Source organism: Pseudonocardia xishanensis, from assembly GCF_039541715.1.
Lineage (GTDB): Bacteria > Actinomycetota > Actinomycetes > Mycobacteriales > Pseudonocardiaceae > Pseudonocardia > Pseudonocardia xishanensis.
The window spans coordinates 1-55,449 of the sequence record NZ_BAABGT010000101.1 but is presented as its reverse complement, the minus strand read 5'-3'; the positions used below and the strand labels follow the sequence as shown (position 1 = coordinate 55,449).

The following is a 55,449-nucleotide window of genomic DNA, read 5'->3' as shown; positions in this document are numbered from 1 at the left end:
CGGGGCGCTGTGCCTGGCGTTGGAGGCCGGGGCCGTGGTCGTGGACCGGGCCGGCAGGGCCGACCCGATGCCGGAGGGCGGGCTGCTGGTCGCGGTGCCCGCCGTCGTCGAGGAGGTCTACTCCTGGTGGGCGGCCTGACGCCGCCTGCCCACGAGCACCGCCGACCCGCCGAACACGAGCCAGCCGCCCGCGGTGAAGGCGAGCAGCCACGGTAGGCCGGTCCACGCCGTCCGGCCCGCGACGCGGACGAGGTCCGGTTCGGCCCGGGCGTACTCGACCTCGACGGTGCCCCCGGTCTGCAGGCCCCGCGGGTAGTAGACGCCCCGTTCGGGTACCTCGAGCTGCCCCTCGGCGGCCGGGAAGCGGATCAGCGTGCGACCGAAGCCTGCGTCGAGGACCTCGGCCGTGGCGGTGCCCGGATCGCGGTCGATCGCCAGATCGTCCGCCACGGCCCCCGCGAACGCGACCGCGCACAGGGCCGTGACCAGCACCGCGAGGCCGACCAGGATGCGCGGGAGGGCCCGGCGCAGGGCCACGCCGATGGTGCGGGCGGTCCGCCCCGCCTCGACGACGACCTCCGCCGCCACACCCCCGGCCACACCGTGACTCTAGTCATCGCCCCCGGGCGGCCCCCGCGCGCCGTGCCTAACCTGGTGTGCGTGACGACCGCCGCGCTGCCCACGGGTCTGCGGGTGCGCACCCGCGAGGTGGACGCCCCCGCAGGCGGGCTGCTCGCCCTGTTGCCGTCGGCGCGGGGGCCCCTGTCCTGGGTCCGCGGGGGCGAGGGGCTCGTCGGCTGGGGCGAGGTCGCGCGCGTCACGACCACGGGCCCGGGCCGGTTCGCCGAGGCGGACGCGTGGTGGCGCGGGCTGGTCGCGGACTGGGAGATCGCGGACGAGGTCGGGCTGGCCGGGACGGGGCCGGTCGCGTTCACGTCGATGACCTTCGCCGACTCCTCGCCGGGGTCCGTGCTGGTGGTGCCGCGCGTCGTCGTCGGCATGCGGGGCGGGCGGGCGTGGGTCACCGAGTTCGGCGATCCCACCCCGGTGCCCACGGAGCCGGTGCGCCCGAGCCGCGGGCTGCGCTACGCGGACGGGGACCTGCCCGTCGCCGGCTACCGGGCGGCGGTGGCCGAGGCGGTCCGGCGGATGCGGGAGGGCGAGCTGGACAAGGCCGCCCTGGCCCATGACCTGCTCGCCGTGTCCGAGGCCGACCACGATCCGCGCCACCTGCTGCGCGGGCTCGCCGCGCGGTACCCGACCTGCTGGGCCTACGCGGTCGACGGGCTGGTCGGTGCCACCCCGGAGCTGCTGCTGCGCAAGCGGGCCGGGACCGTGGAGTCCCGGGTGCTGGCGGGCACGGTCTGGCCGGGCTCGGGTGAGCTGGGCACGGAGAAGAACCTCGTCGAGCACCGGTACGCGGTGGACTCGCTGGTCGAACGGCTGCAGCCGTTCTGCCGCGCGCTGGACGTGCCCGCCGCACCGTCGGTGCTGGCGCTGCCCAACGTGTCCCACCTCGCCACGGACGTCCGCGGCCGCACCCGGGGGGACGCCTCGCTGCTGCGCATCGCCGGCGCGGTGCACCCCACCGCCGCGGTCGGCGGGACGCCCCGCACCGAGGCCCTCGAGCTGATCTCGGCGCTGGAGGGCATGGACCGCGGCCGCTACGCAGGACCCGTCGGGTGGGTGGGTTCCGCTGGGGACGGGGAGCTGGGCGTGGCGCTGCGCTGTGCCCAGCTCACGGGCCCGGTCGCCCGCCTGTTCGCCGGCTGCGGGATCGTCGCGGACTCCGACCCGGACACCGAGGTCCGCGAGGCCGCGGCCAAGCTCCGCGCGGTGCGCGAAGCGCTCTAGTCCCCGGGAGTTGCTCTCGGCGGACGTGCCGGCGTCGTTCGGCAGCGCGAACCGCAGGGTGTCGCTGCCGCCGCTGGTGGCGCCGAGCATGGACCCGTTGCCCGGCAACGGGTTCTCAACGAAGTCGGACATGGGCACCGGCGCGGTCGCGACGGTCGACACCGGGAGCTCACGACGACCACGGTCATCTGGTCCTGCAGGTCGCCCCCGGCCTCGCACGCGCCGCCCTCGGCGGTCCGCTCCGGCGCGGTGCAGGTGCCGTCGCCGCCGGTCGGGGTCAGGCTGTCGGTCAGCGTGCCCGCGATCGAGCCCGTGTTCGCCACGGTGAACGTGCGGTCCTCGGTGTAGCCCGGGGCGATGTTCGTGCCGGTGAACAGGGTCGTGTTGCCCGAGGTGCCGACCTCCAGGTCGAGTGTGCCCGTGGTCCGGGTCCGCCCGGGCCGGTCTCGGTGTCGGTGAAGGCGGCATGAGTGCCCGCCCCGATGGCGGCGGCGATGACCGCCGCGACGACCCCGATGATCAGGCCCGCCTTGCGGCGCCCGGCCTTCTTCTCGTTCTCCTGCACGGCCATGCTGTTCTGCTCCGGTCACCGGGAACCGGTTGACGCCGCGTGGACCCGGGGGAGAAATCGTCGCAGCGGGCGCCGAGTATGCAAAGGCGCAGGGGAGCCGCCACCGTCATGCCGGGCGCGGCGTCCACGACGCCGACCCTGGTCTTCGCCAACTCCACCGGCTCGGGCACCGTCACCGCGACCCTCACGGTGGTGTAGGCCGCCGGGTCCACGACCCCGCGGATCACGCTCAGCGCCAAGCCCGCCACCACGGCGGAACCGAGCTTCGACGCTGCCCGTGACCGGCCGGGGAGCGCCGGGCCGTTCCTGGTGGTCGGGTCCGCGGGGGCGGACACGGTCGTCGGGTCCGCCGGGGCGGACCGGCTCCACGGCGGGCGCCGGCCGAACCCGCGGTCCCGGAGGGCGCCGCGGACCCCACCACCGCCGCCCCGGCCTCCTGACCCTGCCGTCTCGCGACCACCTGGTCCGGGCACGGTGAGCCCGGGCGGTCAGAACCGCCGGTCGTGCTCCAGTGCGGCTCGCAGGAGCTCGGCCTCCACGCGGTAGGCCTCGCGCTGCTCCCACAGCCCCCGCACCGCGCTGAACAGGAACGGGACCGCGGCGGCGAGCAGCGCCGCGGTCGCCGCCAGGGTCAACGCGACCGGAACGGTCGCCGCGACCCCGGACACCGCCACCGCGTGCGCCGCGGCGAGCGCCGCGAACGCCAGCCCGACGCGGCGCAGCAGGGGCCGGTCCCGGCGCAGGCCCGCGACGAGCGCGAGCAGCCCGGCCGCCCCCGTCCCGGCCCAGGCCGCGAGCAGCGCGGCCGGAGCGGCACCGGGCGGGAGCGCGAAGGCGGGGGCGAGCTCGCCGACCGTGCCCGCGAGGGTGGCGGCGCACGCCAGCGCGGCGCCTGCCGCGACCACGACCGGGCGGCGGGCCGCGGAGCGCCTGCGCACAGCGACCACCAGCAGCGCGACCACCCCGAGCAGCCCGACGACCTCGACCCCGGGCCAGAGACCGCCCTCGTGCAGGTCGAGCGCCGTGCCCAGCGGCCCGACCAGCGTGTACCCGGCGATCGCGGCCGCGATCCGGACGGCGCGTCTGCTCCCGGAGGCCCGGCCCGCCACCGCGGTCGCCGTGGCCGCGACGGTCCCGCCGGCCAGCGCCAGGACGGCGGCCGGGCGCGGGGCGGGCAGCACGCCGTCGAGCCCCCGCACGGCCGCCCACGCGACCAGCGCGGTGCCGACCAGCGCGCCGAGCTCCCCGAGGAAGGCCGGCCAGGACGCCCGGGACACGGGCGGCACGGCGGGTGTGGGTTCGACCGGGGCGGCGCCGCGGGTCCAGGGCGCGGGGGTGCCCGCCGGGCGGCGCCACCGGCCGGTGACCCAGTCGTCCGGGCTGCGGGGAGCCGGGGCCGCCCGGAGGCCGGACGCACGGGCGTCCTGGTGTGGGACGGGCCGCGGCTCGGGGAGGGGGCCGTGGCTCCGGAGGGTGGAGGTCACCGGTTCCTCGGGGCTCGGGGGCCGCCGCGGGGCGCGACGACCGGACTCCGCGCGCACGCGGGATCCGTCTCCCGCATCGGCCTCCCGCCGCCGCCCGTTACGCGGAGGGCACGACGGCTGCCGGACCGTGACCACTCGGCGCACTCCCCTGCTCCACCCGGCCCAACCCCGGAGGGGGCTCGGCTCAGGTGTGGACGGGGAGCGCCCGGACCGCGGCTCCGATCTCCGCGGCGAGCGCGGCGTGCCCCGCCCGGAGCGCGGCGCGGTCCGCCCTGACCTCCACGATCCGCAGCCCCTTGCCCTCGACCGCCAGCGTCTCGGGCAGGTCGGCGAGGTCGGTGAGCAGGGTGTGCGCGGCCCCCAGTCCCGCGGCGACGGCGGCGAGGTCGGCGCGGTGCGGCGTGCCGAAGACCCGTTCGAACGAGTCCGCGTGCTCGGGCGCCCCCTGCTCGAGCAGGGTGAAGATGCCGCCGCCCGAGTCGTTGAGCACGACGATCGTCAGCGCGGGCCGGGGCTCGTCCGGGCCGATCAGCAGGCCGGTGGTGTCGTGCAGCAGGGTGAGGTCGCCGAGCAGCGCGACCGTGGGCCCTGGATGGGTCAGCGCCACGCCGACCGCCGTCGAGACCGTGCCGTCGATGCCGGCGACCCCGCGGTTGGACAGCACGGAGAGCCCGGCCCGGGGCACCGCGGCGAGCGCGACGTCCCGCACCGGGTTCGACGAGCCCAGGACCAGGCGGGTGCCGCCGGGCAGGGCGTCGACCAGCGCGCGGGCGAGCACCAGCCCGCGCGGCACCTCGTCCCGCCCGGGCACCAGCCGTGCCTCCAGGACCTCCGCGGCCGCGGCGTCCGCCTCCCGCCAGCGCTCCGCGAACCCCGCGGGCGGGGTCAGCCGCGGCAGCGCGCCGACGGCCCGGACCGTGCCCGCGACGTCCGCGAACGGCAGCCCGTCCGGGTCGGCCACGGCGTAGACCGCCACCGCGGGATCGGCCAGCAGCCTGCTCACCGCGCGGTGCAGCGTCGGCCTGCCGATCACGATCACCTGCCGCGGGGCGGGCAGCCCGGCGGTGCCGAGCAGCCACGGGCCCGTCCGCAGGCCGTGCGCCCACAGCGGGGAGGACGGCTCGGCCACCAGCGGGGTGCCACCCAGCAGCGCGGGATCCGGCGCCGAGCCGCCCCCGGCGACGACGAGTGTGGGCAGCGCGGGATCGAGCGGGAGCGACGACACCGACCGCGCGAAGGGCGCGACCACCGTCCACGGGGACCCGTCCGGCCGACCCGCCGGGCACTCCGTGCCCGCCTCCGGGACGAGGGGCTCGGCGAACGGGACGTTCAGGTGCACCGGGCCGGGCTCACCGCCCGCGGCACCGGTGGCCGCCGCCACGACCCGGTCCACGGCCGACCGCCACCGCGCGGGGTCCCGCGGGTCCGGTCCGGCCACGGCGAGCGTGGCCGACCGGCGCACGGCAGCCCCGAAGATGCCGTGCTGGTCGATGGTCTGGCTGGCCCCGGTGCCGACCAGGTCCGAGGGTCGGTCCGCGGTCAGCGCGAGCAGCGGGATGCCCGAGTAGCCCGCCTCCAGGACGGCCGGGTGCAGGTTCGCGACCGCCGTCCCCGAGGTCGTGACCACGGGGACCGGCCGCCCGGACCCCAGCGACAGCCCGAGCGCCAGGAACCCGCCGGTGCGCTCGTCCACCCGCACGTGCAGCCGCAGCCGCCCCGCCGCGTCCGCGGCGTGCAGCGCGTACGCCAGCGGCGCGTTGCGCGAGCCCGGGCACAGGACGGCGTCGGTCACGCCGAGGCGGACCAGCTCGTCCACGACCACGCGGGCCTGGGCGGTGGACGGGTTCACGTCCTCGACCCTATGTCGCACCCGGGGATCCCGCCCTGCCTCCCCGCTCACAGGGATGCCTGCCCGCCGTCAGAGGGAGTGGACCTCGAAGGCGACGGCCAGGGTCGCGCCCTCGAGCTCGGCGCCCGCGGCCTCGGCGATCGGGCGGAGGAAGGCCTCCGGGTCGGCCATGTCCCCACCGAGCTCGGCCAGGTACCGCTCGTGGGCGGCGAGGGAGGCGACGGCGCGGTCGAACACCGCGCCGATGTCCACCGCGTGGGTCGCCGCCGGGGAGGCCGCGACCGCCAGGTACCGCACCCCGGTCCACGGCTCGCCGCCCGCGCCCGGGAACACCCAGCGGTTGCCCGCGTCCCGGCAGGCGTCGACGACCGCGCGACCGGTGTGGACGTGGTCGGCCATGTTGAGCCCGCCGCCGGGCCAGCGGTCGGCGAAGTTGCCGGTCACCACCACCTCGGGCCGGTGCGTGCGGATCGCGGCGGCGATGTCACGGCGCAGCGGCAGCCCGTACTCGACCACCCCGTCCGAATGGTCCAGGAACTCGACCGCGGACACCCCGACCGCCGCGCACGCCCGCCGCTGCTCGGCCTCCCGCAGCGGCCCGCACTCATTCGGCGGAAGCGAGTCGATCCCCGCTTCACCCCGAGTGACCAGGAGATACGTCACCTCCTTGCCGTCGGAGGTCCAGCGGGCGACCGCACCGGAGCCGCCGTACTCCATGTCGTCCGGGTGCGCGACGACGACGAGCGCGCGCGACCAGTCGTCCGGGAAGGCGTCGAGGGTCATGAAGGCATGATGGCCCGAAGGGCACCCACTGCCGCCGACTAGGCTCGGGCGTGTCATGAGCGCGACACTGCAGGCCACCGACCTCTCCGCCGGACACGGCGCCCGCGTCCTGTTCGCCGGGCTGGACCTCGTCGTCGCCCCGGGGGACGTCGTGGGGCTGGTCGGGGTGAACGGCGCGGGGAAGTCCACGCTGCTGCGACTGCTGGCCGGTGAGGACCGGCCCGAGCAGGGCACGGTCGCGCTGAGCCCGCCGGACGCGACCGTCGGGCACCTGCCCCAGGAACCGGAGCGCAGGCCCGGGGAGTCCGTGGCGCAGTACCTGGCGCGCCGGACCGGGGTCACCGCGGCGCAGACCGCGATGGACGCCGCCGCCGAGGAGCTGGCCACCTCGGACGGCACCGAGTACTCGGCGGCGCTGGACCGCTGGCTCGCCCTCGGCGGGGCCGACCTGGAGGAACGCGCCGGTCAGGTCGCCGCGGAGGTCGGGCTCGGCGTGCCGCTCGACACCCCGATGACCGCGCTGTCCGGCGGTCAGGCCGCCCGCGCCGGGCTCGCCGCGCTGCTGCTCTCCCGCTATGACGTGCTGCTGCTGGACGAGCCCACCAACGACCTGGACCTCGACGGCCTGGAGCGGCTGGAGGAGTTCGTCCAGGGGCTGTGGGGTGGGCGGGGTGCGAGCACGGTGATCGTGTCGCACGACCGGGAGTTCCTGGCCCGCACCGTGAACCGGATCGTGGAGCTGGACCTGCACCAGCACAGGGTCGGGGTCTACGACGGCGGCTACGACAGCTACCTGGACGAGCGCGAGATCGCCCGCAGGCACGCCCGCGAGGCCTACGAGGAGTACGACGACCGGCTGGACCGGCTCAAGGACCGCGCCCAGATGCAGCGCAACTGGATGGCCCAGGGCGTGCGCAACGCCCGTCGGAAGGGCGGGAAGAACTCCGACAACGACAAGATCGGCAGGAACAGGCGCGCCGAGACCAGCGAGAAGCAGGCCGCGAAGGCCCGGCAGACGCAGAAGATGATCGAGCGGCTGGACGTCGTCGAGGAGCCCCGCAAGGAGTGGGAGCTCCGGATGACGATCGCCTCGGCCCCGCGGTCCGGCGCCGTCGCGGCCCGGCTGGACGCCGCCGTCGTCCGACGGGGGGACTTCGTGCTCGGCCCGGTGACCGCGCAGGTCGCCTGGGCGGACCGCGTGGTGATCACCGGGGACAACGGGGCCGGGAAGTCCACGCTGCTCGGCGCGCTGCTCGGGCGGATCCCCGTGGACTCCGGCTCGGCGGGCCTGGGGTCCGGGGTGACCGTCGGCGAGATCGACCAGGCCCGTGGGCTCTTCCTCGGCGACGAACCGCTGGTCACCGCGTTCGGCCGGGCGGTGCCGGACTGGCCGGAGTCCGAGGTCCGGACCCTGCTGGCGAAGTTCGGGCTGACGAAGGCACACGTGCCGCGGCCCGCGGCGTCGCTGTCCCCCGGCGAGCGGACCCGCGCCGCGCTCGCCCTGCTCCAGGCCCGCGAGGTCAACCTGCTGGTCCTGGACGAGCCGACCAACCACCTCGACCTCCCCGCCATCGAGCAGCTCGAGGCGGCCCTGGACGACTTCGCGGGCACGGTCCTGCTCGTCACGCACGACCGCCGGATGCTGGACACCGTCCGCGCGACCCGGCGCTGGCACGTCACCGGGGGTCGGCTCGTCGAGGAGTGACCCTTGCGCCACTCTGTCAGTGCTCGCTAACGTTAGCGAAGACGAACAGAGGGGATCACCGTGCACGGTTCGGCCGCACCGCTCGACACCGGTCCGGAGTCCGTCGACGCGAAGTTCCGGGCGCTGGCCGAGCCGCGGCGGCGGGAGATCCTGCGGCTCGTGGCGGGCGGCGAGCGGGCCGCGGGCGAGATCGCGGCGGAGTTCGAGGTCTCCCGCACCGCCGTCAGCCAACACCTGACCGTGCTGCGGGAGAGCGGGCTGGTCAGCGAGCGACGGGAGGGCACCCGGCGGCTCTACCGAGCCCGCCGGGAGGCGGTGCGGGAGCTCCAGGCCGCGCTCGACGGCATCTGGGCGGACGCCCTGGACCGAGCGAAGTCCCTGGTGGAGGAGTCGTGAGCGAGCTCGACCTGGTGCGGCCGCCGATCCGCAGGACCGTCGAGGTGGCGGCCGACCGTGAGAAGACCTTCCGCGTGTTCGTCGACCGGCTCGCCGAGTGGTGGCCGCTGGACCCCTTCTCCCGCGGCGGCAGCGCGCGCATCGCGGCGGTCTCGGTGGACCGCCGTGTGGGCGGCACGGTCACCGAGCACTGGCACGACGGCACCACCCACGACTGGGGCACGCTGCTCGCCTGGGACCCGCCCGCGGGTCTGACCATGACCTGGACCATCACGGGCACCCCGACCGAGGTGGAACTGCGGTTCACCGAGGCGGACGGCCGCACCCTGGTGGACCTGGAACACCGCGGGTGGGACCGGCTCGGCCCCGCCGAGCTGGGCGAGGACTGCGCGGTGCCCGGCGGCTACACCGGCGGCGCGTTCACCCGCGGCTGGGCGACCATCCTCGACGCCTTCAGGGAGCATCTGCGATGACCGACTGGTTCCTCTACCGGCTGCTCCCGCCGCGGCCGGACTTCGCCGTCACGATGGACGAGCAGGAGGCCGCCGTCATGGCCGAGCACTCGGCCTACTGGCGCGGGCACCTCGACGAGGGCCGGACGATCTTCTTCGGGCCGGTCGGCGATCCCGCGGGACCGTGGGGCATGGCCGTGGTCCGCGGCGCGTCCGCCGAGGAGGCGGCCGCGCTCGGGGAGGGCGATCCGGCGGTGGTCGCGGGCGTGTGCACCTTCGAGATGCTGCCGGTGCTGTCCGCGGTGACCCGGGCCTGAACGCAACGAGAGGCACCCCCGCCGGGGGTGCCTCTCGTGGGGTCGATCAGGTCAGGACTCGGCCTGCGGGCCGATGGCGAACCGCAGCTCCTCCTGGCCCTCGTCGTTGGTGAACGGCTGGACGTCCAGCACCTTGTCCTCCAGCACCTCGGCCGCCATGGGCTCGAGGAACACGTTGAGGCCCTCGCCGGTGAGAACCGTGTCACTGCCGTCCGCCTGGGCCGCGAGCGAGAGCTCGAGACCCTGCTCGGGGTCGGTGGCCGCGATCCGCAGACCGCCGCCGTCCGGCAGCTCCGCGTCCGTGGTCAGGGACTTGATGGCTTCGGCCGCTGTATCGGTGATTGCCAGCATTCGACCGACCGTACCGAGACTTCCGGAGCCGTGCAGGCTCAGTTGAACTCGTCGGGGTTCGGGCCGAGGCGCCTGCCGACGTCGAGCGCGGAGATCGACGCGATGTCGTCGTCCGCCAGCTCGAAGCCGAACACGTCGAAGTTCTCCTCGATCCGAGACGGGGTCGCGGACTTCGGGAACACGATGTTGCCCAGCTGGATGTGCCAGCGGAGCACGACCTGCGCCGGGCTCTTGCCGTACTTCTCGGCGAGCGAGGTCAGCGTCCGGTCCTGCAGCAGCTCGCCGCCCTGGCCGATCGGGCTCCACGCCTCGGTCGCGATGCCGTGGTCGCGGTGGTAGGCGCGCAGCTCGTCCTGCGTGAAGTCCGGGTGGACCTCGATCTGGTTCACCGACGGGACCGTGTCGGTCTCCGCCGCGAGCCGGTCCAGGTGCGCGACCTGGAAGTTCGAGACGCCGATGGAGCGGGCCGTGCCCGCCGCCTTGGCCTGCTCGAGGCCGCGCCAGGTCTCGACGAAGTCGTCCCGCTGCGGGAGCGGCCAGTGGATGAGGAAGAGGTCGACGTGGTCGAGGCCGAGCTTGGTGAGGCTCTCCTCGAGCGCCTTCTGCGCCTCGTCGCGGCCGTGCCGGTCGTTGTTCAGCTTGGTGGTGACGAACAGCTCGTCCCTGGCGATGCCGGACGCGGCGATCGCCTTGCCGACGGACTCCTCGTTGCCGTACATCTGCGCGGTGTCGACGTGCCGGTAACCGGCCTCGAACGCGGTCGCCAGGGCCCGCTCGGTGTCCTGGCCGGGGTCGATCTGGAAGACGCCGAAGCCGAGCTGGGGGATCTGGACGCCGTCGTTGAGGGTGATCGTCGGAACAGTCATGTCCAGGGGTTACCCGGCGTCCGCGGGAGCTATCCCGCGAAGAACCTCACTCCGGCGCAGGGAATGCGCCGCGACCAGCCCCCACACGGCCAGGGCGCCCACGGCGAGCACGACGGTGAGGGCGAGGCCCCGCTCGACGAGGCCCAGCGGGATCGCCCGCCACCACGAGACCCCGGTCAGCGGGCGCTGCGCGACGCCGACCAGGATCGGGCTGAACCAGGCCAGGGCGGCGGTCCCGGTCCAGCGGGCCCAGCCCGCGGCGCGCGGCCACGCGGCGCGGCCCGCGCGGCCGATCGCGATCGCGGCCACGGGCAGTGCGACGAACGCCACGAGGCTGGCGTAGCGGTGGATGTAGCCGGTGAGGCTCGGGCCGACCGCCCAGTTCACCTTCTCGAACACCACGACGGCGACCAGCCCGGCGGCCCCGAGGACCAGTCCCGCGGACCCCACCGACCACCACCGGACGATCCGGGCCCCGGCCAGGGCGAGCAGGGCCGCGACGGTGGCGACGGCGAAGGCCAGGACGCCGACGTCGAAGATCGGCTTGAGCTCGGGGACGAGGGCGTACTCGCTGATCGTGCGGCGGACCGGGTCCACCTGGTCGACGACCAGCGTCAGGCCGAGGATCAGCACCACGGCGATCCCGATCCCGGCCAGCGCCACCTGCGCACTCACCCGTGCCACACCCACCCACCTCCCGGTCGTCACCTCGTCAACGATCGGGCGCCGGGAGATCGTTCCCGGGGTCAGCGTGGGCGGGGGATGACGGGACCCATCGGGAGCATGGCCTCGACGACGGTGCCGCTCACGGAGCGGCGGATCGTGCAGGTGCCGCCCGCGGCCGCGGCCCACCCGCGCATCGCCGGGACGCCGGTGCCCGCGGTGAAGCCGCGGGGCAGGCCGGGGCCCTCGTCCGTGATCTGCACTTCCAGGTACGGGCCCCGCACCCGCACGCGGACTCGGGCAGGCGCTCCGGGGGCGTGCCGGGCGGCGTTGGCCAGGGCCTCGCCTGCGATCAGGGAGGCGGCGGCCTCGGTGTCCGGGGCGAGTGCGGGCAACGGCCGGACCTCGACGGCCGCGGACCCCGCGATCCGGGGCAGGGCCGCGACGAGCCCGCCGGGGACGGCGGTCTCGTCCAGCCGGGCGGTCTCGGCGGACCGGGCGACGGTGCGACGCCGGACGGCCGCGGCGAGCCGGGGGGCCGCGGCGCCGAGCACGTGCGGGCGGTGACCGGCGGCGGGCACGACGAGCGTGCCGACGGTCTCGTTGCCGTACGGCAGCGGGACGCGCACGACCGGATCCCGCGGGTCCCCGACCGAGGCGAGCACCCGGGCGGGCGACTCGACTGCGGCGGCGGTCGCGCCGAGCTCGGCGACGACCTCGTCCAGCAGTGAGTCCAGTAGTGAGTCCAGCTCCCGCGTGTCCGGGACCAGCCGGTGTTCCGCCATGACCGTCATCCTCTGTCGCCCCCGCCGTCGATGCCGTCGTCCGTCTCTCGTGTCACGGATCGGGGGCATTACCGGTTCACCGGCGCCGGGGACGATCTTCACTCGGTCGAGTGACCGCCCCCCCGCAGGCCGAGAGCCTCGGCCGCCATCCGGGCGAGGTGCACCGGTTCGCGGGTCCCCGCCTGGCGGAGCTGGGTGCGGCAGGAGAAACCGTCCGCGAGCACGGCGACGTCCGGGTCGGCGGCCCGCACGGCGGGCAGCAGCACCCGTTCCGCGGCCGCCATGGACACCTCGTAGTGCCCCTTCTCGAAGCCGAAGTTCCCGGCCAGGCCGCAGCAGCCGGAGTCCAACACCTCGGCGTCGATCCCCAGTGCCGCCATGACCGTGCGATCCGCGTCCGAGCCCAGGTCGGCGTGCTGGTGGCAGTGCAGCTGGACCAGCGCCCGCCTGGCGCCGGCGGACCGGTCGCGCAGCTCGTCGACGTGCTCGGCGAGCACCTCCGCGAAGGTCCGCACGTCCAGCGTCTTGACCAGCGGCTCGTCCGGGAGCAGCTCCTCGGCGTCCGTGCGCAGGGCGGCCGTGCAGGACGGTTCGAGCCCGATCACCGGCACCCCCGCCGTCACCCAGGGCTCGATGGTCCGCAGCGAGCGACGCAGCACCCGTCGGGCGGTGCTCACCTGGCCGGTGGAGGTCCAGGTCAGACCGCAGCAGACGGTGCGCGGCGGCAGCTCGACGGTGTACCCCAGCGACTCGAGCACGGCCACCGCGTCCGCGGCGACGGACGGGTCGAAGTGGTCGGTGAAGGTGTCCGGCCAGAGCAGCACGCGGCCCCGGGTGCCCGGCGACCGCGGCCCCTCGGCCAGGGCCCGGGTGCGCGCCGCGGTCGTGTAGGTCTCCCGGGCGATCTCCGGGATCCCCCGCTCCGGGGCGATCCCGCCGACCCGCTTGGCCAGGCCCGCGAGGAACGACACCCGCGCCAGCGCGTTGAGCCCGGTGATCGCGCTCGCCGGGAGCTTCCCGACGATCCGCATCCACCGCGGCAGCGCGCCCATCGAGTAGTGCGAGGCGGGACGCAGCCGGTGCTTGTAGCGGTTGGCCAGGAACTCGGTCTTGTACGCGGCCATGTCCACACCGACGGGGCAGTCGGTCTTGCACCCCTTGCAGGACAGGCAGAGGTCGAGGGCCTCGGCGACGTCGTCGTCCCGCCAGCCGCCCGTGATCACCTCGCCTCCTGCCATCTCGAACAGCAGCCGGGCGCGGCCGCGGGTGGAGTGCCGCTCGTCGCCGGTGGCGCGGTAGCTGGGGCACATCACGCCGCCGTGGCTGGTCACGCACTTGCCCACGCCGAGGCAGCGTCGGGTGGCGCGGGTGAACGAGCCGCGGTCGTGGGTGAAGGCCAGCTGCGGGTCGTCCGGCATCGTCGGCATGCCGACGAAGATCCGCAGGTCCTCGTCCATCCGCGCGGACCGCACGATGCAGCCGGGGTTCATCCGGTCGTCCGGGTCGAAGACGCCCTTGAACTCCTCGAACGCCGCGATGATGTCCGGCGGGTACATCCGCGGCAGCAGCTCCGACCGCGCGCGGCCGTCCCCGTGCTCCCCGGACAGCGACCCCCCGTGCGCGACGACGGCGTCCGCCGCGTCCTCCATGAACGCCCGGAAGTTGGCGATCCCCGGCTCGGTGACCAGGTCGAAGTCGATCCGGACGTGCAGGCAGCCGTCGCCGAAGTGGCCGTAGTAGACACCGCGGCGGCCGTGCCGCTCCAGCACCCGGTCGAACTCGCGCAGGTAGGAGCCGAACCGCTCGGGCGGGACGGCGGCGTCCTCCCAGCCGGGCCAGGCCTCCCCGCCGTCCGGGCTGCGGGTGAGGATCCCGGCGCCGTCCTCGCGGATGCGCCAGAGCGCCTTCATCCGCCCCGGGTCGTCCTCGATCACGGCCTCGGTGAGCCCGTACGGACGCATGGCCTTGGCGATCCTCTCGGCTTCGGCGCGCGCCTCGGCACGGTCCACACCGCCCGTCTCGACGTAGAGCCAGCCGCCGCCGGGCGGCAGGGCGCGCGACATGGTCTCGACGGGGTTCTGCGCGCGCAGCGCGGCGATCAGCCCCGCGTCCATGCCCTCGATGGTCAGCGGGGAGTGCTCGCGGACGACCATGACGTTGTCCGCGGCGACGTACGCCGACTCGAACCCCAGCACCGCCAGCGCGCGGGCGGGCGGCGACTCGACGAGACGCATGGTCGCGGCGGTGGTGACGGCGAGGGTGCCCTCGGAGCCGACCATCGCCTTGGCGAGGTCGCCGCCGAGCTGGTCCAGGTTGTAGCCGGAGACCCGGCGGGTCAGGTCGGGGAAGGTCTCGGCCACGCGGGGACCGATCCGCTCGTGCAAAGCGGCGAGCTTTCGCGGGATGTCACCGGTGGGGCTGCTCGTGTCCAGGCGCTCGCCGCGGTAGGTCAGCACCTCCAGCCCGACGGTGTTGTCCACGGTCTTGCCCCACGCCACGGAGTGCGACCCGCAGGCGTTGTTGCCGATCATCCCGCCGATCGTGCAGCGGTTGTGCGTGGACGGGTCGGGGCCGAACGTGAGCCCGTGCGGGGCGGCGGCGTCTCGGAGCTGGTCGCAGATCACGCCGGGCTCGACCCGGGCGGTCCTGGCGTCCGGGTCCAGCTCCAGGACCCGGTTCATGTGCCGGGTGAAGTCCAGCACCACCGCGGTGTTCACGGCCTGGCCCGCGATGGAGGTGCCCGCGCCGCGCGGCAGCACCGGCACCCCGTGCTCGCGGCAGACCGCCAGGGTGGCCTCGACGTCCGCGGCGTCTCGCGGCCGCACGACGCCGATCGGCACCTTCCGGTAGTTCGACGCGTCCGCCGACCACATCGCCCGGTGCGCCGCGTCGAACCGGACCTCCCCGCCGACGACGCGGGCGAGGTCGGCGGCGAGCGCGGTCGTGGCGTCGGTCCGGGTGGTGGGTTCGAGCGCAGTCACGGGCCTCAGTCCGACTCGCCGCTCGCGGGCGGCGTGGGGGTGGGCGCGGTGTGGCCGTGGCCGTGTCCGTGGCCGTGTCCGTGGCCGTGGCCGTGGGCGGCGGCGCCGGGCACCGGGGCGGTGCCGGAGAGCTGGATGTCCCCCGCCCGCAGCGGCGCGTCGTGGTAGCGGCCCTCGTGGGCGAGGATCGGCCGCTGGTCGCCCGCGATCTCGGGGTACTTCTCCTCCAGCTTCTGCCGCTGGTCCCAGGTGCGGCGCATGGAGTCGACGTACCCGGCGTCGCCGTTGTAGACGCCCTTCCAGGTCTGCGGCATCTCGTCCTTGCTCAGCCCCGGGCCGGCCTGCCCGCCCAACGAGAACCCGGCGGGCACCTTGCGGGTCGCCCCGCCGCAGCGCGGGCACGCGGGGGCGTCGGAGGCGGTCATGGTGGTGAGGTGTTCGAAGCGGACACCGCACTCGCAGCGGAACACGTAGATCGGCATGTGCGCCTCCGTTGTGGTGCACGAACGGCACTCTCGTGCGGACCTACCGCACGAGAGTGCCGTTCGTGCGAAAGGGTCACCAGTTCTCGACGGACTTCGTCAGGATGTCGGCGATGTCGTCCTCCGTCGGCGTGCGCGGGCACGTCGCCAGGAGGCGCTGCTGCTTCATCGTGCCCGGCACCAGGTCCGGGACGTCCGCCTCGGTGTACCCGACGCCGCCGATCCCGTTGGGGATCCCGATGTCCTTCATCAGGTTGATCAACACGCTCGGCAGCTGCTCGCGCGGGTCGTTGTGCTTGTCCGCACGCGGGTCCATCAGCTCGGCCGCCCGCAGGTGCCGCTCGGGAGCCGACTCGAAGGAGAACCGGAAGGCCTCCGGCGCCGTCAGCGACACCGACTGGCCGTGCGGGACCATCGGCTCGTCCGGCGGGTAGCCTGCGGGCACGTAGTCCTTGACCATCCCGGCGATCGGGTAGGCGTTGGCGTGCGGGATGTGCACGCCGGAGTTGCCGAAGCCCATGCCCGCGAAGGTCGCGGCCATCATCATGTTCGACCGCGCCTCGAGGTCGTCCGCCCCGCGGTGCACGGCGTCCCGGAAGGACTGCGCGAGCAGGCTCATCGCCTTCTCGCACCAGAGGTCCGATACCGGGTTCGAGCCGCAGTAGGTCACCCGCTCCTCGGGCTTCTTGCGGTCGAACGTCGTGTAGTACCGCGCCGTGTAGCTCTCCACCGCGTGGCAGGTGATGTCCATGCCCGCCGCGGCCGTGACCTCCGGGGGGAGGCTCATCGTGAGCAGCGGGTCGATCACGGCCAGGGTCGGGCGCAGGCGCCAGTGGCTGATCCCGGTCTTGACCTTCATCGACAGGATGTCGAGCACGCACATGGCGGTGGACTCCGAGCCGGTGCCCGCCGTCGTCGGGACGGCGATGAGCGGCTTGAGCTGACCCGGCGGCACCTTGGCGTTGCCGATCGGCTTGTTGATGTAGTCCATCAGCTCGCCGGGGTGGCTGGTCAGCAGGTTGATCGCCTTGGCGGTGTCGATGGCCGATCCGCCGCCGACGGCCACGAACCCGTCCCACGGCCCCTGCGCGCGGGCGTACTCGGTGGCCTTGTTCATCGAGTCGTCGGTCGGCTCGACGTGCACGCCGTCGAACACCTCGGACTCGATGTCGTAGCGCTTGAGGGTGTCCGCCAGCCGCTGCGGGGCGCCGAGCGCGTTGACCCCCGGGTCGGTGACGATCAGTACCCGCTTCACCCCGTACGCGGTGAGCTCGAAGCCCACCTCGTCGATCGCGCCCGCGCCGAACTTCAGCGGCGGGGCACCCCAGGTGAAGATCGTCTCTTCGGTGAGTTCAGGTGTGCTCACGTGTAGGAACCCTCCGGCGCGGTGCGCAGCTCGTGGATCTGGTTCGCGTCGTGCCCGAAGATCATCTTCGCGCCGGTCCGCTCCTGGATCCCGCGCAGCTTCTCGACCGAGCTGAACCACTGCTCGAGGTTGTTGACGATCGCGGCGGGCGCGGCGGGCGGGCCGTAGCTGTCGCCCATGTACACGGCGTCCGAGGTGAAGATCATCGACCCGGAGTCCGGGAGGTCGACCTGCATCGACATGCACCCGACCGTATGGCCAGGTGTCTGGATCAGCTTGACGCCCGGGAGCAGGTCGACGTCCCCGCTGACCGTCTCCCAGTTGAGGCCCTCGTAGTCCGCCTTGAGGTGGGCCCCGTTGAAGTCGCCCTCGAAGTTGAGCGCGAACTCCTTCTCCCGGTCGGAGCAGATCAGCTTCGCGTTCGTGTTCTTGAACATCTGGGCGTTGCCCGCGTGGTCGAAGTGCAGGTGGGACAGGACGACGTAGTCGATCTCGTCCAGCCCGACGCCCATCTGGTTGAGCCGCGAGTCCAGGTAGTCGTCCGGACCGGCCTTGTCGTAGGGGAAGAAGTCCTGCAGCCCGGTGGGCTTCCAGCGGCTCTCCCAGTCCGCCGGACAGGAGGTGTCCCAGAGCAGCTTGCCCTCGTCCGTCTCGACGAGTACGCAGTGCGTGGGCACGTCCACCCAGTCGATCGGGGAGTCCTTCTCCTGGCGTGGCTTGATGCTCACGCCGGGCTTGAGCAGGAGCCAGGTGAGGTCGGCGGTCATCGCGCCGCACGGGATGATGCTCAGCTTGTTCGCAGTGGCCATGGTGGGTCCCTTCGGCACTGAGGGGGTGGCACGAGTCACGGTGGCATGTAGCATGCCACTCGTCAATGCGTGCGCATGACGCCATCGGTCCACGCCAGGTCGACGTCCACCGATCCGGGGTCGGCGCCCGACTCCTGGGCGATCAGCAGCCGCGCCGTGTGTCGGATGTGGGCGCGCATCGCCTCCGCCGCACCCTCCGCGTTCCCGGTCTCCACCAGGTCGAGGATCACCCTGTGCTCGGCCACGATGTCGTCGAGGCTGCGGGACTCGCGCGCGGTGGACACCCCGCGGCGCAGCACCATGTCCCGCAGGCCGTCGACGAAGGTGGCCAGCCGGGCGTTGCCCGAGGCCTCGAGCAGGACGCGGTGGAAGCGGCGGTCGTGTTCGAGCATGGTGAACTCGTCGTCCGCACGGGCCGCCTTCTCCATGTGGGCGAAGGCGCGGTGCAGCTCGCGGCGCTGCGCGGCGTCCAGCCTGCCCACCGCCCGCCCGACGGCGGGGGGCTCCAACAGCAGCCGCAGCCCGAAGACCTCCTCGAGATCGTGCAGTGAGGTCAGCAGCACGCGGACGCCGCGGTTGCGCTCGAACCGCACCATGCCCTGCTGGGCGAGCTTGATCAGCGCCTCGCGGACGGGCGTGCGGGACACGCCGAGCTGGGTGGCGAGCGTCTGGACCGAGTGCAGGCTGCCCGGCGCGAGCTCCCCGCTGATCACGGCGGCACGGAGTGCGGTGAGCACCTGTGCGTTGACGCTCGCGTTCTCCTGCAACGGCTTCATCGCGGACGACCCTGCACCGCCCGACAGTGGCATGCCACACGTCACCGGTCAAACGCGACGGGGAGTCGCCCGCCGTGGGGGGGAACCGCTCTTGGTAACGTCGTCCGGCGCAGGTCCAGCAGCGTGGCCCGCGGTTCTTGAAACCCGAGACCCGCTGGACAGGTGGACATGCCAGATGACCTCGATCCGTCACGCCCGGACGAGGCCTCCCTGCTCGAACGCGTGACGCAGCTGGAGAGTGCCCTGCGCAGCAGGCCCGTCATCGAGCAGGCCAAGGGCATGCTGATGCTCGTCCACCGCTGCGACGAGGACCAGGCCTTCCGGGTGCTCATCGCCGTGTCGCAGGCCAGCAACCGCAAGCTGCGCGACATCGCGAGCGAGCTGGTGCGCGCGCTGCCCGGCGACCGGGCGCTGCCCCCGGACCTCGCCGAGGCCTTCGACGCCGAGCTGCGCCGGGCGGGTGGGAGATAGGTTCTGAGCCCGTGAGCACTCCTGTCTCCGAGACGTTCGATCCTGCGGCGTGGGCGGAGGTGCCGGGGTTCGCCTTCTCCGACATCACCTACCACCGGGCGCGTGACTGCGGGGTGGTGCGGATCGCGTTCGACCGCCCCGAGGTCCGCAACGCCTTCCGCCCCCACACCGTCGACGAGCTCCACACCGCCCTCGAACACGCCCGCACCACCGCCGACGTCGGCTGCGTCCTGCTCACCGGCAACGGACCCTCCCCCAAGGACGGCGGCTGGGCGTTCTGCTCCGGCGGCGACCAACGCATCCGCGGCCGCACCGGCTACCAGTACGCCACCGGCGACACCGCCGACACCGTCGACGCCGGCCGCGCCGGACGCCTGCACATCCTCGAATGCCAACGCCTGATCCGGTTCATGCCCAAACCCGTCATCGCCGTGGTCAACGGCTGGGCCGCGGGCGGCGGACACTCCCTGCACGCCGTCGCCGACCTCACCCTCGCCTCCGCCGAACACGCCAGGTTCAAACAGACCGACGCCGACGTCGGCTCCTTCGACGGCGGCTACGGCTCCGCCTACCTCGCCAAACAGGTCGGACAGAAGTTCGCCCGCGAGATCTTCTTCCTCGGCCGCACCTACACCGCCGAGCAGATGCACGCCATGGGCGCGGTCAACGCGGTCTACCCCCACACCACGCTGGAGGCCGAAGCCCTGCGATGGGGCCGGGAGATCCTCGGCAAGTCCCCCCAGGCCCAACGGATGCTCAAGTACGCCTTCAACCTCACCGACGACGGACTCGTCGGCCAACAACTCTTCGCAGGCGAGGCCACCCGCCTGGCCTACATGACCGACGAAGCCGTCGAGGGCAGGGACAGCTTCCTGCAGAAACGCGACCCCGACTGGTCCCCCTACCCCTGGCACTACTGATACCCCCTGGCCGTATCGTTCGGGCATGCGTCCGCTGCACGCGCTGCCCCTCGACGGCTCCCCCGAGTCGCTCGACGACCTCGTCCTCGCCCTCACCTCCGCGCTCGACGGGACCGGGCCCGCGGTCGTGCCCGGCGCCGCCGCGGCGCCCGCCGCCGAGGTGCCGGACGAGGTCGCCGTCGTCATCTCGACATCGGGGTCGACGGGGCGACCCAAGCACGTGATGCTCTCCGCGGCGGCGCTCACCGCGTCGGCGCGGGCCACGGAGGAGCGGCTCGGCGGGCAGGCCCGCTGGGTGCTCGCGCTGCCCGTCGACCACGTGGCCGGGGTGCAGGTCGTGCTGCGCGCCCTGCTGGCGGGGGCACCCCCGGTACTGCAGGAGGTCCGCGACGGGTTCCGGCCGGACGGGTTCGCCCGGGCCACCGGGCGGCTGCCGCACGGCACCCGTCGCTACACCAGCCTGGTCCCCACCCAGCTCGGCCGGATCCTGGACGCCGGGTCCGCGGCGCTGTACGCCCTGGCGGGCTACGACGCCGTGTTGGTCGGCGGCGCGGCGCTGGCCCCGGCACTGCGTGAGCGCGCCGAGGCGGCCGGGGTCCGCGTGGTCGCCACGTACGGCATGAGCGAGACGTGCGGCGGCTGCGTGTACGACGGCGTGCCGCTCGGCGGGGTGGAGGCGCACGTGGCCGAGGACGGCCGGTTGTCGCTGGCAGGCCCCGTGCTGGCCGGCGGCTACCTCGGCGATCCCGTGCTGACGGCCGAGTCGTTCGTGGAGGGGCGGTTCGTCACCGGCGACCTCGGGCAGTGGGTCGGCGACCGGCTCGTGGTCCTCGGCCGCGCGGACGACATGATCGTCACCGGGGGCGAGAAGGTGGCACCCGCGGCCGTCGAGCGGGTGTTGGCGGCGCAGCCCGGCGTCGCGGCGGCGTGCGTCGTCGGCGTGCCGGACCCCGAATGGGGGCAGGCGGTGGCCGTCGCGATCGTCCCGACGGGGGCCGGACCGGACCTCGAGGGGCTCCGTGCGGCCGTCCGGGCCGCGGAGGGCAGGGCAGCCGTCCCCCGTCGGATGCAGCTCGTGGCCGAGCTTCCGTTGCGCGGGGTGGGGAAGCCGGACCGCGCGGCCGTCGCCGCACTACTCGGACGGGTGGCGGACGCACCGATCCGGTGACCGATCGTGACACGTTCCGGGTCGGTCACTCTCCGTGGATTGACCGCGACGCGTTCATCCGTTGTGCTCTTGTCCCATGCGGCACATCTTCACCTGCCGTCACAAGGACCCCACGGGACGGAGCACGGAATGCGGATGAGGTGGATCGCGACCGCGGCCGCGGCGGCAGCGCTGACGGTGGTCGGGGTCTCCCCCGCGGGCGCCGCCGAACCCGGCACGTCGTGGACCGCGGATCTCGCCTCGGGCGAGGCGGCGGGCGTCACGAGCGCGGGGGGAGCCGTCCGCCTGGACCCGGCCACGGCGTTCGACGCGCCCGCGGACGACACCGGGCTCACGGAGGGCGCGGCCGACCCGACCGGCGTCGTCCCGACCGGGCTGCTGACCCTCGCTCCCCGCGAGCTGGACACGCCGACCTCGCAGGTCTCGTCGGTCCTCGACGCCGACGTGCCGCCGGGGACGAGCGCCTCGATGGACGTGCGGGGGCGCACCGCGCACGGCGGCTGGACCGAGTGGGTCCCGGCGTCGGACGGCGCGGTGTCGCTGCCGGTCGCCACGGACGAGGTGCAGGGCAGGCTGGTGCTCACCGGCTCCGAGTCGGGCGCGGTCCCGACGGTGCGGGGTGCGCGACTGCGCGCCCGGCCGTCCACCGGCGGGCCCGAGGGCGGCCTCACCGAGACCGTCCCGTTCACCGCGAACGTCTTCGCGACCCGGGAGGGCCTGGTCGGCGGCACCACGGCCAACGGGCACGTGATCACCGAGCGGGACCACTTCGTCGCGCTGCCGTCTCGGCGGGCGCTCTCCCCGCGGGACACCAGCGACTACTCGGTGCGGGTCTGCGCACCGAACGGGCGGTGCGCGTTCGCCCCGGTGTGGGATGTCGGGCCCTGGAACACCCGCGACGACTACTGGAACCCCGGCGACCAGCGCCAGGAGTGGAAGGACCTGCCCCGAGGCGTCCCCCAGGCGCAGGCCGCCTTCCGGGACGGCTACCACGGCGGCAACGACCAGTTCGGCCGCAAGCTCGTCAACCCGGCGGGCATCGACCTCGGCGACGGTGTGTTCTGGGACGCACTGGGCCTGAAGGACAACTCGCAGGTCCAGGTGGACTACCTCTGGACGGGCACGGTCCGGCTCTCGACGGTGGCCACCGAGTCGGCCGAGGGGATCGCCCGGGTGCTCTCCGCCCCGGAGGACGGCGCCGAGGTGGTGGGGGTGGCCGCGAACAGCGCGGACGTCCCGGTGGAGTGCGTGACGGGCTCGTGGGCGCGCATCGGGGAGAAGCAGTTCCTCGCCGCCGCGGTGCTGCCGGGAGCGAAGGACCTCCCGACCTGCGATGCGGGCGGCGGCACCGGGGCCGCGCAGGCGCCCACCAGCGCCGAGATCGGGGCCGCGGCGGCGGTGCGGGCCGGCGCCGCGACCGTCGAAGACCCTGCGGACCCCGCAGACCCCGCGGACCCCACGGACCCCGCGGACCCGGCGGACCCGGCGGACCCCAGGCTGAGCCGCGTCGGGCCCTGATGACCCCGGCCCGTGCTGATCACCAGGCCCGCGGGCAGCATCGATCACACCGGAAGCCGCGTCAGGGTCCGGTGATCACGGCGGCCGGTGGCTCCCGCGTCGGCGGTGGGCGGGCGGAGATAGGTTCTTCCCGTGGCATCTCTCGCGCAGTGGGTGGAGGGGGCGCGGCCGCGGACGCTGCCCACCGCCGTGTCTCCGGTGCTCGTCGGGACCGGAGCGGCGATCGGGTCCGGGACGGTGTCCGTCGGGCGGGCCGTGCTCGCGCTGGTGGTGGCGGTGGCGCTGGTGATCGGCGTCAACTTCGCCAACGACTACTCGGACGGGATCCGCGGGACGGACGACGAGCGCGTCGGGCCGATGCGCCTGGTCGGGGCCGAGGTGGCGAGCCCGGTCGCGGTGCGGACCGCGGCCTTCGTCTGCTTCGCGGTCGCCGCGCTGGCCGGGCTCACGCTGGTGTCGCTCGCCCGGACCTGGTGGATGATCGCGGTCGGCGCGGTGTGCATCGCGGGGGCGTGGTTCTACACCGGCGGCAAGCGGCCCTACGGGTACGCGGGCCTCGGCGAGATCGCGGTATTCGTGTTCTTCGGCCTGGTCGGCACGCTCGGCACGACCTACACCCAGGCCGGGACCGTGGGGCCGCTGGCGATCGTGGGGGCGGTCGGGGTGGGCCTGCTGTGCTGCGCGGTGCTCGTCGCGAACAACCTGCGGGACATCGCGGGCGATGAGGTGGTCGGCAAGCGCACGCTCGCCGTGGCACTCGGCGACCGGGACACCCGCCGCCTCCATGCCGCGCTGGTCCTGCTGCCCTTCGTGCTGACGATCGGGATGGGCGTGCTGAGCCCGCCCGTGCTCGCGGGCCTGCTGGCCGCGCCGCTCGCGATCAAGCCCGCGCGGTCGGTGCTCGGCGGGGCGGACGGGCGGGCGTTGATCCGGGTCCTGCAGCAGACCGGGATCCTGCTGCTGGCCTGGTCAGTCCTGACGGCGATCGGGCTCGGGCTGGGCCTCGCGGTCTGAGTCGACCGACGCGGCAGCGGGCTCAGCGGGCTCAGCGGCGGACCCGCGGGCGCCGGAGGCCGCGGGCGCCTCGCCCCGCAGGCCCGCGCGCAGGGCCTCGCGCTGGGCACCGCGCCGCTCCCCCGTGACCGCCAGCGCGCGGTCCAGGCGGGCCCGCAGGCCGCGGAACAGCACCATCGACAGCGGCAGAGCCACGATCAGCCCGATCAGGACGGCCAGCAGCACCGGGACGCCCGCCAGGGCCAGCAGCGCCGCGATGAGGGCGACGAGCGCGAGCCGGGCGACCGTGTACAGCGCGATCGTCGCGGCGAGCCCGGGTTCGCGGCGGGTGTCTGTGCCTGCACTCATGCCCAGAGGGTACCGACCACTCGTCGCCCGGCCTCGACCGTCCGCGGGAGCGGAGGCCCGACCACACGCCCGCCGCACCGCGGGCGAGGCATTCTCCGGGTGCGCCGCGCGACCGCGAATCCGCAGCTCGGACGCCACTCAGGCCGCGCTCAGGCGGTTCTCAGACTGCTGACCGGGATCATCCCGAACGTCCGCTTTGCCCTTTAAGAGCCCTTTACCTCCGCCCAACCGTTCGAGTACCCGGGGTCCTCGGTGTCACGATGGCCCGGTAATCGACGATGCGTCTCACGTGCGGAGGCACTGGATGTCTGCTCCGACCCAGAACTCGAACGAGCGTCTGCTCACCCCCGGTGAGGTGGCGACCCTGTTCCGCGTCGATCCGAAGACCGTGACCCGTTGGGCCTCGGCCGGCCGGATCGGCTCGATCCGGACCCCTGGAGGCCACCGCCGCTTCCGGGAGTCCGAGGTGCGCGGCATGCTCGCGGACCTCACCAGTGAGGCGACCGTGAGCACTCACCACCGCTGATCGGGACGACCACGGGCGGGTTCGCGACGCGAGTCGCGAACCCGTCCGTGTCGCTTCACGGAGACATCGTCCCCACCTCCAGTACGCTCGTCGTCAGGAGGTGGTGGTGGTGCTGTTGTACGTCGTCGCATTCGCAGGCGCAGCCGTCATCGCGCTGCTGCTGTGGCGGGCGATGAACGGCGACCGTGCGGAGATCCCCCGCGGCACGGGCGCCCCGCGCACCTCGGGTCCGGCGCGCCGGACCCGCCCCACCGGCCCGGACGACGACCCGGACTTCCTGCGCAGCCTGGACGAGAGCCTGCGCCGAGACGGCGAGGATCCCCCCGCCGAGCGCTGACTAGCGCGGGAACCCGTCGGCCACGGAGGCGGCGAGCTCCAGCAGGGCGATCCTGGTCGGCTGCGACAGCCGGTCCAGGTCGACCTCCGCGCCCTCCTCGAGGTGCGGGTCGAACGGGATCTGCACGACCGCGCGGCAGCGGCCCGCGAAGTGCTGCGCCACCCGGTCCAGGTCCACCGCCCCCGCCTGCCGGTGCACGTTGTTGATCACCGCGATGGCGTTGCGCACCAGGTCGCCGTGCTCGTGGGCCTCGAGCCAGTCCATCGTCGCGGACGCGCTGCGCGCCCCGTCGATCGAGCCGGACGACACGATGATGAGCTGGTCGGCCACGCCGAGCACGCCGTACATCGCCGAGTGCATGAGGCCGGTCCCGCAGTCGGTGAGCACGATGTTGTAGAAGTGCTCGAGCAGGGTGACCGTGCGCCGGTAGTCGTCCTCGGAGTAGGCCTCGGAGACGGCCGGGTCCTGCTCGCTGGCCAGCACCTCGAGCCGGGACGGGCCCTGCGAGGTGTAGGCGCGCACGTCCGTGTAGCGGCGGACGCGCTGGGCGTCTCGCAGCAGGTGGCGCACGGTGGCGCTGGTCTCCAGCGGGATCTTCTGGCTCAGCGTGCCGCGGTCCGGGTTCGCGTCCACCGCGACCACCCGGTCCCCCCGCTTCGACGCGAACGTGGCGCCGAGGGTGGCCGTGATCGTGGTCTTGCCCACGCCGCCCTTGAGGCTCAGTGTCGCGATCTTGTGGCAGCCCAGCAGGGGTTGGTTGACCCGGGTGATGAGCTCGCGCTCCCGGACGTCCTGCGGGCTCTCGCCGGGATTGATGAGCCGCCCGGTGAGCAGGTAGAGGAAGCGGCGCCAGCCGGTGCGCGGCGGGCGCCTGCGGCTGGGCTTGAGCAGCCGGGCGGTGGACAGGTCGGTGCCGTCGACGTCCGAGTCGGCGCGCGAGCGCTGCGCCTCCTGCGCGGCGACGGCGCCGGGGTCCGTCCAGCGCCCGACGTCCCGGATGGGCCGCTGGGGCATGCCGCCGGGCGGGGTGCGGTCGCCGCTCCGCCGGGGGTCCGCGGGCTCGGCCGCCCGCCACTGCGACGGCGGCGTCGGCGGATCCTGCGAGCCGACCGACGGCGGCGGGGTGTGCCGCTCCTGGTCCGGGGCGGGCGGGGGCGCCTGCCGGACGGCAGGCGGCTGCGGGGCCTCATGCGGGGGCGGGGCCTGCTGCGGGGCGACGGTCGCAGGGGTCGCCGCCTGCACAGCGGGGTCGGGCCGCTGCGGGGGACGGACCTGCGGCGGCGTCGAGGACGGCGGGGGCGGGGCCTGGAACCAGCCCTGGTCCTGCCGAGGGCCGTCCTGGGGCGGAGCCTCCTGCGGCGGGACGGGTGGGGCGTAGGCCTGTGACGCGGGCGGGAGCGGCCCGTCCGGCTCCACCGTCCACGCGGTGTCGTCGACCTCGTCGATCTCCAGGACGTCCGAACCCCAGGAGGCATCGTCCGGGAGCACGCCCCATGCCTCGTCACGCCGGGCGCCGACGCCGGCCCCGTTCTGCCCGACCCCGTTCTGCCCGGCACCGCTGCGGGGGGTCGCGTCCTGGCCTGCGTCCGGCTCGGGCCGCTCCTCGGCGGCCGCGCGGGCGTTCGCCGCCCACCGCTCCCGGACGTAGCGGCCCACGGAACCGTCGGGGTACTCGTCGGGCCTCGTCTCGCTCACGGTCGCCGACGGTAGTCGCGCGAACCGCGTCGGTCGAGGTGATGCCCGTCGTCTCCCCCGTCCGCCTGAGGGATCCCTACCCCAGACCGGCGTACGAGTGCAGCCCGGCGATGACCATGTTCACGAAGAACAGGTTGAAGATGACCACCGCGAGCCCGACGATGTTGATCCACGCCGCGCCGACGTGCCGCCAGCCCGCCGTGGCCCGGGCGTGCAGGTAGGCCGCGTAGACCACCCAGGCGATGAACGCCACGGTCTCCTTGGGGTCCCAGCCCCAGAACCGGCCCCAGGCGGCCTCGGCCCAGATCGCGCCGCAGATGACCGCGAAGGTGTACATCGGGAAGGCGACGACCGTGGTGCGGTAGGCGAGCCGGTCGAGGGTCTCCTGCGCGGGCAGCTTGGCCGCGAAGCCCGCGGGCCTCCCGGAGCGCTTCATCAGGTACAGGATGCTGGCGATGCCGGGGACGATGAACAGCCCCGTCGCGAGCGTGACCGTGGTCACGTGGATGACCAGCCAGTACGACTGCAGCGCGGGCACGACGGGTGCGGCCTGGGCGTAGAGCACGGTGCCCGCGAGCACCATCAGGGTCACGACGGGGGCCAGCACGAACACGCCGAGCCTGCGGACCCCGCGGGTCCTCCCGCCGCTCCGCTGCAGCAGGACCAGCCAGGCGACCATCGCCGCGAAGCAGACGGCCGAGGTGTACTCGTACATGTTGCCCAGCGGCCAGCGCTCGGCCGCCAGGCCGCGCAGCGCGATCGAGCCGACGTGCAGCAGCACGCCGAGCACCGAGAGCGAGACGGCCATCCGACCGAAGGTGGAGGCGCGCGAGCGCCGGGCCTTCGGCTCCCGGGCGGCGTTGCCGGGCGGCGGGACGTCGGCGTTCTCGGCGCTGACCGCGCCGAGGTCCGCGGTGCCCGTCCCGGCCGACCCGCCCGACGCGGCGACGGCGGCGGGCTCGGCGACCTGCTCGGCCACCTGCTCGGCCTCGGCGGCGCCCGGGGCCCGCGCGGACACGTACTCCACCGCGTAGAACGCCATGGCCAGCAGGTACACCACCAGCGTGCCCTGGAAGAGCAGGTCGCTGTAGGACGACAGCATCGGGTCGACGGTCATCGGTCTCCACCGTTCGGGGGTTCATCGAGCAGATCCGCCCGCAGGCGGTCGAACTCCTCGCCGTAGCCCGCGCGGTCGGTCCGGGCGAGTCCGCCCAGCTCCACGCGGGTGCGGCCATCCGTGTCGGGCGCGACGCGCACCCAGAACCGGCGCCGCTTCACCGACAGCGACAACGCCAGCCCGCCCAGCATCAGCAGCGCGAACACCAGCACCGCCTCCTGCCCGGGATCATGGCTGACCTGCAGGGCCACCCACTGGCTGACGTCGTCGAACCGGATCTGCGTGCCGTCGTCCAGGCTGATCGTCTGGCCCGGGACCATGTTCTCCCTGGCGACCCGGACCAGCGCGCCGGAGTCGACCTTCGACTGGTCGATCGAGAAGATCGACTGGCCGCGGCCGTCGTCCAGGCCCAGGTCGCCGCGCATGACGTCCACGGCCGCCTCGGGATCGAGCAGGTCCGGGAAGACGGAGCTGACGACCTGGCCGCCCGAGCTCGTCGGGGCGAACAGCCCGGTGACCGCGATCGAGCTGCGCTGGCGCTCCGCCGGGTCGGTGATGCCGGGCCGCTCGAACTTGGTGGCGCCCTGGGAGAGATAGGTCCTGGTGTCCACCGGCTGCCACTGGATCTCACCGGTGCGCTGCTGCCCGTCCGGCCAGGTCACGGTGAACCGCGGCGCGTAGCCGTGGTTGAGCAGGTAGACCCGCTCGCCGTCCACCCGCAGCGGGTGGTTGACCGACAGCTCGTAGTCCTGCCAGGTCGCGGCGTCCCCGGAGGCCACCTGGTCCGCCGTCTGGTAGCCGAGCTGGGCGCGGTACTGCTTCGGCTGCCCGTTCTCCAGGTAGTCCGCGGCGAAGGAGTCCACCCGGATGCAGAAGGGGGCGAGGTCGGTGCCGTCCACCCGCAGGCCGGGGCGGAAGGAGTCGTAGCCGAGGATCGAGGTGTTGCAGAACTGGCTGCCGTTCGCCAGCACGATGACCTGGCCCTCGTAGCCGAACAGCTTCCCGACGGCCATGGCGATCAGCAGCCCCACGATGCTCACGTGGAACACGAGGTTGCCGGTCTCGCGCAGGTAGCCCTTCTCGGCGGAGACGGTCTCGTCCGTGCGGGTGCGGCGCCAGCCCGTGAGCCGCGCGTCCACCCGGTCCAGGACCTCGGCGGGGGCCCCGTCGACCACGGCGACGGCGTGGTGCGGCATCCGCGCCAGGTTCCGCGGGGTGACGACGGGGCGCTGCCGCATCGCCCGGGCGTACTCGACGGTCCGCGGCGCGAGACAGCCGACCAGCGAGATCATCAGCAGCAGGTAGATCGCGGCGAACCAGGGCGTGCCGAAGACCTCGAACGCGCCGACCCGGTCCAGCAGCGGCGCGAGCCGCGGGTAGTCGGCGAGGTACTGGTCGACGAGCTGCTGGTTCAGCGAGCGCTGCGGGAGCAGCGCGCCCGGCAGCGATGCCAGGGCCAGCAGGAACAGCAGCACCAGGGCGGTGCGCATGCTGGTGAGGCCGCGCCAGGCGTTGCGCAGCAGGGCGCCCGGGCGCGAGGCACGGTTCGGCGACGGGGCCTGTGGGGGAGCGGGGATCGTGGTCGTCATAGCGCCGGGGTGAACCCCGCGATCGAGACCTGCAGCTGGGCGAGCAGGCTGCCCCACAGCCCGCTGACCAGCAGCGCGCCGACGGCGACCATCAGCACCCCGCCTGCGATCTGGATGGCGCGGGTGTGGCGGCGCAGCCAGCCGAGCGCGGTGACGGCGCGCGAGGCGCCGAGCGCGATGACCACGAAGGGGAGCCCGAGCCCGGCGCAGTAGGCGAGGGTGAGCACGACCCCGCGCAGCGATCCCCCGCCGGTGCCCGCGGCGACCGCGACGACACCCGCGAGCGTGGGGCCGATGCAGGGGACCCACCCGAGCCCGAACACCGCGCCGAGCAGCGGGGCGCCCCAGAGGCCGAGCTTCGGGACCCAGTGGACGCGGCGCTCGTTCTGCAGCACCGGGATGAGCCCGACGAACGCCAGCCCCATCACGATCATGACGATCCCGCCGACCCGCTGGAGGACCTGCTCGTTGCGCACCAGCACGTCCGCCAACCAGACGACGCCGACCAGGATCGCGCCGAACACCACCGTGAACCCCGCGACGAACAGCCCGGCGGCCCCGGCGACCCGGAACCGGCCCTCCCGCCTGCCCTCGGAGCGGTCGACCCCCACCAGCCCGGCGAGGTACGCGAGGTAGCCGGGCACGAGCGGGACCACGCACGGCGAGGCGAAGCTGACCGCTCCCGCGAGCACGGCGACCACCGCTGCGACGAGCAGCGGACCGCTGACCGCGAGAGTGGTCGAGGCATCCATCACCCGCCAGGGTACGCAGGGGGAAGCCGAGTTCTACACCCGGTAGGAGAACTACTCGGCTGCCACTCGCTGGACCGTCTGCAGCAGGTCGCTGGGGCGGATCTGGGTGAGGTAGACCGCCGCCACCCGATGCTGCCGGTCGAGGACCAGGGTGCTCGGGACGACGTTGCGCGGATACCCGTCCAGGGCCGCCAGGCTGCGGGAGGCCGGGTCGAAGATGGAGTCGTAGGTCAGGCCCCGGTCGCGGACGAAGTCCCGGGCCGCGTCCCGGTCGTCCCGGACGTCGATCCCCAGCACCGCGACGCCGTCGGCGGCGGTCTGCCGGGCCACGAACTCGAGGTCGGGGGCCTCGACGCGACAGGGGCCGCACCACGAGCCCCACAGGTTCACCACGACGACCTTCCCCGTGTAGTCCGCGAGCCCGACCTGCGCGCCGTCGTTCAGCAGCGAGTCGCCTGCGAGGTCGGGCGCGGTGCCGCGGGACTCCGGCGGGTCGTAGAGGATCGTGGTCTGCCCGCCGGGCGCGACGAACGTGAACTCCTGCCCGCCGGTCGCCACGGCGTCCTTGCTGGTGGAGCAGCCCGCCAGTACCAGGACCCCGAGCAGCAGTGCGAGGAGCCTCATGCGCCCGTGGCGGTCGGGTCCGAGGCTCCCGCCGGCTCGGCGTAGCGCAGTCCGGTCATCGTGGTGCCGGTGAACTCGACGCTGGTCAGCGAGGCGAGCGCGCACTGGCGAGACCGCGGGTCGTGCCAGAGCCGCTGCCCGAGCAGGTACCGGCGCAGGGTCCAGATCGGCAGCTGGTGGGACACGCAGACGGCCTCGTGGCCCTCGGCGAGCGCGCGGGCGCGGTGCACCGCGCCGAACATCCGGTGGGCGATCCTGAGGTACGGCTCGCCCCAGGACGGGGTGAACGGGTCCCGCATGAGCTTCCAGTTCGCGGGCCTGCGCAGCGCGCCGTCCCCGACGCCGAACCGCTCCCCCTCGAACAGGTTGCCGGACTCGATCAGCCCGTCCTCGGTGAGGATCTCCAGCCCGTGGGTCTCCGCGAGGGGCGCGGCGGTCTCCTGCGCGCGCTGCAGCGGGGAGGCGACCACGGCGGTGACGTCCGCCTCGGCCAGGTACTTCGCGACGGTCTCGGCCTGCGCGCGTCCCTCGTCCGCCAGCCGGTAGCCGGGGATGCGACCGTAGAGCACGCCGTCGGGGTTGTGCACCTTGCCGTGCCGCAGCAGGTGGACGACCGTCCTCGGGCCGCTGACCTCGGGCGAGGTCCGGTCCCCGCTCACGGCGCGACCGCCGCGGCGGCGGCCCGGGCGGCGTCCGGCAGTGCCTTCTCGATCACGGCGAACGCCTCGTCGTCCAGCGCGGTGGAGACGAACCAGGCCTCGAAGGCACTCGGCGGGCCGTAGACCCCGGCGTCGAGCAGCGCGTGGAAGAACGGGGGGAAGCGCCAGGTCTGGGCTGCCTTGGCGGTGTCGTAGTCCACGACCTCGGACTCGGTGAAGAAGACCGAGAACATGCTCCCCGCCGTCTGCACGCGGTGCGGGACACCGGCACCCGAGAGCGCGTCGCCGAACAGGCCCACCAGGCGGGCCGCGTTGGCGTCCAGCGTGTCGTAGACGGCCTGGTCGGCGAGCTGCAGGGTGGTGAGCCCGGCGGCGACCGCGACGGGGTTCCCGGACAGCGTCCCGGCCTGGTAGACCGGGCCCGCCGGGGCCAGGTAGGCCATGTGCTCGGCCGAGCCGCCGAAGGCCGCGGCGGGCAGCCCGCCGGACATGACCTTGCCGAAGGTGTAGAGGTCTCCCGCCACGCCGTCCAGCCCGAACCAGCCCGCGGCGGAGACCCGGAAGCCGGTCATGACCTCGTCCATGACGAGCAGCGCGCCGTACTCGCGGGTGATCTCACGCAGGCCCGCGTTGAAGCCGGGCCGCGGCGCGACGGCACCCATGTTCCCGGCGGCGGCCTCGGTGATCACACAGGCGATCTCGGAGCCCCGCTCGGCGAAGACCGCGCGGACGGCGTCGAGGTCGTTGTACGGCACCACGACGGTGTCCTGCGCCTGCGCGCCGGTGACCCCGGGGCTGGTCGGCAGGCCGAGGGTCGCGACGCCCGAGCCCGCCTGGGCCAGCAGCGCGTCCACGTGCCCGTGGTAACAGCCCGCGAACTTGACGACGACCGTGCGCCCGGTGATCCCGCGGGCCAGCCGGATCGCGCTCATCGTGGCCTCGGTGCCGGAGTTGACCAGCCGGACCTGCTCCACCGGCGCGACCCGGTCGATGATCGCCTCGGCCAGCCGGATCTCGGCCTCGGTGGGCGCGCCGAAGGACAGGCCGTGGGTCGCGGCGGACCGCACCGCGTCGACGACGGCCGGGTGCGCGTGCCCGAGGATCATCGGCCCCCACGAGGAGACCAGGTCGACGTAGCGGTTGTCGTCCGCGTCCGTCAGCCAGGCGCCCCGCGCCGACCTCATGAACCGCGGGGTACCACCGACGGAGTTGAACGCGCGGACCGGCGAGTTGACGCCCCCCGGGATGACCTGGCAGGCGCGGGCGAAGAGCGAGGCGGACTGGGTGGTGCTCACCCCTCCAGTCTTACAGCCGCGCCAACCACTCCGTCGAAGGCCGGCGGTAAAGCAGCACCACGCCCGCGACGGACAGCACCAGCGGCAGCGCCACGATCAGCCCGGCCGCGCTGGCCGAGATGTTGAGCACCAGGAACAGGGCGAAGAGCACCGTGAGGACGGTGACCACGGTGCGCGCCCAGCGCCGCCCGGTCAGCACGGTGAGCGCCAGCGCCACGTACACCAGCGAGAGCAGGGTGACCAGCGCGAAGATCAGCCGGAGCGCCTGCAGCAGCTGGTCGAAGGTGATCTGCGCGTCCGTGAGCGTCTGCGCCAGGTTGAAGTCCGGCGGGAGCGCGGCCTCGATGTCCGCCTGGGTGAGCGGCACGAACAGCGACATCGCCCCGAGCACGACGAACGGCAGCGCCGAGACGACCAGCAGCACCACGCCGAGGACGACGGTGCCCGGCCTGCGCACCGGCTCGGGCGGCGCAGGCGGGGTCGGGGCCTGCGAGTACGGCGTGTAGGGGAACGGGTTCTGGGGCGCGCCGGAGGCGTAGGGGTTCTGCGGGTACTGGGCGTACTGCCCGCTGGACGGGCCGTTCGGGTAGTACCGAGGGCCCTCGTCGCCGGTGCTCACGCCGGTCAGCGTACCGGCCGGTGCCCGCCGCGGAGGTCGTCCGACAGGCGGACCACCGCGACGAGGAACTCCAGCACCACCCGTAGCAGGAGCAGCGAGAACACCGCGGCGACCGCACCGCCCACCAGCGCCGCCACCCCGAGGCCCAACCCGCGGGAGAAGAGCAGCAGGACCAGCGCGACGTACCCCACCGCGATCAGCACCAGGCCGACGACGTAGAGGAAGCGGGCGACGGCCGGGGTGGCGGACCGGTCGAAGTTCAGGTCCGTGAGCGCGGCGAGCACCCCGGGTTCGTACCGATCGGAGGACTCGCGCGCACGCTCGCTCATGGCCGATGATCCGCTCGCGAGCTCGCTCATGCACCCAGGATGCCGGCGACCTCGGCGGCCCAGTACGTCAGGACCACGTCCGCACCGGCGCGGCGGAAGCTCGTCAGCGACTCCAGGATGGTGCGCTCGCGCTCCAGCCAGCCGTTCGCCGCCGCGGCCTCGATCATCGCGTACTCGCCGCTGACCTGGTAGGCGGCCACGGGCACGTCCGCCGTGTCGGCGACGGTCCGCAGCACGTCCAGGTAGGGCAGGCCGGGCTTGACCATCACCATGTCCGCGCCCTCCTCGAGGTCGAGGGCCAGCTCGCGAAGCGCCTCGCGGAGGTTCGCGCCGTCCTGCTGGTAGGTCTTGCGGTCCCCGGTCAGCTGGCTCTCCACCGCGTCCCGGAAGGGCCCGTAGAACGCGCTGGTGTACTTCGCGGTGTAGGCGAGGATGCCGGTGTCGGTGAGCCCGGCCCCGTCCAGCGCCGCGCGGATCACGCCGACCTGCCCGTCCATCATCCCGCTGGGCCCCACGACGTGGGCCCCGGCCTCGGCCTGCACCACGCCCATCCGGGCGTAGACCTCCAGGGTCGCGTCGTTGTCCACCCGGCCCTGCTCGTCCAGGACGCCGCAGTGGCCGTGGTCGGTGAACTCGTCCAGGCACAGGTCCGACATGAGCACCGTGTCGTCCCCCAGCTCGGCCCGCAGGTCACGCAGGGCGACGTTGAGGATCCCGTCCGGGTCCGTGGCGCCGGAGCCGACGGCGTCGTGCTGCTCGGGGACGCCGAACAGCATGATCCCGCCCACACCACGCTGCACCGCCTCGACCGCGGCCTTCCGCAGCGAGTCCCGGGTGTGCTGGACCACGCCGGGCATCGACGCGATCGGGGTCGGCTCGGCCGCCCCCTCGCGGACGAACATCGGCAGGACCAGGTGCCGGGGCCGCAGCTCGGTCTCGGCCACCAGCCTGCGCAGCGCCGGGGTGGAGCGGAGCCGGCGCGGACGCTGAACGGGGAAGCCCATGGGACCAGGGTACGACCGGGGGTCGGTGACGGAGCGTGTCACCCCATACGGCATCCTGCGCGCGTGACCAAACCGGGACGCAGCGTCATCGCCCTCCTTCTCGATCGATCCAGCTCTCTCGGACCGCTGCGCGACGACGTGCGCGCACGCCTGGCCGAGCTCCTCGCCGAGCAGGCCGCACAGCCTGGTGAGGTCGAGGTCTACGTGGCCACGACCGGCAGGCGCGCCGGGAAGTTGGGCGGCGGTGTGCCCGCCGGGGACGTCGCGGTCCCGAAGCTGCGGGGACGGGGTACCGCCGCGGTGCGGGACTCGCTCGGCGCGCTGGTCGCCGGGCTCGGCGGGAGCCTCGCCGGGATGCCGGAGCAGGAGCGCCCGTCGCGGGTGTTCCTGCTGGTCGTCACGGGTGGCCACGACGAGGGCAGCGCCACCTGGGGTCCGGACGAGCTGCGCGACCTGGTCGCCGCGCAGGAGCGGGACTACGCCTGGGAGGTGGTGACCGTCACGGTCGCCGAGCACGCCGGGCTCGCCCCGTGGGGCGCGGGGTTCCGCTCGATCGGCGCGGCCCCGACCGCCGACGGGGTGCGGGCGGCCCTGGCCGCGGCGTCCCGGTACCTGTCGCGGGCCCGTGAGGTCGGACCCTGGGAGCCGGTCGAGGGCTTCTCGCAGGAGGAGCGGTGGGCGGCCTACCCGCCCGCGTTCCACAGCGACGAGGTCGGCGCGGACGAGACCACGGTCATCCCGGTGATCACCGCCGAGCGCCTCGCCGAGGCCGACCGCGCCGACGCGGAGAGCAGGCGGCGCTGGTGGGACCGGTTCCGCAGGCCCGCGAAGGTCTGACGACGACCGCTCCTCCCGTGCGCTCAGTGCGGTGATCACCGCGCTGAGCGCACACTCCTCGCGATCGTGCCGCGCTCAGAGCACGAAACGTGCGATCTCGGAGCGCGCACGACGAAGGCCGCACCCCCTCGGGAGTGCGGCCTTCGTGCGTCAGGCGCTCAGCGGCGGCGGGCCTTGACCTTGCGGGGCGGCGGGAGGGCGCCCTCGGCGCGCAGCTTGGAGGCGTGCGCGGCCAGCGCGTCCACCAGGGCCGGGACCCGGGACTCCTCCGGCTGCACGTCCACCCGCAGGCCGAACTCCCGCGCGGTCTCGGCGGTGGCCGGGCCGATGCAGGCGACGAGCGTGCGGGCGTGCGGCTTGCCCGCGATGCCGACGAGGTTCCGCACCGTCGACGAGCTGGTGAAGCACACCGCGTCGAACCCGCCGGTCTTGATCGCCTCGCGGACCGGGGCGGGCGGCGGGGCCGCGCGGACGGTCCGGTAGGCCGTCACGTCGTCGATCTCCCAGCCGCGGTCGGTGAGCCCGGCGGCGAGGGTCTCGGTGGCGATGTCCGCCCTCGGGAGCAGCACGCGGTCCACCGGGTCGAGGATGTCGTCGTGCGGCGGGAAGAGCTCCAGCAGCCCCTCCGACGTGGACGTCTGTGCCTCGTCGATGTCCGGCACCAGCTCCGGGACGATGCCGAACTCGCGCACCTTCTCGGCGGTCGCCGTGCCGACGCACGCGATCTTCACGCCGGAGAACGCCCGCGCGTCCAGCCCGAACTCGTGGAACTTCTCCCACACCGCACGCACCGCGTTGGTGGAGGTGAACACGACCCAGGCGTAGCGCCCGTCCACCAGGCCCTTGACCGCCCGCTCCATCTGCGTGGGCGAGCGCGGCGGCTCGACGGCGATCGTCGGGACCTCCTCGGGGATGGCCCCGTGCATGCGCAGCCGCTCGCTCATCACCCCCGCCTGGTCCTTGGTGCGCGGCACCAGCACCCGCCAGCCGTAGAGCGCGCGGGACTCCCACCACGACAGGTCGGCGCGGTCCGCGACGGCGTCTCCGACCGTGACGATCAGCGAGCCCTCCAGGTCCGCGGCGTCCGAGGCCATGGACCCGATGGTCGTGGAGACCGTCTTCTGCCGGTTCTCGGTGCCGTGCGCGGTGACCGCGACCGGGCTGCCCGAGGGGCGGCCCTGGCCGGTCAGCGCCGTGGCCACCTCGGCGAGGTGCGCGGCGGCGGCGTGCAGCACGAGCGTGCCGGGGAAGGCGCAGAGCGCGGCCCATTCGACGCCCGCGCGGACGTCCGCCTCCACGTGCGCCGAACCCGGCGCGACGCCGGCGTAGGCGGGCACGGCGGTGCCTGCGGGGACCCCGGGCACCACGTCGAAGGGAAGGCCCGCGGCGGCCACGGCACGGGCCTCGGCCACCACGGCGTCGATGCTGAGCGGGTCGCCCGCCACCAGCCGGACGACGGGGCGGCCACCGCGGGCCTCGGTGACCAGGTCACCGGCGACGTCCGCGGGCTGCCCGACGGCGGGTCGGACCTCCGCGCCCTCGGCGACGAGGCCCAGGACGGCCTCGGGCACGTCCGGGTCGTTGATCACGAGCGGGGCGGAACCGAGCACCTCACGGGCGCGCACGGTGAGCAGCCCGGGGTCCCCGGGGCCGGAGCCCACGAAGGCGATCCGACCGGCGGTCGGGGTTGTGCGAGTCATCGTTTTCCCTACGCTCCCAGCGTCTTCTATCTCTCTAGCGCACAAGCTCGTCGGCGCCCAGCTCGAGGAGCTCGAGGGCGAGGGCCGCCCCGAGCTTCTCGGCGTTGTCCATGTCAGCGGTGAGCGAGGCCTTCAACAGCTCGCCCTCGCTCACCTCTCCGATCCCGACGACGGCGCGCAGCGACAGCCGCATCACCACGGCCCCGTCGTCGTCCAGGTCCTCCACCACGTCGGCGTGGGCGGCGACGGGCGCACTGCAGCCCGCCTCCAGTGCGGCCAGCACCGCGCGCTCCGCGGTGACCGCCGCGCGGGTGCCCGCGTCCTCCAGCGCGTCCGCCAGGAACCGGGCGAGATCGGAGTCCTCCGCCCGGCACTCGATGGCCAGCGCCCCCTGCGCGGGGGCGGGCAGCATCTGCAGCGGGTCGAGCAGCTCGCTCGCCTCCGCCACCCTGCCCAGCCTGCGCAGACCCGCGGCCGCGACGACGACGCCGTCCAGCTCGCCGGAGCGCACCTTGCCGATCCGGGTGTCGACGTTGCCCCGGATCGGGACGACCTCCAGGCCCAGCCCCAGCGCGTGCAGCTGCACGGTGCGGCGCGGCGACCCGGTGCCGATCCGCGATCCCGGCCGCAGCTCACCGAGGACCCGGGTGGCCACCAGCGCGTCCCGCGGGTCCTCGCGGAGCGGCACGGCGGCCAGGGTGAGCCGGGGGTCCGGCGCGGTGGGCAGGTCCTTGTAGGAGTGCACCGCCACGTCCACCTCGCCCGCGACCAGCGCCTCGCGCAGCTGGGAGACGAACACGCCCACGCCGAGCTGCTCGATCGGGGCCATCGACCGGTCGCCCGTGGTGTGCACGTCCACCAGCTCGGTCTCCCGCCCGGCGGCGCGGATCAGCTCCGCGACCTGACCGGACTGGGCGACGGCCAGCGCCGACGGCCGGGTGCCGACCCTGAGCACGCGCCCTGCCGACGTGTCGCTCACCGGTCCACCTCGTCCACCAGCGGGGCCTCGAGCGCGGCGGCGACGTCCGCGCCCTGCAGGGACTGGGTCACCGAGCCCGCGACCGCGGCGGGCTTCTGCGGGTCGAGCTCGAACAGGGTGCGCAGGGCGGCGGCGTAGCTGTCCCCGTCCGGCCCCTCGGCGAGCTTCTTGACCTGCACCGTGGGCGTGTGCAGCAGCTTGTCGACGACGCGGCGGACGGTCCTGGTGAACTCGTCCCGCATGGCGTCCGGCAGCTCGGGCAGCCGGGAGTCCAGCCGCAGCAGCTCCGCGTCGACCACCTCGGAGGCACGGCGGCGCAGCGCGGTGACGGTCGGCGTGACCTCCGCGGACCGCTGTGCGGCCAGGTAGTTCTGGGCCTCCTCGGCCACCAGCTCCTGGGCCTGGGTGACGGCGAGCCCGTCCCCCCGGCCGGTGAGCCGCTGCTGCAGCGCCGCCAGGTCGACGACGGTGACCCCGGGCAGCTCCCCGACGGCGACGTCCACGTCCTTCGGCAGGCCCAGGTCGCAGACGACCAGCGGGGTCGCCCGGCCACCGACCCCCGCGACGACGGTCTCGACCTCGACGACGGTCCCGATGGCGCCGGTGCAGGCGACCAGGACGTCCGCCTCGGCGAGGACCGCGGGCAGCTCGTCGAGCAGGCCGGCGCGCGCGGGCAGCCCCGCCTCGACCGACTTCTCGGCCAGCCGCGCGGCCCGCTCCAGCGACCGGTTGAGCACCGTGATCTCGGCGGCTCCGGCGCGGCGCAGGTGCGCGGCGGCCAGCGCGCCCATGGCGCCCGCCCCGACCAGCACGGCGCGCCTGCCCTCGAGCCCGTCCAGCACCAGGGAGGCGTCCGCGAGGGCCTCGGAGACGACCGAGGCGCCCGCGGCGTCGATCCCGGTGCTCGCGTGCACCCGCTTGCCGACCCGCAGCGCCTGCTGGGCCAGCTCGTGCAGCACGCGGCCGACGGTGCCGGTCTCGTCCGCGGTCGCGTACGCCTGGCGCAGCTGGCCGAGGATCTGCGACTCGCCGACGACCATGGAGTCCAGGCCCGCGGCGACGGAGAACAGGTGCTGCACCGCGGCGCTCGCGTAGTGCACGAAGAAGTGCTCGGTGAGGTCGGCCAGGGCCAGCCCCGAGTGCCTGCCGAGCACCTCGGAGACGTCCGCGAGGCCGCCGTGGAAGGCGTCCACCACCGCGTAGACCTCGACCCGGTTGCAGGTGGAGAGCAGCGTCACCTCGCTGACGTGCGGGCACCGGACCATCTCGTCCAGCAGCTTGGGCACGTCGTCCGCGGCGACGGCGACCTTCTCGAGCACGTCGACCGGCGCACTGCGGTGCGACAGCCCGACGACGAGCACGCTCATGATGTGGCTACCGCCGATCCGTTGCGTCCGTGGACGACCTGGGGAGCGGCCGTACCACTGTCCGTGATACCCGCATCCGCGCTCCGGTGCCCCGCGACGTGGAACGCGAGCACCTGCAGCTCCACGGCGAGGTCCACCTTGCGGACCTCCACCTCCGCGGGCACCTGCAGCACGGTGGGGGCGAAGTTGAGGATGGAGTGCACGCCCGCGGCGACCAGCTGGTCGCACACCCCCTGCGCCGCCTGCGCCGGGGTGGCGATCATGCCGATGGTCACACCCGCGGCGGGGCAGACCCGCGGGATGTCCCGGACGTGTCGCACCTCGATGCCGTTGATCGGGCTGCCGACCAGCTCCGGGTCGACGTCGAACAGGGCGGTGACCGGGAAGCCGCGGCCGCCGAACCCGCCGTAGCCCGCCAGCGCGTGCCCGAGGTTCCCGACCCCGACCAGCGCGACGGCCTGCGGATGGTCGAGCCCGAGCACCTTCTCCAGCTCGTGCTGCAGCGACGCGACGTCGTACCCGACGCCGCGGATGCCGTGGGTGCCGATGTAGCTGAGGTCCTTGCGCAGCTTGGCCGAGTTGACCCCGCTGAGCGCGGCGAGCTCCTCGGACGACACGGTCTCCGCGCCGCCCTCGGCGAGCTGGCCGAGCACGCGGAGGTAGACCGCGAGCCGGGCGACGGTGGCCTCCGGGATGGCCTTGACGACCCGCTCGGGAGCGGTCGTCTCGGCGGTCGGGGAGGTGGCCTGCGGCGGCAGCGTCACGCGGCGACTCCTCGACCATCTACGTCAGTGCGAACCCTCGGGCCGGGGGCTGTGGCCCGCGGTCTGCGCGGCCCGGTGTCGGCGTCCGATGACGGGACGGACACCTCGGCGGCGACGTCGTCACACGGTAGTCGCTCGTGAAGGCAGGCACAAAGTTGCGATCTTGGTGGGTGGCGTGGTCGCGCTTGGGCCCACCCGCACGCGACCGGTGGGCGTCCGCCACCGCCCGCTCGCCGCGCCCGGGCGGGATCCGCGTGGCGTGCGACACGCCCGGGCGCGGGTTCGGGCTACCGCGGGGCCAGCACCGCGTCGACGAGGAGGACGTTCGCGTTCTGCGTGGTGATGTCCCCGCAGAGGACCTTCGCCTCGGTGCCCGAGCCGCCGGTGACCGTCAGGTCCTCGGCGGTGCCGCCGATCTGCACGGCGCCCCCGGCGAGCTGCTGCGAGGTCCGCGCGGCGAGCAGCTGCTCGCCGGTCTGCCGGGTCTGCGAGACGTGGTACTCCAGCAGCGCGGTCAGCTGGGCGGGATCGGCGAGCAGCCGCTGGAGCCGGCCTGCGGGCAGCGCCGCGAAGGCCGCGTTCGTGGGCGCGAACACCGTGAGGCCGGGCGCGGTGTTGAGCGTGTCGGTGAGCCCCGCGCGCACGATCGCGTCGTGCAGGGTGCTCAGCTCCGGGTTCGACTCCACCGCCGTGGCGACGGGCTGCAGGCTCATGGTGGCCAGCGAGCCGGGGTCGTCGGACTTGGGCAGGTCGGCGCAGCCGGGCCCGAACGCGGCCACGGCGACCCCCGGGGCCGGGGCCGGGGTGCGGGCACCGCTCGCGGCGACGGTCGGCACCGGCGGCACGTCCGTGGCGGTGGAGGCCTGCTGGCTCGGGGCCGAGCAGGCCCCCAGCACGACGACCACGGCCGCCGAGGCGACGAGGCCGAGCGGGCGCGCGATCTTCGGGTTTGCCGGCCTCATGTGGCTCCTCACGTGGCAGTGAACACGACCGCGGGCCAGCCGGTCGCACCGTCGGGAAGGACGTCCGCGGCCTGCTCGGTCTGCACCTCGCCGGTGCCGTCGGTCGCCCGGACGCGCATCGTATGGCTCCCCGTTCCGACATTCAGGACGCCCCGCCACATACGCCACGTGTCGCCTCCGACGTCCGCCGCGAGCTCGGCCTCCGACCACGGCCCACCGTCGACGCTGTACTCCACGCGGGCGATGCCACGAGGCTGCGACCAGGCGATCCCGGCGACCGTCACGGCGCCCGCGGGCACCCGCGCGAAGCGCCGCGGGAGGTCGATCCGCGCCTCGGTCTTGATCGGGCCCCGCTCCCCCCAGCCACGCTGCTCCCAGTAGGCCTGCCGGACGGCGAAGGTGGTCAGCTCCAGGTCGGTGACCCACTTCGTCGCCGAGACGTACCCGTAGAGCCCCGGCACGACCATCCGCACCGGGAAGCCGTGCTCGGTCGGCAGGGCCTCCCCGTTCATCCCGACGGCGAGCAGCGCGCCCCGCCCGGGCTCCAGCAGCACGTCGGTCGGAGTGCCCGCGGTCCAGCCGTCCGTGCTGGTGGAGAACACCTGGTCGGCGCCGGCCGCCGGACCCGCCTCGCGCAGCACGTCCGCGAGCTCGACGCCGACGAACCGGGCCGTCGAGATGAGGTCCCCGCCGACCTCGTTGGACACGCAGGCCATGGTCACGGTCCGCTCGACGAGTGGGCGGGCCATCAGGTCGTCGAAGGTCAGGGTGAGCTCGCGGTCGACCATCCCGTGGATCCGCAGGCTCCAGTCCTCGGCCTGCAGCTGCGGCACCCGCAGCGCCGTGTCGATCCGGTAGAAGTCCGCGTTGGCGGTGACGAACGGGGTGACGCCGAAGTCCGCCCCGGCCGGGATCGGGGCCTCGCGGGCGACGGTCGCGGCGGCCAGCCGCTGCGTGACCGCCGCGCGGGAGTCGACCGTCGGCCTGCCGAGCAGCACCCCCGCTCCCCCGCCCAGGATCGCGGCCGCGCCGACCGTCGTCGACGCGCCGAGCAGCACGGTCCGCCGCGGGTAGCCGCGGTACCCGGGCTCGTCGGGTCGCTCGGTGGCCTCCATCGCGAGCCGGTGCAGGGTGCGGAGGACCCACAGCCCCGCGGCCGCGGCGACGACCGGCGCCGCCAGGTCGGTCGGGACGATGGTGGGACTGGTGGCCGCGGCGACGATCCCGGCCAGCCCGAGCGCGCCCACCACGACCTGCCCGACCGTGGCGAACCGCCGCGACGCCAGCCCCGCCGCCACCGTGACCAACAGCAGGATCACCGCGATCCCCACGAGCAGGGCGGGCTTGTCCGCGGTGCCGAACGTGGTCTTCGCGAACTCGACGACGGCCTGCGGCGCGAGCCGGATCACCGCGTCCCCGACCAGCAGGTACGGCGAGGACGCGGGCGCGAGCAGCCCGGCGACCAGCTGTCCGGCCGCGAGCGCGGCCCCCACCGCCAGGACGGCGACCGAGACCGCGACCGGGCGCGACAGGGTGGTGGCCAGGGAGGGCTTCACCGGCCGGCGAGGGCCATGCGGAAGCGGTCCTCTTCGAGCCGGTAATAGCCGTGGGTCCGGCCGTCGATCTGGATCACCGGGACCATGTCGCCGTACTCCGCGCGCAGCTCCGGGTCGGCGTCCACGTCCTCGGTGGTCCAGGCCACGCCCAGCTCGCCGCAGATCCGCGCCACCTCCGCCTCCGCGACCTCGCAGAGGTGGCAGTCCGCCCTCGTGATCACCGTGACCGTCACGGGGTGGCCTCGGCCAGCGCCCGGCGGGCGATCTTGCCGGTGGGCGTGCGCGGCAGCGCGTCGACGAACGCGATCACCGTGGGCCGCTTGAACCGGGCCAGCCGCGCCTCGCACCACTCCCGCACGGCCTGCTCCTCGACCTCGCCGACGATGACCGCCTTCACCGCGGTGCCCGTGCGGTCGTCCGGCACTCCGACGACGGCGACCTCGGCCACGCCGTCGAGCCCGACGAGCACCTGTTCCACCTCGCGGGGGTAGACGTTGAAGCCGTTGACGATGATGAGGTCGGACGACCGGTCCACCAGGTGCAGGTCGCCGTCCGCGTCGAGGTAGCCGACGTCCGCGGTGCGGAACCAGCCGTCGGCGTCCGGACCGCCCGCCCCGTCCGGCCAGTAGCCGGAGAACAGGTTGGGGCCGCGCACCGAGACCAGCCCGGTGTCGTCCCCGGTGTCGGAGAAGTCGTCCGAGGGGTCGCCCTCCTCGAGCTCCTCGACCGGGCGGTCCTCCAGCGGATGACCGGAGACGTCCACGAGCCGCAGCTCCACACCCGGCAGCGGGCGCCCCACCGAGCCGGGCTTGGAGTGGCCCGGCAGGTTGCTGGTCACGACCGGGCCCGCCTCGGACAACCCGTAGCCCTCCAGCACCTCCATCCCGGTGGCCTCGCGGAACGCGGTGAGCCAGGCGGGCGGCAGTGGCGCCCCGCCGGAGGTGCAGATGCGCACGCCCTCCAGCGCGGCGCGCAGCTCGGCGTGGTCGACGTCCAGCAGCGCGCGGTACATCGACGGCACGCCCGCGACCCCGCTGACCCGGTGCTCGCGCAGGATCGACGGGGTGGCGGCCGGGTCGAACCGCTCGGTGAGCACGACTGTGGCGCCCGCCCAACAGACCTGCAGCAGGCCCGCGGCCAGCCCGAAGCTGTGGAACAGCGGCAGCGCGAGCAGCACCCGGTCCGCCGGGGTGACGGGCGCGGGGCGCAGCTGGGCGGTCTGCGCGCGGTTGGCCAGCAGGGCGCGGTGCGAGAGCTGGACGCCGCGCGGGTGGCCGGTGGTCCCGGAGGTGTAGACGAGCAGGGCGAGCGCCTCGCCGCCCGGCGGCTCGGCGACGGGCTCCCCGGCGGGGGCGTCCAGCGCGGGCGGAGGCAGTACGGCGATCCCCGCCGACACGGCCTCCTCGGCCGCGACCCCCGGGTCGGCGACGACGACCGCGGGCCGGGCGTCGCCCAGCACCTCGGCCACCTCCCGGGCCACCGACCGCTGGCCGACGGGCACGGCGACGGCCCCGGCGCGCAGCGCGCCGAACAGCGCGACGCAGAAGCCCGCGCCGTTGGGCAGCACCAGGACCACCCGGTCCCCCGCGGAGATCCCCGCGCCGACGAGCCTCGCCGCCTCGGCGTCCGCGGCGGCGTCGAGCTCCGCCCAGGTCAGCGTGCGTCCCGCCGTGACGTCGACGACGGCCGGATGCTCGGGTGCCCGCGCCGCGGCCCGACGGACCAGGGCGCCCAGATGCTCGACCTGCTCGGTTGGCTGCACACCTCGAAGTCTGGCAGAAGCACCCGCTCCGGCGTCCATGTCGTCCCCCCGCCCGGGTGCACAAGGGCGATGCGCCCGGCGGTACGCCGACACGCCCGTTTCCCCGCGTTCGACCGGACACACTGCGCGACCGCCACGCTGACCGCGCGTGACCGTCCGCTCACCGGATAAGACTCTCGGCGAGCGGTGGCGCCCGTGTCGACGCCCCGGGCCTCCCCTAGGGTTCGGCCCCACAACCTTCCAACGCCGCACCTCCGGGTTCGGCACGAGACCTCACCCAAGGGAGTGGCATGCAGTCCTTTGCCGGCGCACCGCGGGTCAGCCGGTGTCGCCCTGGTCCTGTTCGTCGGACCCGGGCGCACCAGGCTTCATGACCCACTCGATGCGTCCCGAAAGACTGCTCCCGGCGGAGCGGTTCGGCTCCGCGTGCCCCCCGGGTGACGGTGTCTCGGCGTGGTCCGACCTGCCTCGGCAGGGGCGGGGCCACGACGGGCACCGGTCCGGAGCGGGCGGGGCCGAGCTCCCCACGGCCCCGCCGCCCGGCTCCCCGACCCCGGCCCAGCCCGGCCCGACCGTCTCGGCCTCCCGCGGCCACACGACGGTCGACGGCCGGCCGACTCCCCGGCAGGCGCCAGTGACCGCTCCCCCCGTCACCCGACCGCAGGCCCCGCTGCAGGGCCGCCCCTCACCGGGCGGGCCCGTGCCGCGGCCGCCCGTCCCGCCCCAACCCCCGGTGGCCCCGGCGGCCGAGGCCGCCGAGCCCGGTCCCGGCGAGGACACCGGCGGTAGCTGGGTCCTCGTCAAGGCCTGCCAGGCGGGCGACCCGGACGCCTTCCGTGAGCTCTACTCCCGCTACCAGGACGTCGTGTTCCGGTACGTGCTGTTCCGGCTCGGCGACCGCACCCTGGCCGAGGACCTCACCCAGGAGACCTTCCTGCGGGCGCTGCGGCGCATCGGCTCGGTGAGCTACCAGGGTCGCGACATCGGCGCCTGGTTCGTCACCATCGCCCGCAACCTGATCTTCGACCACGTCAAGTCCAGCCGGTACCGGCTGGAGTCGACGACGGCCGACATGGTCGAGCACTCGCCGACCACGCACGGCCCGGAGCAGCAGGTCATCGAGAACGCGACCAACTCCGAGCTGCTCAAGGCGATCGACAAGCTCAACCCCGACCAGCAGGACTGCATCCGGATGCGGTTCCTGCAGGGCCTGTCCGTCGCCGAGACCGCCCAGCGGATGAACCGCGCCGAGGGTGCGGTCAAGGCCCTGCAGCACCGGGCCGTCCGACGGCTCGCCCAGCTCATGCCCGAGGGGCTGCGATGAGCGGCGGCTATATCGCGAACTACATGCTTGTCGTTACGGATGCGGCGAGTGAGCCACACCAAGCGGTGAACGGTCCCTACGCCGTAACCGACGACCGCCTGCCTCGTTGTGTGGGTGAACGTCGGAAGAGCGCGAGGCCCCGATCGGGCCGGACGCTGACGAACAGTGCAGGGATGCAGTGAGGACGGGCAGCATGGCCTCGGACCGATGGGGGTCTGGCGGCGCCGGTGGCGACGACTGGGACGACGAGCGGTGGGCGGCGATCGAGGCGACCTTCGTCTCGGACGCGTCGCTGGGCTCGCCGGACGAGGACCTGGCCCACGAGCTGGCCCTCGCAGCGGCGCTCGACGCGAGCCGGACCGACCTCAACCCGGACCCGGCGGCGGCCGAGCGGATGAGCCGGTTCCTCGACCGGCTCGGGCGTGAGCGGGAGGTGCCCGCCGAGCTGTCGACGGAGCAGACCACCCGCATCGAGCGGATCCGCGAGCCCCTGCGGGCGGCGGACACGGACCTGGGCGAGACCCGGGACCTCACCGCCGACCTGGCCGCGTCGTCCACCGCCTCGTCCACCGCGGCGCCGACCGAGTCCCTCGAGTCCCTCGAGTCCCTCGAGTCCACCGGGGCAGGGCAGCCCGGCAGGCCGCAGTCCGTCGGGCAGGTGACCGAGCGCGCGGACAACGTGGTGTCGCTGGGCAACCGCCGCTCGCGGCGCCGCAACTCCCACGTGCTGCCCGCGAACCACCCGGACAACGCCCGGCGCCCGAAGCTCGGCCGCCGCGTCGCGCTCGTCGGGGCGGCCGCGGCCGCCGGTCTGGTCGCGCTGGTCGGCGGCACCGCCGCGATGAGCGGCGACGCCCTGCCCGGGGACTCGCTCTACGCCATGAAGCTGATGAGCGAGTCCACCGGCACCGCCTTCACCTTCGGCGACGCCGAGAAGGCCAGGCGGCACCTCGACATCGCGGCCACCCGGATCCAGGAGATCGAGCGGCTGCAGCAGGCCGGGCGCACCCCGGACCCCGCCACCTACGAGTCCGCACTGCGGGCCTTCGACGCCGCGGCGAGCGAGGGCTCGCGGATGGTGTTGGCGGGCCCGGAGCCCTCCGACGCCGGGCTGGACGAGCTCAACGCCTGGGCCCACCGCCAGTCCGAGGCCATCGCCGCCCTGGAGAGCGCGGACGGCGAGGTCCCCGGGGCCGCGGACTCCGCGCGCCTGATGGAGCGGCTGGCCGAGCGGTCGGCGGCGCTGCAGGCCCGGATGGGCTGCAGCGAGGTGAGCAGCGGGGCGGACGATCTCGGCCCGGTGCCCGCCACCAGCCCGTGCGTGCCCGTCTCCTCCGGCTCGCGGTCGGGGACCTCCGACCTGGCCGGGTCGCCCGAGTCCGCCACCCGCAGCGGCGGCACCACCTCGACGGGCCCGTCGGGCACCACGACGACGTCGCCGTCCGGCTCCGTCGCGCCGTCGGAGACCGAGGACGGCCTGCTCGGCGGGGTCGTCGGCACCGACCAGGACCCCACGACCTCGAGCACCGAGGGGTCGTCGAGCACGTCGGCGAGCGGAGCCCCGCAGAGCAGCAGCACGGACAAGCCGAGCCGCAGCAGCGGGAGCGGGGGTGGCGGCGGGCTGCTGCCGCCGATCAACCTGCCGCCGCTGCTGCCCGGGCTGCCGTCGATCACGCTGGGCTGAGCACCACCGGAAGGCCGCGCGGGACACCACCGCGCGGCCTTTCGTGTGTGTCCGTACACGTGATCGTCGGCTCGGCGGGGGTACCGCCAGTAGGCTGGGGACGTCCGCGGGCCCGCGGGCCAGGCGGAGCGCTGAGGTGGTTGGACCCGAGGTGGTAGTGGAGCACGAGGGGGCGTCCGAGCGGTCGGACGACGGTCGCGCGCAGGTCGCGGGCGTCGCCGAGTCCGCGGACGTGATGGCGGCGGTGAGCGCGCTGGACCGGTCGCAGCGGGCCGGGGAGGCCGCCGCGGCCGCGGCGGTGGCGGCGGGTGAGACCCCGCCCGCATCGACCGCGGCCGAGCAGGACCTCACGGCCGCCGCGTTCTTCGACGTCGACAACACGATGATGGTCGGGGCGTCGATCTTCCACTTCGCCCGCGGGCTGGCCGCGCGGAAGTTCTTCACCACCTCCGACCTCGCCGGGTTCGCCTGGCAGCAGCTGAAGTTCCGGATCGGCGGGCGCGAGGACAAGACCGGCATCGCCGGGCACCGGGACACCGCGCTGTCGTTCGTGGCGGGCCGCCCGGTCGCCGAGGTCACCGAGCTCGGCGAGGAGATCTACGACGAGCTGATGGCGGACCGGATCTGGGCGGGCACCCGGGCGCTGGCCCAGATGCACCTGGACGCCGGGCAGCGGGTCTGGCTGGTCACCGCCACCCCGGTCGAGCTGGCGCTGATCATCGCGCGCAGGCTCGGCCTCACCGGGGCGCTGGGCACGGTCGCCGAGAGCGTGGACGGGCACTACACCGGCAGGCTCGTCGGGGAGATCCTGCACGGCCCCGCGAAGGCGCACGCCGTCCGGGCGCTGGCCGTGACCGAGGGCCTCGACCTGCGCCGGTGCACCGCCTACTCGGACTCGGTGAACGACGTCCCGATGCTCTCCGCGGTCGGCACCGCGGTCGCCGTGAACCCGGACGCCGAGCTGCGGGACGTCGCGAAGGAGAAGGGCTGGCAGATCCGGGACTTCCGCACCGGCCGCAAGGCCGCCCGCATCGGCGTCCCGTCGGTGCTGGGCGCGGGCGCGCTCGCCGGCGCGGTCGCCGCGGGGGTCGCGTACCGCAGGCGCTGACCCGCGGGGCCGCCGCGGGTCTCAGCCGAGGAAGACGTTCCGCCGCTGGGACAGCAACCGGTACAGGGTGTGCTGGATGGTCTCGCGCACCTGGTCGGTGAGGTTGAAGACCAGCATCGGGTCCTCCGCGTCCGCCGGGGTGTAGTGATCCAGGTGGATCGGCTCGCCGAACTCGATGTACCACTTGGACGGCAGCGGCACGAGCCCCAGCGGGCCGAGCAGCGGGAAGGTCGGCGTGATCGGGAAGTACGGCGCGCCGAGCAGCCGGGCCAGCGGCTTCACGTCGCCCAGCTTCGGGTAGATCTCCTCGGCGCCGACGATCGACACGGGGATGATCGGCACCCCCGTGCGCAGCGCCGCGGAGACGAACCCGCCGCGGCCGAAGCGCTGCAGCTTGTACCGGTCCGCGAAGGGCTTGCCGATGCCCTTGAACCCCTCCGGGAACACCCCGACGAGCTCGCCGGAGGACATCAGCCGCTCGGCGTCCGGGTTGCAGGCCAGGGTGGCGCCGTTCTTGCGGGCCAGCTCGCCGACGACCGGCAGCATGAACATCAGGTCGGCGCCGAGCAACCGCAGCCTGCGCCGGTCCGGGTGCTCGCTGTGCAGCGCCTGGATGGTCATCAGCGCGTCCAGCGGGAGCGTGCCGGAGTGGTTCGCGACGATCAGCGCGCCGCCGGTCGACGGGACGTGCTGCATCCCGATGGTCTCCACGCGGAACCAGTGCTCGTAGAGCGGCTGCAGCGCCGGGGCCAGCACGGAGGAGGCGAGCTCGGGGTCGTAGCCGTACTCGTCCACCTGGTAGTCGCCGGAGAGCCTGCGCCGCAGGAAGCCCAGGGCGGACTCGAGCGCGGACTCCCAGGCGGGGGGCTCGGGATCGGGCACCGCGGCGATCGGCGGGATGGCGGTCGGGGGCTCGTCGTCCGCGGGCGGACGCGGGTGCGGGGTGGAGGTGGTGGGGCGGCGGGCGCGGTTCTCGGTGCGCGCGGAGGGCCCGGGCTGGGCCGGTCGCTGCCCGCGCGGACGCGGCTCGCCGAGCCGCCACCGGGTGCGCCCACCCGTCTCGTCCGCCCGCAGCGGGATCACACGCGCCTCCGGCACTGCCGCCCCCTCGTTCTCGTCCCCGACCATCACCCGAGCACCTTCGGTACGGCCCGAGCCGCCGCCAGCACGGTCCGCTCCGCCGCCTCGAGCCGGCCCCGCCCGAGGACGGGGCGCAGCGCACGGCCGCGGACGTAGTCGTCGAAGGCCTGGACGGTGGTCCACCGGGGCGCGAAGCCGAAGCCTTCCTTGAGCCGGGTGGTGTCCACCACCCGGCCGAAGTTGAGGAAGCGCATCTGCTCGGGCGAGTAGTCGACGATCCGCGCGCCGCGCAGGAGGCGTCCCACCGGCCCGACGGCGAGCGACGGCACCCCCACCTGGATCTGGCCCGCCCGCCGGATGGCCTGGGACAGCATGAGCACGCCGTCCGCCGCGACGTTGAACACCCCGGGGAGGTCGTGGGTGGCGGCCCGCTCCAGCACGGCGAGGGCGTCCTCCTCGTGCAGGAACTGCAGCCGCGCGTCGAACCCGAGCACGGTCGGCACCACGTGCAGTGCGAAGTAGCGGGTCATCACGGTGTCGATCCGCGGACCGACGTAGTTGCAGAAGCGCAGGACCGTGGTGGTGACGTCCGGCCTGCGGCGGGCGAAGCCCCGCAGGTAGCCCTCGATCTCCGCGGCGTCCTTGGCGTACCCGCCGGACGGGAGGTCCTTGGGGGTCATCGACTCGTCGAACAGCGCGGGATCGCGCGAGCCGGAGCCGTACACCGCCGTCGTGGACTTGAGCACCACGCGCCGCACCGTCTCGGCCTTCTGGCAGGCCGCGAGCAGCTGCATCGTGCCGATGACGTTCATCTCCTTCATCGCCGTGCGGCCGCCGGACTGGCCGGGACCCGACGACAGCGCGGCGTGCACCACGGTGTCGACGCCGGCGCCGGAGATGACCTTGGCGATGAGCGGGTTGCGGATGTCCGCGCGGACGAACTCGGCGCGGCCCATGCGGCGCAACATGTCCCGCGGGGGCGGCACGGTGTCGACGCCCACCACGCGGTCGATCCGCGGGTCGGCGGCCAACCGAGCGGCCAGGTTGCCGCCGAGGAACCGGCTGACCCCGGTCACGAGCACGACGGAGGGCGGGTCGCCGACGTCGTCGGCGCCACCGGGAGGACCCGAACGCGTCACGGGCACCTGTCTCGTCGTGGGTGGAACGACAAGGATCCCGCCCGCGCCTGGAGGCGGACGGGATCCCGGGGTCCTACTTGCCGAGCTTGCGACGCTGCACGCGGGTCTTGCGGAGAAGCTTGCGGTGCTTCTTCTTCGACATCCGCTTGCGACGCTTCTTGATGACCGAGCCCATGCGCCGGTACCTCCTACGATTACTGCTTTTCGCGCGCGTGGATGCACACGGCGAGACGATGACCGGTCGCCGATCCTACCCGGCCGGAGCGACGGGACCCGAGCCGGGGTGCGCCCTGCGAGGGGTGACGGCTCAGCCCGCGTCGAAGTAGGCGTGGCGCAGGTAGTCCTCGACCGCGCGCTTGGGTACGCGGAAGGAACGGCCCACCCGCGCGGCGGGCAGCTCGCCGCCGTGCACGAGGCGGTACACGGTCATCTTGGACACGCGCATCATGGCGGCGACCTCGGCCACGGTCAGGAACTGCACCGCGGAGAGGTTCTCGACACGCTCGGGCTGTCCCGGACGCGCTGGCTCCTGCGTGGCCATCAGGCACCGCCTTCCGTCTCCATACCACTGCCCGCAGGGGAATCCGCATCCCCCGCGTGGCGTGTTCCCCGTGAGGATAGCGGTGCCGGTGTGACGCCTTCGACACACCATGCCACACCGGCGGGGCGTTCAGGCGCGCGTCAGGGTGACACGTGCTCCATCGATCGGGTCAACCCCGCTCCACCGAGCGTCCCAGCTCGACGGACCGGTCCCGGGCGGCCTCGATGGCGTCGATCAACGCGGCGCGCACCCCGTGCCGCTCCAGCTCGCGGATCGCGGCGATCGTGGTGCCCGCGGGTGAGGTGACGGCCTCGCGGAGCAGGACGGGATGGTCGTCGGACTCGCGGAGCATGGTGGCGGCCCCGAAGGCCGACTGCACGATCAGGTCCGCGGCGACCGAGCGCGGCAGCCCGAGCAGGATCCCGGCGTCGATCATGGCCTCGACCAGGAAGAAGAAGTAGGCCGGCCCGGAGCCGGACAGCGCGGTGACGGCGTCCTGCTGGCTCTCGGGGACGCGCACGACCTTGCCGACCGCGCCGAGCAGCTCCTCGACGACGGCCAGGTGCTCCGTGGTCGCGTGGCTGCCCGCGGACACCGCGCTCATCGCCTCGCCGACGACCATCGGCGTGTTGGGCATGACCCGCACGACCGGCGTGCCCGCGGGCAGCCCGCCCTCGAAGAGCGCGGTCGGCAGGCCGGCGCAGAGCGACACCACGAGCGTGCCCGGGGTGAGCGCGGGCGCGAGCTCCGCCAGCACCGGCGCGATGTCCTGCGGCTTCACCGCGATCACCACGACATCCGCCTTGGCCGCCGCCGCGGGCACGTCCGCGGACTCGACGCCCAGCTGCGCCGACAGCGCCGCCGCCCGCTCCGGGTGCCGCTCGGTGAACACCAGCTCCGCGGCGGGCCGCCCGGCCGCGAGCAGCCCCGACAGCAGCGCCTCCCCGATCTTCCCCGCTCCCAGCACGGCGATTCGCGTCATGCCGGGAACGGTAACCCCGACCCCCCGGCGCACCCACGGCGGACCGATGCCCCGCCCGCAGCCCGGCGGGCTCGGGGGCGGACGGGTGCGGTCAGTCCCGCGGGAGGGGGGCCAGGGCCAGCTGGCGGGCCTGGGCGACGATCCGGCCCGTCGAGTCCCGGACGGTGCAGTCCTCGTCGAACCAGGTGCCCGCGACCATCTCGGAGCGGGAGGCCAGGTGCAGCCAACCGGGCGCCGGGCGGGCCCGCAGCACCGCGGTGAGCTGGACCGTCGGCGCCCACCCGAAGCCGCCACCGAGGTTGAACAGGGTGGGCGGCAGCGCGTCGCCCGCGAGCAGGGCGAAGTACGGGTCCGGTTCCTCGCCGCGCGGGCGCATCCAGCCCCGGACCACCGGGTCAGCGGTCTCCCCGCGGACGAACGCCATCGTCGTGGGGTCGAAGCGGGACTCGGTCGCGGCGGCGAGCCCCTCGCCCGGCCTGCGGACGTTCAGCACGGCCTCGACCGCGTCCGCGGGCGGGTCGGCGGGCATGTCGCTCGGCACCAGCCAGCGCGGGTCGGAGTCCGGCAGGGTGCCCGCGGTGATCGTGGCCGTGAGCATCAGCCGGTCCCCCTGGGTCATCCGCACGGTCGCGACGGACGCCTGCCTGCCCAGCTTGACGACGTCCGTCGCCAGGTCGACGGCGCCCAGCTCGGGGGCCCGCAGGAAGTCCGTCCCGACGACCACGGGATCGAGCGCGCTGCCCTCACCGTGCTCGGCGTCCAGCCGGGCGATCCCGGCCTTGGCCAGCAGCACCATCAGGAGCCCGCCGTGCGCCTTGCCGCCGATGGTGAACGACCGGCCCAGCTCCGCGGTGTACCGGCCGTCGCCCTGCGCGGTCAGCACGGTCGCCGCGGAGAAGGGCCGTTCGGTCGTGACCGCGCTGTCGCTCATACCCCGGTTGGTATCACGCCACCGGGCCGTTGATCCACGCCTGGGGAGTGACTCGGTCGTCTCACGACCCACCCACGCCCCAGGTGTGGATCACGGGGTCGGGGTCGGGCGCGGGACGGCGGGGGACGGCGGGCGGACCGGCGCGAGGTGCAGGCGGGCGTAGACCAGGGACTCGGCCAGCAGCGTGGCCCGCTGGGCCCTGGTGCGGCAGCGGCGCGTGCTGACCTCGAGCACGACCACCCCGTCGGCGGCGAACCGCCCGGTGGACAGCCGCTCGCAGACCTCCGCGCACGGCTGGGTGCCGCGGCCGGGCACCAGGTGCTCGTCCCGCGGGGCGCCGGACCCGTCGGTGAGGTGCAGGTGGACCAGCCCCTCGCCCATCCGGTCCAGCAGGTCGAGCGCGTCCGTGCCCGCCGCGGCCGTGTGGGAGAGGTCCAGGGTGTAGAAGCGGTGCCCGACGGTCGTCGGGTCGAAGCCCGGCGCGTACGGCACGGTCCGGATCCCCATCCGGGAGACCGGGAACATGTTCTCCACCGCGAGCCGGACGTCCGCGTGCTCGCCCGCGCGGGCCACCTCGTCCGCGAACACCGCGGCGTAGCGGCGCTGCCAGCGGAAGGGCGGGTGCAGGACCACGGTCCGGGCCCCGAAGTGCTCCGCGGCCGCGACCGACCGGCGGATGCGCTCGACCGGGTCGGTCCCCCACACCCGCTGCGTGACGGCCAGACAGGGCGCGTGCACCGCGAGCACCGGCACCCCGTACCGCTCGGACAGCCGCCGGACCGCGGGGACGTCCTGCGAGACGGCGTCCGTCCACACCATCAGCTCGACGCCGTCGTACCCCAGCTCCGCGGCCAGCTCGAACGCCGCCGCGACGGGTTCGGGATAGACCGAGGCGGACGACAGGACGACGGGCGGGGTCACCGTTCCAGGAGTACCAGGATCGCCGGGGAGACGGTGAGGAGCAGCCCCACGGCCACGGCGAAGACGGTCGTCCGCAGGTCGTCGTTGCGGAGCAGGGCGCGCACCCCGAGCACCAGCCCGACGGTGATGATCACCGCGGCGGCCAGCGCGACCACCGGCAGGTTGAACCACAGGTAGCGGAAGCCGACCCAGATCCCGGCGCCCACCAGGGCCCCCGCGATCCACTGCCCGATGACGACGGCCCAGCCCTGGGGGGTGCCCTCGTCCTCGGTCTCGTCGTCCTCCCGGACGCGGTCCGCACGGCCGAGCCCGGCGGGAGCGGCGAGATCGGGCTCGTCGTCGTCCTCGTCCAGCGGGGACCCGCCGAGCTGGGTCGGGGGGCCGCCGTCGAGGTCGTCCTCCTCGACGGGCGGGGATCCCAGCTGTGTCGGGGGGCCGCCGTCGAGGTCCGGGGCCGTGAACGGCGCGGTCAGCGGCTCGCCTGCCTCCGCCGGGCCGCCGAGCCTGCCGAGCTGCTCGGTCTCGCGCTCGCGGGTCTCGCCGGGCCGGGCGCCCGCCTCACGGGTCTCCCCCGGCCAGGCGCTGCCCGCGAGCCCGAGGCCGTTCGCGTCCGGTCGGCCCGCGCCCGGGCGACCGGTGAGGTCGCCGCGGGGATCGCGACGGCCGGTGTCGGGGCGGCTCGTGTCGGGGCGGGCCCAGGGCTGCCGGGGCTTGCCGAACTGCTGCTCGGGCCCGAGCCGGGCGGAGTCCTGGGGCGCCTGTCGGGTGGGCGCCGGGGAGGCGGGTGCCGCCTTGTCCTGCAGCGCCTGCCGGTCCGGTGCCTGCCGATCCCGTGCCTGACGGTCGGGTGCCGCTCGGTCCTGCACCGCTCGGTCCTGCACCGCTCGGTCCTGCACCGCTCGGTCCTGGGGCGCGGGTCCGGTGCCGCGCGACCAGTCCGCGCGTGCGCCGCTGCGGGACCGCGGATCGGCGCTGCGGGACCACGGGTCGCCGGCGGTGGCGGCCGGGCCACCCGTCCCCGGCAGTCCCTGCCTGCTGCGGGCGTCGTTCCAGGAGCCGAGCCGAGGCGGAGCGCCTGCGCGCGAGCCGTTCGAGCCCGCACCGTTGGGGGGGACACCGTTCGAGGGCACACCGTTCGCGCCGGCAGCGTTCGGACCGGCACCGTTCGGACCGGCACCGTTCGGGGCCCAGCGGCTCGGACCCTGCCCCGTACCGCCCTGCCCCGGCCGGTACGGCTCGGGCTGGGCCGCGGGCGCGCCCTGGCCGCCCGCCTCCTCGCGCCCCAGCCGCGCCTCCTCGGCCGCCCGCCGCGCCGCACGCCCACCGGGCTGCGGAGC

59 protein-coding genes (1 of these 59 only partly in view) are annotated in these 55,449 nt (G+C 74.4%); 18 read left to right on the top strand and 41 right to left on the bottom strand.

Annotation, left to right across the window (positions count from 1 at the left end; all coding sequences use genetic code 11):
* On the top strand, positions 1-139 hold the end of the coding sequence (locus tag ABD993_RS31055) for an inositol monophosphatase family protein (RefSeq protein WP_345426337.1). 653 nt of this gene lie to the left of the window's left edge; 139 of the gene's 792 nt are visible here — the last part of the coding sequence; its start codon lies off the left edge, out of view; the stop codon is at positions 137-139.
* On the opposite strand, the gene ABD993_RS31050 is transcribed toward ABD993_RS31055, so the two are convergent.
* The gene (locus ABD993_RS31050) at positions 118-600 is read right to left on the bottom strand and encodes a DUF3592 domain-containing protein (RefSeq protein WP_345426335.1); all 483 of its coding nucleotides are present in this window, start codon (positions 598-600) and stop codon (positions 118-120) included. The genes ABD993_RS31055 and ABD993_RS31050 overlap by 22 nt on opposite strands.
* 60 nt (positions 601-660) lie before the next feature.
* Between ABD993_RS31050 and ABD993_RS31045 the strand changes: the two genes are divergently transcribed.
* Positions 661-1,854 carry an isochorismate synthase gene (locus ABD993_RS31045; RefSeq protein ID WP_345426333.1) on the top strand — a complete coding sequence of 398 codons (1,194 nt, stop codon included), beginning with the start codon at positions 661-663 and terminating at the stop codon, positions 1,852-1,854.
* Between the two features lie 289 nt (positions 1,855-2,143).
* On the opposite strand, the gene ABD993_RS36985 is transcribed toward ABD993_RS31045, so the two are convergent.
* Complete coding sequence (locus tag ABD993_RS36985) at positions 2,144-2,425, bottom strand: SipW-dependent-type signal peptide-containing protein (RefSeq protein ID WP_425569202.1); 282 nt, start codon at positions 2,423-2,425, stop codon at positions 2,144-2,146.
* 309 nt (positions 2,426-2,734) lie between these two features.
* On the opposite strand from ABD993_RS36985, the gene ABD993_RS36980 reads away from it, so the two are divergent.
* Complete coding sequence (locus ABD993_RS36980) at positions 2,735-2,971, top strand: hypothetical protein (protein WP_425569201.1); 237 nt, start codon at positions 2,735-2,737, stop codon at positions 2,969-2,971.
* Here ABD993_RS36980 and ABD993_RS31040 read toward each other — a convergent pair.
* The 3 genes from ABD993_RS31040 to ABD993_RS31030 form a co-directional block, all read right to left on the bottom strand.
* A complete protein-coding gene (locus ABD993_RS31040; RefSeq protein ID WP_345426331.1) occupies positions 2,914-3,909 on the bottom strand; it encodes a hypothetical protein in 996 nt (331 codons plus the stop codon). The two genes, ABD993_RS36980 and ABD993_RS31040, sit on opposite strands and share 58 nt — an antisense overlap.
* Before the next feature lie 184 nt (positions 3,910-4,093).
* Positions 4,094-5,758: a 2-succinyl-5-enolpyruvyl-6-hydroxy-3-cyclohexene-1-carboxylic-acid synthase gene (menD, locus tag ABD993_RS31035; protein ID WP_345426329.1), complete on the bottom strand. Its 1,665-nt coding sequence runs from the start codon at positions 5,756-5,758 to the stop codon at positions 4,094-4,096.
* A 69-nt stretch (positions 5,759-5,827) separates the two neighbouring features.
* Positions 5,828-6,541, bottom strand: coding sequence for a PIG-L deacetylase family protein (locus ABD993_RS31030; RefSeq protein ID WP_345426328.1), 714 nt, complete (start codon positions 6,539-6,541; stop codon positions 5,828-5,830).
* A gap of 55 nt (positions 6,542-6,596) precedes the next feature.
* Here ABD993_RS31030 and ABD993_RS31025 point away from each other — a divergent pair, with 55 nt between their 5' ends.
* The 4 genes from ABD993_RS31025 to ABD993_RS31010 are packed head-to-tail and all read left to right on the top strand — an operon-like array spanning position 6,597 to position 9,411.
* A complete protein-coding gene (locus ABD993_RS31025; RefSeq protein ID WP_345426326.1) occupies positions 6,597-8,246 on the top strand; it encodes an ABC-F family ATP-binding cassette domain-containing protein in 1,650 nt (549 codons plus the stop codon).
* Between the two features lie 60 nt (positions 8,247-8,306).
* A complete protein-coding gene (locus ABD993_RS31020) occupies positions 8,307-8,642 on the top strand; it encodes an ArsR/SmtB family transcription factor (RefSeq protein WP_345426324.1) in 336 nt (111 codons plus the stop codon).
* Positions 8,639-9,115: an SRPBCC domain-containing protein gene (locus ABD993_RS31015; protein ID WP_345426322.1), complete on the top strand. Its 477-nt coding sequence runs from the start codon at positions 8,639-8,641 to the stop codon at positions 9,113-9,115. Before ABD993_RS31020 ends, ABD993_RS31015 begins: the two co-directional genes overlap by 4 nt.
* Complete coding sequence (locus tag ABD993_RS31010) at positions 9,112-9,411, top strand: YciI family protein (protein ID WP_345426320.1); 300 nt, start codon at positions 9,112-9,114, stop codon at positions 9,409-9,411. Before ABD993_RS31015 ends, ABD993_RS31010 begins: the two co-directional genes overlap by 4 nt.
* A gap of 51 nt (positions 9,412-9,462) precedes the next feature.
* On the opposite strand, the gene ABD993_RS31005 is transcribed toward ABD993_RS31010, so the two are convergent.
* The 9 genes from ABD993_RS31005 to ABD993_RS30965 all read right to left on the bottom strand — a co-directional run bounded on the left by ABD993_RS31005 (position 9,463) and on the right by ABD993_RS30965 (position 18,490).
* The gene (locus ABD993_RS31005) at positions 9,463-9,762 is read right to left on the bottom strand and encodes an adhesin (RefSeq protein WP_345426319.1); all 300 of its coding nucleotides are present in this window, start codon (positions 9,760-9,762) and stop codon (positions 9,463-9,465) included.
* A 38-nt stretch (positions 9,763-9,800) separates the two neighbouring features.
* The gene (locus ABD993_RS31000; RefSeq protein ID WP_345426316.1) at positions 9,801-10,628 is read right to left on the bottom strand and encodes an aldo/keto reductase; all 828 of its coding nucleotides are present in this window, start codon (positions 10,626-10,628) and stop codon (positions 9,801-9,803) included.
* 9 nt (positions 10,629-10,637) lie between these two features.
* Positions 10,638-11,312, bottom strand: a complete 675-nt coding sequence (locus ABD993_RS30995; RefSeq protein ID WP_345426314.1) for a DUF998 domain-containing protein — start codon at positions 11,310-11,312, stop codon at positions 10,638-10,640.
* Between the two features lie 62 nt (positions 11,313-11,374).
* Positions 11,375-12,076, bottom strand: coding sequence for a sensor histidine kinase (locus tag ABD993_RS30990; RefSeq protein ID WP_345426312.1), 702 nt, complete (start codon positions 12,074-12,076; stop codon positions 11,375-11,377).
* A gap of 98 nt (positions 12,077-12,174) precedes the next feature.
* Positions 12,175-15,057 carry an FAD-binding and (Fe-S)-binding domain-containing protein gene (locus tag ABD993_RS30985; protein ID WP_345426311.1) on the bottom strand — a complete coding sequence of 961 codons (2,883 nt, stop codon included), beginning with the start codon at positions 15,055-15,057 and terminating at the stop codon, positions 12,175-12,177.
* 5 nt (positions 15,058-15,062) lie between these two features.
* On the bottom strand, positions 15,063-15,539 hold the full coding sequence (locus ABD993_RS30980; RefSeq protein ID WP_345426309.1) for an FmdB family zinc ribbon protein: 477 nt from the start codon (positions 15,537-15,539) through the stop codon (positions 15,063-15,065).
* 76 nt (positions 15,540-15,615) lie between these two features.
* Positions 15,616-16,905: a hydroxyacid-oxoacid transhydrogenase gene (locus tag ABD993_RS30975; RefSeq protein ID WP_345426307.1), complete on the bottom strand. Its 1,290-nt coding sequence runs from the start codon at positions 16,903-16,905 to the stop codon at positions 15,616-15,618.
* Entirely contained in the window at positions 16,902-17,714 is an 813-nt protein-coding gene (locus tag ABD993_RS30970) for an N-acyl homoserine lactonase family protein (protein ID WP_345426305.1), read from the bottom strand. Before ABD993_RS30970 ends, ABD993_RS30975 begins: the two co-directional genes overlap by 4 nt.
* A 62-nt stretch (positions 17,715-17,776) precedes the next feature.
* Positions 17,777-18,490, bottom strand: coding sequence for a GntR family transcriptional regulator (locus tag ABD993_RS30965; RefSeq protein WP_345426303.1), 714 nt, complete (start codon positions 18,488-18,490; stop codon positions 17,777-17,779).
* Between the two features lie 168 nt (positions 18,491-18,658).
* On the opposite strand from ABD993_RS30965, the gene ABD993_RS30960 reads away from it, so the two are divergent.
* From ABD993_RS30960 to ABD993_RS30940, 5 genes are all read left to right on the top strand, one after another.
* Complete coding sequence (locus ABD993_RS30960; protein ID WP_345426301.1) at positions 18,659-18,961, top strand: ANTAR domain-containing protein; 303 nt, start codon at positions 18,659-18,661, stop codon at positions 18,959-18,961.
* A gap of 11 nt (positions 18,962-18,972) precedes the next feature.
* On the top strand, positions 18,973-19,881 hold the full coding sequence (locus tag ABD993_RS30955) for a 1,4-dihydroxy-2-naphthoyl-CoA synthase (RefSeq protein ID WP_345426299.1): 909 nt from the start codon (positions 18,973-18,975) through the stop codon (positions 19,879-19,881).
* A 25-nt stretch (positions 19,882-19,906) separates the two neighbouring features.
* Positions 19,907-21,049 carry an o-succinylbenzoate--CoA ligase gene (gene menE, locus ABD993_RS30950; protein WP_425569200.1) on the top strand — a complete coding sequence of 381 codons (1,143 nt, stop codon included), beginning with the start codon at positions 19,907-19,909 and terminating at the stop codon, positions 21,047-21,049.
* Between the two features lie 135 nt (positions 21,050-21,184).
* Entirely contained in the window at positions 21,185-22,567 is a 1,383-nt protein-coding gene (locus ABD993_RS30945) for a hypothetical protein (protein ID WP_345426297.1), read from the top strand.
* Between the two features lie 132 nt (positions 22,568-22,699).
* The gene (locus ABD993_RS30940) at positions 22,700-23,581 is read left to right on the top strand and encodes a 1,4-dihydroxy-2-naphthoate polyprenyltransferase (protein ID WP_345426295.1); all 882 of its coding nucleotides are present in this window, start codon (positions 22,700-22,702) and stop codon (positions 23,579-23,581) included.
* Here the strand turns inward: ABD993_RS30940 and ABD993_RS30935 are convergent.
* Positions 23,537-23,929 carry a DUF4229 domain-containing protein gene (locus ABD993_RS30935; protein ID WP_345426293.1) on the bottom strand — a complete coding sequence of 131 codons (393 nt, stop codon included), beginning with the start codon at positions 23,927-23,929 and terminating at the stop codon, positions 23,537-23,539. The two genes, ABD993_RS30940 and ABD993_RS30935, sit on opposite strands and share 45 nt — an antisense overlap.
* A 304-nt stretch (positions 23,930-24,233) precedes the next feature.
* On the opposite strand from ABD993_RS30935, the gene ABD993_RS30930 reads away from it, so the two are divergent.
* A complete protein-coding gene (locus ABD993_RS30930; protein WP_345426291.1) occupies positions 24,234-24,455 on the top strand; it encodes a BldC family transcriptional regulator in 222 nt (73 codons plus the stop codon).
* A 106-nt stretch (positions 24,456-24,561) separates the two neighbouring features.
* Positions 24,562-24,792 carry a hypothetical protein gene (locus tag ABD993_RS30925; RefSeq protein ID WP_345426289.1) on the top strand — a complete coding sequence of 77 codons (231 nt, stop codon included), beginning with the start codon at positions 24,562-24,564 and terminating at the stop codon, positions 24,790-24,792.
* Here the strand turns inward: ABD993_RS30925 and ABD993_RS30920 are convergent, their stop codons facing one another.
* The 10 genes from ABD993_RS30920 to hemB form a co-directional block, all read right to left on the bottom strand.
* A complete protein-coding gene (locus tag ABD993_RS30920) occupies positions 24,793-26,487 on the bottom strand; it encodes a MinD/ParA family ATP-binding protein (RefSeq protein ID WP_345426287.1) in 1,695 nt (564 codons plus the stop codon).
* A gap of 76 nt (positions 26,488-26,563) precedes the next feature.
* Entirely contained in the window at positions 26,564-27,604 is a 1,041-nt protein-coding gene (gene ccsB, locus ABD993_RS30915) for a c-type cytochrome biogenesis protein CcsB (protein WP_345426285.1), read from the bottom strand.
* Positions 27,601-29,193, bottom strand: coding sequence for a cytochrome c biogenesis protein ResB (gene resB, locus ABD993_RS30910; protein WP_345426283.1), 1,593 nt, complete (start codon positions 29,191-29,193; stop codon positions 27,601-27,603). Before resB ends, ccsB begins: the two co-directional genes overlap by 4 nt.
* Positions 29,190-29,945, bottom strand: coding sequence for a cytochrome c biogenesis CcdA family protein (locus tag ABD993_RS30905; protein ID WP_345426281.1), 756 nt, complete (start codon positions 29,943-29,945; stop codon positions 29,190-29,192). The genes resB and ABD993_RS30905 overlap by 4 nt, the downstream gene beginning before the upstream one ends.
* Positions 29,946-29,996: 51 nt before the next feature.
* Entirely contained in the window at positions 29,997-30,569 is a 573-nt protein-coding gene (locus ABD993_RS30900) for a TlpA family protein disulfide reductase (protein ID WP_345426279.1), read from the bottom strand.
* Positions 30,566-31,228, bottom strand: a complete 663-nt coding sequence (locus ABD993_RS30895; RefSeq protein WP_345426277.1) for a histidine phosphatase family protein — start codon at positions 31,226-31,228, stop codon at positions 30,566-30,568. Before ABD993_RS30895 ends, ABD993_RS30900 begins: the two co-directional genes overlap by 4 nt.
* Entirely contained in the window at positions 31,225-32,523 is a 1,299-nt protein-coding gene (gene hemL / locus ABD993_RS30890) for a glutamate-1-semialdehyde 2,1-aminomutase (RefSeq protein WP_345426275.1), read from the bottom strand. The genes ABD993_RS30895 and hemL overlap by 4 nt, the downstream gene beginning before the upstream one ends.
* 10 nt (positions 32,524-32,533) lie before the next feature.
* Positions 32,534-33,142 carry a hypothetical protein gene (locus ABD993_RS30885; RefSeq protein ID WP_345426274.1) on the bottom strand — a complete coding sequence of 203 codons (609 nt, stop codon included), beginning with the start codon at positions 33,140-33,142 and terminating at the stop codon, positions 32,534-32,536.
* Positions 33,143-33,147: 5 nt separating this feature from the next.
* Positions 33,148-33,501, bottom strand: coding sequence for a DUF4282 domain-containing protein (locus ABD993_RS30880; RefSeq protein ID WP_345426271.1), 354 nt, complete (start codon positions 33,499-33,501; stop codon positions 33,148-33,150).
* The gene (gene hemB / locus ABD993_RS30875) at positions 33,498-34,475 is read right to left on the bottom strand and encodes a porphobilinogen synthase (protein WP_345426269.1); all 978 of its coding nucleotides are present in this window, start codon (positions 34,473-34,475) and stop codon (positions 33,498-33,500) included. Before hemB ends, ABD993_RS30880 begins: the two co-directional genes overlap by 4 nt.
* 63 nt (positions 34,476-34,538) lie before the next feature.
* On the opposite strand from hemB, the gene ABD993_RS30870 reads away from it, so the two are divergent.
* Positions 34,539-35,312, top strand: coding sequence for a hypothetical protein (locus ABD993_RS30870; protein ID WP_345426267.1), 774 nt, complete (start codon positions 34,539-34,541; stop codon positions 35,310-35,312).
* A gap of 158 nt (positions 35,313-35,470) precedes the next feature.
* Here the strand turns inward: ABD993_RS30870 and ABD993_RS30865 are convergent, their stop codons facing one another.
* The 8 genes from ABD993_RS30865 to ABD993_RS30830 form a co-directional block, all read right to left on the bottom strand.
* Complete coding sequence (locus ABD993_RS30865; RefSeq protein WP_345426265.1) at positions 35,471-37,012, bottom strand: bifunctional uroporphyrinogen-III C-methyltransferase/uroporphyrinogen-III synthase; 1,542 nt, start codon at positions 37,010-37,012, stop codon at positions 35,471-35,473.
* A gap of 34 nt (positions 37,013-37,046) precedes the next feature.
* Positions 37,047-37,991, bottom strand: a complete 945-nt coding sequence (gene hemC / locus ABD993_RS30860; RefSeq protein ID WP_345426263.1) for a hydroxymethylbilane synthase — start codon at positions 37,989-37,991, stop codon at positions 37,047-37,049.
* Positions 37,988-39,358, bottom strand: a complete 1,371-nt coding sequence (locus ABD993_RS30855; protein ID WP_345426261.1) for a glutamyl-tRNA reductase — start codon at positions 39,356-39,358, stop codon at positions 37,988-37,990. Before ABD993_RS30855 ends, hemC begins: the two co-directional genes overlap by 4 nt.
* Entirely contained in the window at positions 39,355-40,122 is a 768-nt protein-coding gene (locus ABD993_RS30850; RefSeq protein WP_425569199.1) for a redox-sensing transcriptional repressor Rex, read from the bottom strand. The genes ABD993_RS30855 and ABD993_RS30850 overlap by 4 nt, the downstream gene beginning before the upstream one ends.
* A 287-nt stretch (positions 40,123-40,409) precedes the next feature.
* Positions 40,410-41,084: a fasciclin domain-containing protein gene (locus ABD993_RS30845; RefSeq protein WP_345426259.1), complete on the bottom strand. Its 675-nt coding sequence runs from the start codon at positions 41,082-41,084 to the stop codon at positions 40,410-40,412.
* Between the two features lie 8 nt (positions 41,085-41,092).
* Positions 41,093-42,640 (bottom strand): molybdopterin-dependent oxidoreductase, encoded by a 1,548-nt coding sequence (locus ABD993_RS30840; protein ID WP_345426257.1) that lies wholly within the window; start codon positions 42,638-42,640, stop codon positions 41,093-41,095.
* Positions 42,637-42,873 (bottom strand): glutaredoxin family protein, encoded by a 237-nt coding sequence (locus ABD993_RS30835; RefSeq protein ID WP_345426256.1) that lies wholly within the window; start codon positions 42,871-42,873, stop codon positions 42,637-42,639. Before ABD993_RS30835 ends, ABD993_RS30840 begins: the two co-directional genes overlap by 4 nt.
* Positions 42,870-44,441: an AMP-binding protein gene (locus tag ABD993_RS30830; protein WP_425569198.1), complete on the bottom strand. Its 1,572-nt coding sequence runs from the start codon at positions 44,439-44,441 to the stop codon at positions 42,870-42,872. Before ABD993_RS30830 ends, ABD993_RS30835 begins: the two co-directional genes overlap by 4 nt.
* 595 nt (positions 44,442-45,036) lie before the next feature.
* Between ABD993_RS30830 and ABD993_RS30825 the strand changes: the two genes are divergently transcribed.
* The 3 genes from ABD993_RS30825 to ABD993_RS30815 all read left to right on the top strand — a co-directional run bounded on the left by ABD993_RS30825 (position 45,037) and on the right by ABD993_RS30815 (position 48,518).
* Positions 45,037-45,726 carry a sigma-70 family RNA polymerase sigma factor gene (locus ABD993_RS30825; protein ID WP_425569196.1) on the top strand — a complete coding sequence of 230 codons (690 nt, stop codon included), beginning with the start codon at positions 45,037-45,039 and terminating at the stop codon, positions 45,724-45,726.
* Between the two features lie 193 nt (positions 45,727-45,919).
* Positions 45,920-47,410: a DUF5667 domain-containing protein gene (locus ABD993_RS30820; RefSeq protein WP_345426254.1), complete on the top strand. Its 1,491-nt coding sequence runs from the start codon at positions 45,920-45,922 to the stop codon at positions 47,408-47,410.
* A 235-nt stretch (positions 47,411-47,645) separates the two neighbouring features.
* Positions 47,646-48,518, top strand: a complete 873-nt coding sequence (locus tag ABD993_RS30815; protein ID WP_345426379.1) for an HAD family hydrolase — start codon at positions 47,646-47,648, stop codon at positions 48,516-48,518.
* Between the two features lie 21 nt (positions 48,519-48,539).
* Here ABD993_RS30815 and ABD993_RS30810 read toward each other — a convergent pair whose 3' ends face one another.
* The 8 genes from ABD993_RS30810 to ABD993_RS30775 all read right to left on the bottom strand — a co-directional run.
* Positions 48,540-49,646, bottom strand: a complete 1,107-nt coding sequence (locus ABD993_RS30810; RefSeq protein ID WP_425569203.1) for a lysophospholipid acyltransferase family protein — start codon at positions 49,644-49,646, stop codon at positions 48,540-48,542.
* On the bottom strand, positions 49,646-50,737 hold the full coding sequence (locus ABD993_RS30805; protein WP_345426251.1) for an NAD-dependent epimerase/dehydratase family protein: 1,092 nt from the start codon (positions 50,735-50,737) through the stop codon (positions 49,646-49,648). The genes ABD993_RS30810 and ABD993_RS30805 overlap by 1 nt, the downstream gene beginning before the upstream one ends.
* 73 nt (positions 50,738-50,810) lie before the next feature.
* Complete coding sequence (locus ABD993_RS30800; RefSeq protein ID WP_010241351.1) at positions 50,811-50,912, bottom strand: 30S ribosomal protein bS22; 102 nt, start codon at positions 50,910-50,912, stop codon at positions 50,811-50,813.
* Positions 50,913-51,044: 132 nt separating this feature from the next.
* Entirely contained in the window at positions 51,045-51,278 is a 234-nt protein-coding gene (locus tag ABD993_RS30795; protein ID WP_345426249.1) for a helix-turn-helix domain-containing protein, read from the bottom strand.
* Between the two features lie 169 nt (positions 51,279-51,447).
* Positions 51,448-52,260: a pyrroline-5-carboxylate reductase gene (gene proC, locus ABD993_RS30790; RefSeq protein WP_345426247.1), complete on the bottom strand. Its 813-nt coding sequence runs from the start codon at positions 52,258-52,260 to the stop codon at positions 51,448-51,450.
* A gap of 91 nt (positions 52,261-52,351) precedes the next feature.
* Positions 52,352-53,191, bottom strand: a complete 840-nt coding sequence (locus ABD993_RS30785; protein ID WP_345426245.1) for a thioesterase family protein — start codon at positions 53,189-53,191, stop codon at positions 52,352-52,354.
* Between the two features lie 90 nt (positions 53,192-53,281).
* Entirely contained in the window at positions 53,282-54,112 is an 831-nt protein-coding gene (locus ABD993_RS30780) for a sugar phosphate isomerase/epimerase family protein (RefSeq protein WP_345426243.1), read from the bottom strand.
* The coding region (locus ABD993_RS30775) for a hypothetical protein (protein ID WP_345426241.1) at positions 54,109-55,449 on the bottom strand (1,341 nt) is incomplete at its 5' end. The genes ABD993_RS30780 and ABD993_RS30775, both read right to left, overlap by 4 nt.

What these genes read in the sequence shown, in the direction of transcription:
- ABD993_RS30815 (WP_345426379.1), top strand. Translation starts at nt 47,646, where the DNA reads ATGGCGGCGGTGAGCGCGCTGGACCGGTCGCAGCGGGCCGGGGAGGCC.
- ABD993_RS30810 (WP_425569203.1), bottom strand. Translation starts at nt 49,646, where the DNA reads ATGGTCGGGGACGAGAACGAGGGGGCGGCAGTGCCGGAGGCGCGTGTG.
- ccsB (WP_345426285.1), bottom strand. Translation starts at nt 27,604, where the DNA reads ATGACCGTCGACCCGATGCTGTCGTCCTACAGCGACCTGCTCTTCCAG.
- ABD993_RS31000 (WP_345426316.1), bottom strand. Translation starts at nt 10,628, where the DNA reads ATGACTGTTCCGACGATCACCCTCAACGACGGCGTCCAGATCCCCCAG.
- ABD993_RS30830 (WP_425569198.1), bottom strand. Translation starts at nt 44,441, where the DNA reads ATGGACGCCGGAGCGGGTGCTTCTGCCAGACTTCGAGGTGTGCAGCCA.
- ABD993_RS30800 (WP_010241351.1), bottom strand. Translation starts at nt 50,912, where the DNA reads ATGGGCTCGGTCATCAAGAAGCGTCGCAAGCGGATGTCGAAGAAGAAG.
- resB (WP_345426283.1), bottom strand. Translation starts at nt 29,193, where the DNA reads ATGACGACCACGATCCCCGCTCCCCCACAGGCCCCGTCGCCGAACCGT.
- ABD993_RS30905 (WP_345426281.1), bottom strand. Translation starts at nt 29,945, where the DNA reads ATGGATGCCTCGACCACTCTCGCGGTCAGCGGTCCGCTGCTCGTCGCA.
- proC (WP_345426247.1), bottom strand. Translation starts at nt 52,260, where the DNA reads ATGACGCGAATCGCCGTGCTGGGAGCGGGGAAGATCGGGGAGGCGCTG.
- ABD993_RS30855 (WP_345426261.1), bottom strand. Translation starts at nt 39,358, where the DNA reads ATGAGCGTGCTCGTCGTCGGGCTGTCGCACCGCAGTGCGCCGGTCGAC.
- hemB (WP_345426269.1), bottom strand. Translation starts at nt 34,475, where the DNA reads ATGGGCTTCCCCGTTCAGCGTCCGCGCCGGCTCCGCTCCACCCCGGCG.
- ABD993_RS30785 (WP_345426245.1), bottom strand. Translation starts at nt 53,191, where the DNA reads ATGAGCGACAGCGCGGTCACGACCGAACGGCCCTTCTCCGCGGCGACC.
- ABD993_RS30970 (WP_345426305.1), bottom strand. Translation starts at nt 17,714, where the DNA reads ATGGCCACTGCGAACAAGCTGAGCATCATCCCGTGCGGCGCGATGACC.
- ABD993_RS30945 (WP_345426297.1), top strand. Translation starts at nt 21,185, where the DNA reads ATGAGGTGGATCGCGACCGCGGCCGCGGCGGCAGCGCTGACGGTGGTC.
- ABD993_RS31025 (WP_345426326.1), top strand. Translation starts at nt 6,597, where the DNA reads ATGAGCGCGACACTGCAGGCCACCGACCTCTCCGCCGGACACGGCGCC.
- ABD993_RS30795 (WP_345426249.1), bottom strand. Translation starts at nt 51,278, where the DNA reads ATGGCCACGCAGGAGCCAGCGCGTCCGGGACAGCCCGAGCGTGTCGAG.
- ABD993_RS30930 (WP_345426291.1), top strand. Translation starts at nt 24,234, where the DNA reads ATGTCTGCTCCGACCCAGAACTCGAACGAGCGTCTGCTCACCCCCGGT.
- ABD993_RS30900 (WP_345426279.1), bottom strand. Translation starts at nt 30,569, where the DNA reads ATGAGGCTCCTCGCACTGCTGCTCGGGGTCCTGGTACTGGCGGGCTGC.
- ABD993_RS30960 (WP_345426301.1), top strand. Translation starts at nt 18,659, where the DNA reads ATGCCAGATGACCTCGATCCGTCACGCCCGGACGAGGCCTCCCTGCTC.
- ABD993_RS30980 (WP_345426309.1), bottom strand. Translation starts at nt 15,539, where the DNA reads ATGCCGATCTACGTGTTCCGCTGCGAGTGCGGTGTCCGCTTCGAACAC.
- ABD993_RS36985 (WP_425569202.1), bottom strand. Translation starts at nt 2,425, where the DNA reads ATGGCCGTGCAGGAGAACGAGAAGAAGGCCGGGCGCCGCAAGGCGGGC.
- ABD993_RS30845 (WP_345426259.1), bottom strand. Translation starts at nt 41,084, where the DNA reads ATGAGGCCGGCAAACCCGAAGATCGCGCGCCCGCTCGGCCTCGTCGCC.
- ABD993_RS30965 (WP_345426303.1), bottom strand. Translation starts at nt 18,490, where the DNA reads ATGAAGCCGTTGCAGGAGAACGCGAGCGTCAACGCACAGGTGCTCACC.
- ABD993_RS30865 (WP_345426265.1), bottom strand. Translation starts at nt 37,012, where the DNA reads ATGACTCGCACAACCCCGACCGCCGGTCGGATCGCCTTCGTGGGCTCC.
- ABD993_RS30935 (WP_345426293.1), bottom strand. Translation starts at nt 23,929, where the DNA reads ATGAGTGCAGGCACAGACACCCGCCGCGAACCCGGGCTCGCCGCGACG.
- ABD993_RS31005 (WP_345426319.1), bottom strand. Translation starts at nt 9,762, where the DNA reads ATGCTGGCAATCACCGATACAGCGGCCGAAGCCATCAAGTCCCTGACC.
- ABD993_RS31030 (WP_345426328.1), bottom strand. Translation starts at nt 6,541, where the DNA reads ATGACCCTCGACGCCTTCCCGGACGACTGGTCGCGCGCGCTCGTCGTC.
- ABD993_RS30820 (WP_345426254.1), top strand. Translation starts at nt 45,920, where the DNA reads ATGGCCTCGGACCGATGGGGGTCTGGCGGCGCCGGTGGCGACGACTGG.
- menE (WP_425569200.1), top strand. Translation starts at nt 19,907, where the DNA reads ATGCGTCCGCTGCACGCGCTGCCCCTCGACGGCTCCCCCGAGTCGCTC.
- ABD993_RS30990 (WP_345426312.1), bottom strand. Translation starts at nt 12,076, where the DNA reads ATGGCGGAACACCGGCTGGTCCCGGACACGCGGGAGCTGGACTCACTA.
- ABD993_RS30880 (WP_345426271.1), bottom strand. Translation starts at nt 33,501, where the DNA reads ATGAGCGAGCTCGCGAGCGGATCATCGGCCATGAGCGAGCGTGCGCGC.
- ABD993_RS31010 (WP_345426320.1), top strand. Translation starts at nt 9,112, where the DNA reads ATGACCGACTGGTTCCTCTACCGGCTGCTCCCGCCGCGGCCGGACTTC.